The organism is Amycolatopsis sp. (assembly GCF_036008905.1).
Lineage (GTDB): Bacteria > Actinomycetota > Actinomycetes > Mycobacteriales > Pseudonocardiaceae > Amycolatopsis.
On record NZ_DASYMU010000194.1, the window covers coordinates 1 to 53,510 of the forward strand.

Here is a 53,510-nt window from a genome sequence, read left to right on the forward strand (position 1 = left end):
CGTAACAGTGTTCTAACACTGTTACGCACTCACGACCCCCACGCACGCTGGGCAAGGTGTGTGCGGGCCGGGCAGCACGGCACCGCGCCGCGTCAGAACCGCGCGCACCTCTCGTGCCACGGCACAGGGGTCGTTGTGGACTTCGTGCCAGCCGTAGACGAGACGTGATCGCCCGGCCAGTTCAGCGGCGTTGTCGCGTCTTCGGTCTCGGAAGGCGACACCTGCGACGCTGTGGGTGGCTCGGCCATCGAGTCGAACTGTCACTTCGGCGCCGCAACCGTCATAGGTGACGTCTTCCCAGAGTGTCTTACCGTCCACTATGAACGGCGTCTGCTTGTCGCCGGACGGGAGTCCGTGCGCACGCTCGACCTGTTGCTGGTACTCGACTTCGAGCGTGGACATCAACCCGGTTCGCACGAGCGACAGTGCCTGGTCGATGGTCGGCCGGTAGCGAAACGGCGGCCGGTCCCGAACGCATTCCATCATCGCGGACACCGAGACAGCGGACTGACTGACAAGGTCGACGACCAGGTTCAGCGCTGCTTGGCGGGTTTCCTGGGATACCGCCAGATCGACGATCGTGTCGGTCCTCTTGGTTCGAGGCGGGACAGTGCCCAACCTCGTGTACCGCAACGCGCGTGACCGGTGAACGACGACAAGCGGCAGCTGGGACACCGCGGAACTCGTATAGGGGACAGTGATCTCGACCGGTCTCTCCGCGATGGGAATCATTCGCCATTCCTCGGCGGCTGTGTGGTGGCTGAGAGTCGCTTCTGCGCCGCCGTAGAGAAGCGCCGCGTGGATCTTCGATTGGCGCGGCAGGTCTCCGGTGAAGGTCGAGTAGATGCGAGACAGAACATGGCCCCAACGCCCGGCCTTGACGTTGGCAGCGATGTCGTCCGCGGTGTGTCCGTAAGCCCGCAGTTGCGCGACGCTGACTACACCGGCTTGTTCCGCGAGTAGGCATTGCCAGCTAGGACGCTGGTCTTCGGCGATGGTGGCCTCTGACCACCGACTGTAAGTAGGCACCCGTCGACGATGCGTCACAAACTGCGCCGATGGTGACCCATACGCAAATCTGTGGACAACTGAAGCGGCTGTGGACAACTGCCCGGGCGCAGCTGCCGTTGGGGGTCGTGAGTGCGTAACAGTGTTCTAACACTGTTACGCACTCACGAGCCACGCTGGGTCAGAACCAGCGTTCGAGGACTTGGGCGACGCCGTCTTCGGAGTTCGGGCCGGTCACCTCGTCGGCGACGTCCAGCAGGGCGGGGTGGGCGTTGGCCATGGCGACGCCGTGGCCTGCCCACCGCAGCATCTCCAGGTCGTTGGGCATGTCCCCGAACGCGATCGTGCGGGCCGGGGCGACGCCGTACCGCTCGGCGACCTCGGCGAGCCCGGTCGCCTTCGTGACGCCGTGGGCGGCGACCTCGATCAGCCCGAAGTTCGCCGAGTAGGTGATGTCGACGGTGCCATCGAGGACCGAGCGGGCGGCGGTGGCCATCTCGTCGGAGCTCATGCCGCGCATGCTGACCAGCAGTTTCACCGCGGGATGCCCGAGGACTTCGGCGCGCGGGCTGGTCTTGCCTTCGCCGTCGCCCCAGGGGTTGTGGTAGTCGGGCTCGATGGCGAAGTTCGTGACGTCCGGGTCGACGGCGCAGGTGCCGATGCGTTCGGCGGCGAGGCGGCAGCCGGGGAGCGCGGTCTCCAGCGCGGTGGCGACGTCGTGCAGCAGGAGCGGGTCGAGCAGGCCGTGAACGGCGACGACCTCGTCGAGCGCGATGTCGTAGAGGATCGCGCCGTTCGCGCAGACCGCGTAGCCGCTGAGCCCGGCGGCCCGGGCGACCGGCGGGATCCAGCGCGGCGGCCGACCGCTGACCAGGACGAACGGAACGCCGGCTTCGGTGGCCCGGCGGATGACGGACTTGGTGCGCGGGGTGATTTCCTCGAGGGTGCTGAGCAGGGTGCCGTCAACGTCCGACGCGATCAACTGGGGCTTCTCCACAAGCCCATTCTTCCTGACCCCTAACCTGGTCAGGTGCGCGTAGGCATTGTGATTCTTCCCGAAGACCGTTGGTGGGCCGCCGAGCCGAAGTGGAAGGCAGCCGAGGAGTACGGCTTCGACCACGCCTGGACCTATGATCATCTCGGCTGGCGGAGCCTGGTCGACGGGCCGTGGTTCAGCGCGGTGCCGACGTTGACGGCCGCTGCGATGGTGACCTCCCGCATCGCACTCGGCACCTTCGTCGCGTCCCCGAACTTCCGGCATCCGCTGCCGTTCATGCGTGAGCTCATCACCCTGGACGACATCTCCGACGGCCGTTTCATCCTGGGTATCGGCGCCGGCGCGGGCGGGACGAGCTATGACGCGCTCGTGTTCGGCGAGCCCGATCCGTCGGCCAAGGAGCGCACGGACAGGTTCACCGAGTTCGTCGTGGCGCTCGACGGGCTGCTCATGACCGACAAGTTCGACTTCGACGGCGAGTACTTCAAGACCCGCGGCGCCCGCAACCTGCCGGGCTCCGTGCAGCGCCCGAGACTGCCCTTCCTGGTCGCCGCGAACGGCCCGCGCACGATGACGCTCGCCGCCCGCTTCGGCGCCGCCTGGGCCACCACGGGCCGCAAGTCCGAGACGCTCGACGAGTGGTGGAACAGCGTCGCGGAGCTCAGCAAGATCTTCGACGAGAAGCTCGAACTGACCGGTCGCGACCCCGCGAGCATCCTCCGGTACCTGAGCCTCGACGCCGCGCCGGTGTTCTCGCTCGCCAGCGTCGACGCGTTCACCGACGCCGCCGGCCGGGCCGGGGAGCTCGGTTTCACCGACATCGTGACGCATTGGCCGCGTTCGCACGGCGAGTACGAAGGCCGCGAACTGGTTCTGGAGAAGGTCGCCAGTGACGTGCTCCCCGGACTTCAGGCGGGCCACTAGTCCGATCGGGTGATAAGCAAGATCACGGGAAACCGATTACCCACTACAGACGTCGTCTGTAATACACGGGCACAAACGTGAAGCGGGGTGCAAACCCCCGCCCAAGGTTCACCCCGGGGGTGAATGGGGGACCGAGAAAGGCCTCGTGGGACGGCAGGGGCGGCCTACCACGAGGCCTTTTTCATGCCCGATTGAGCGCCCGAGCTACTTGACGATCGTGTAGATCACCGCGTGCGGGTTGGCGTAGTCCCGCCGCAGGAAGTCGAGCCCGTCGAGGTCGCGCAGGCCGATCGCCCGCCGCAGCTGTGGCTTGATGGCGCCGTTGCCGAGCAGGACGTGGTGGATGTTGAGCCGCCGCACCGCCGCGCGGACTTCGGGATCGGTGTCGTAGTTCCGGAAGTTCGCGGCCAGGTACACGGCGTCCTTCGGCGGTACGCCCGGGTCGTAGTGCCCGGCGACCGGCCGGATGCCGGTGATGGCGTAGAGCCACGCGGAGCCGTCGATACGGTCGTTGAGGACCTTCTCGTCCGGCCCGACGCCCATCTTCTGCAGCACCAGCATCGCGGTGACCTCGTCCGCGCTCACCGGCGGCTGACGGTCCGGCTGCTGCGGCCCGTCGTGATAGGCGTACGCGACGGCCTTGGCGTTCGCCTGCGTGTAGAAGCCCTGCGTGACCACGGCCATCCCGACGACGAGCAGCATCGCCGTCACCAGCCCGATGCGGCCGGGTATCCGGGGCTTGGCCTGCAGCCAGCTCCAGCTCGACACGGCTTTCGCGAACCAGCGCTGGAGCTCGGCGAGCCCGTGCCCGGCGAGCAGGCACAGCGGGATCGCGGCGAGCGCCATCAGCCGGTACTTGTCGTTCCACCACGGCCGGGAGAAGGTGATCACCCAGGACAGTCCGCCGTAACAGGCGACCAGGATGAAGATGGCCGACAGCAGCAGCGCGGACCCCGCGACCCAGCGCATCGCGCCGAGCGTGCGGAAGCTCAGCAGCCCGAGGACGAGCAGCGCGGCCAGCCAGAGCTGCGGGTCGCTGAGGATCTGCCGGAACTTGATCAGCTGGTTGATCGCTTCGGACAGCTCGATGCTCGACGCCCACGCCTGGTACGGGTACGCGCCGGAGGTGAAGGTGATCGCGCCGAGGATGTGCGGCGCGGCTATCAGCGCGCTCACGAGCATCACCGGCAGCATCCGCAGGACGTCGCCGAGCGGCTTGCCCTCGCGCCGCAGCCAGCGCTGGATGACCAGCGGGAACGCGAAAAGCATCGCGCCGAACAGCGCGCTCGAATGCGCCGCGAGCAACCCGACCGCAGACAGCGCGAGCACGGTCCCGGTGTCCACCCCAGGGCGAATCAGGAACCGCTGCAGGGCCACCGCGGCCAGTGGCGTGAGCACGATGCCCAGCGCGAACGGCAGCAGCCCGCTCGACACCGACTCGTACGCGCCCGTGGTGGCGGCGCCGGCCACGATCGCGGCCGCGCCGGCGAACACCGCGCGCCCGCCGAACTGGCGGATCATCGCGACCAGCGAAAGCGCGAAGATCCCGGCGATCGGCACCGTGATGGCGTTGAGCACGGCCGGGATGGTCGCCCCCGACAGTGAGTAAACGAGGGCCCCGACCAGGTGATACGCGTTCGGGTAGAACGAGCCTTCCGGATACCAGTTGATGGTGCCCATGCCGGTCAGGCCGCCGTCACCGGTCTCGGCGATGTAGCGGATGCCGTTGGCGTGGAAGACGGTGTCCCAGCGCTGGAAGACCGCGCTCGCGCCGCCGGACGCCGAGAGCACCACCGTCACCGAAAGCACGGTGGCCAGCACGACACAGGCGGCCACGGCGATATGGGCGCGCCGGGTCCACCGCACCGGCGGCTTGTCGGGCTCGGTCGACACCCAGCCGCGGCTCTGCCCGAGGCGGCGCAACCCGAAGGCGGCGCCGGCCAGCACGACCGTGCAGGCGGCGGCTGTGCCGACGTTGTACGGCAGGCCCATCAGGTGCAGCCACGGCCCGGCGAGCCCGGTGACGGTGTAGGTGAGCAGGGGGGCGAGCCCGGCGAGCGACCAGCCGCGCAGACCGGCGGCGACCCCGATGAGGCCGCCAGGGACCGCCAGCACGACCAGGTAAATACTGATCGCGCCGAGGTAGGTCCAGAACGTGTCCGGTGTAGGCACTGCTTCCTAAGGTTGGTCGGTTCAGGCGTTTGGACATAGTCACTGTGCGTCACTATGTCAAGGTCTGTGCGGACCGCGGCGGGTACCTGCGTACCCTGAGCGCCCGTGAGCGCGCACACGAACCCCGCCAAGATTACTGAAGACGATTTCACCGGCTACGACCTGATCGTAGTTGGCTCCGGATTCTTCGGTCTGACCATCGCCGAACGGGCTGCCACGCAGCTCGACAAGAAGGTTCTCGTGCTGGAGCGGCGCGGCCACATCGGTGGCAACGCGTACTCCGAGGCCGAGCCCGAGACCGGTATCGAGGTGCACCGCTACGGCGCGCACCTGTTCCACACCTCGAACAAGCGGGTCTGGGACTACGTGAACCAGTTCACCGAGTTCACCGGCTACCAGCACCGCGTCTTCGCGAAGGTCGCCGACCAGGTCTATTCGTTCCCGATGAACCTGGCGCTGATCAACCAGTTCTTCGGCAAGTCGCACACGCCCGACGAGGCGCGTGCGCTGATCGCCGAGCAGGCCGCCGAGTTCGACACCGCCAAAGCGCAGAACCTCGAGGAAAAGGGCATCTCGCTCGTCGGGCGCCCGCTCTATGAGGCCTTCGTCAAGGGCTACACCGCGAAGCAGTGGCAGACCGACCCGAAGGAGCTCGCGGCGTCGATCATCAACCGGCTGCCGGTGCGTTACGACTTCACCAACCGGTACTTCAACGACACCTACGAGGGCCTGCCGGTCGACGGCTACACCGCGTGGCTGGAGAAGATGGCCGACCACCCGAACATCGAGGTCCGCACCGACGTCGACTACTTCGACGTCCGGGCACACATCCCCGCCGGCACGCCGACGGTCTACACCGGCCCGCTCGACCACTACTTCGAGTACTCCGAAGGCCGCCTCGGCTGGCGCACGCTCGACTTCGAGCGCGAGGTCGTCGCGACCGGCGATTTCCAGGGCACGCCGGTCATGAACTACAACGACGAAGAGGTCCCGTACACGCGGATCCACGAGTTCCGGCACTTCCACCCGGAGCGCGACTACCCGAAGGACAAGACGGTCATCGTCCGGGAGTTCTCGCGTTTCGCGAAGGAAGACGACGAGCCGTACTACCCGATCAACACCTCGGAAGACCGCGAGAAGCTCGAGCGGTACCGGGAACTGGCGAAGGCCGAAGCACGCGAGCACAACGTGCTCTTCGGCGGCAGGCTCGGCACATACAAGTACCTCGACATGCACATGGCCATCGGGTCGGCGCTGTCGGTGTTCGACAACAAGATCGCCCCGCATCTCACCGACGGCGCCCCCCTCGACGGGTCGCTTGATGCGTGAGATCGCGGTTCTTTCCAAGGTGCAGGGTGCCATCGCGCGGCCTTCGACAGTGAAGGCCGCGCGAGGGCTCTCGCACTTCGGTGAGCACAGCGCGGGCTGGTTCGCCGCGGGCCTGATCGGCGCCGCGGTGGACAAGCCCCGTCGCCGCGAATGGCTGATCGCTTCGTTCGGTGTGGTCGGCGCGCATGCCGCGTCGATCGCGGTGAAGCGGGTCGTGCGGCGGCCGCGCCCGGACGACCCGAGTGTGAAGGTGCTGGTCGACACTCCGAGCAAGTTGAGCTTCCCGTCTTCGCACGCCACTTCGACCACGGCGGCGGCGGTGCTCTACTCCGGATTGACCGGGCGTAATCTGGTCCCGGCCCTGGTGCCACCGATGCTGGCTTCGAGGCTCGTGCTGGGCGTGCACTACCCGACCGACGTGTTGGCGGGCGCCGCACTGGGCGGCCTCGTGGGAGGCCTGATCCGACGGAAGCTGAAGCGACGATGAGTGAAACGACCGATGAGCGGGCCGAAGAGGTGACCACGCCGGCACCGAAGAACGGGCCGCTGCGGGTCGCCCGAGGTGTGCTGAAGACGGCCCGCCCCCGCCAATGGGTGAAGAACGTCCTCGTCTTCGCGGCGCCTTTCTTCGTGTTTTCGAAGTCCACGGATCGTGTCGGCCTGCTGATCTCGGCGCTGATCGCGTTCGTGGCCTTCTCGCTCGTCGCGTCGTCGGTCTACCTCATCAACGACGCGATCGACGTCGAGGCCGACAAGGTGCACCCCACCAAGCGGAACCGGCCGATCGCGGCCGGGATCGTGCCGGTGAAGCTCGCCTATGCCGCGGCGGTGGTGTTCTTCGCCGCCGGTCTCGGGATCTCGTTCTTCGCGAGCCCGCAACTGGCGATCGTGCTCGGTGTCTACGAAGCCGTGCAGCTCGCGTACTGCCTGGGGCTCAAGCACCAGCCGGTGGTGGACCTGGCGATCGTTGGTTCCGGTTTCCTGATGCGCTCGATCGCCGGTGGTGTGGCGGGCGGAATCGCGATGTCCAACTGGTTCCTGCTGGTGACGGCGTTCGGTTCGCTGTTCATGGTGGCGGGCAAGCGGTACGCCGAAATCATGCTGTTCGAGCGGACAGGGGCGAAGATCCGATCTTCGCTGAAGAAGTACTCGGCGAGCTATCTGCGGTTCGTCTGGGCGACTTCCGCGGCGATCCTGATCATGTCGTACTGCCTCTGGGCGTTCGAGTTGCGCGCGACTTCGGACAACTCCGTGTGGGCCGTCGTCTCGATGGTGCCGTTCGTGGTAGCCGTTCTCCGGTACGCCGTCGACGTCGACGGCGGCAACGCGGGCGAACCGGAAGAGATCGCGCTGCGCGACAGGGTGCTCCAGGTGCTCGGAGCGAGCTGGGTCATCACGTTGTTCCTGTCGTTCTACTTCTAGAGCCGGGCCGACTGGTTATCGACAGGTCGAACACAGCTTCGCCACAGCAATCGCGGTGATGCTGGGTGTATGACCGATTCGAAGAACACCCCACCGGAGCCGGAAGACGGCGGTACCCCGCCGCCTTCCGAACCCCCGGCCACGGCTGCCCAGCCCACCGTTCCCCAGCCCGTACCCGAGCCCGCGCCGGTCGAAGAGACCGTGGTCAACCAGCAGCCGCCGCCTCCGCAGGCTCCGGCGGGCCCGCCGCCGTTTCCTTACGCACCACCACCTCCGCCCCCGTCACAGCCCGGCCGGATGCGCCGCGCGGTGAAGAACCGGGCCGTCCAGCTCGTCGGTGTCGGCGTGCTCGGCGCGGTGATCGGCGGTGGCATCGTGGGTGGCGCGGTGGCGCTCGCCGGGCCCGGCGGCCATGACGGACCCCGTGACGGCCGGGGCGGATATTCGCAGCACTATGATCAGCGTGGCGGCTTCGACCACCCCGGACGCGGGGGCGGTCCTCAGGGCTGACCTGGGAACTTCTTTCGCAGTTGGTAACAAAAGCGTAACGGCGGCCGTGTACTATGGCTGCGATGCGCCTAGCTTCCACTGAATCCAAGGCCCCCGCTGAATCCAAAGCGAGCATCGGTGCACCGCGGCCGGTCGCCGCGTGGTGGCTGCCCGCCGGGGTCGCCGTGGCCTCGGCAGTGGTCTTCGCGCTGGTCAGAAGCTATCTCATCGACGACGCGTACATCACGTTGTCGTACGCGGAAAACCTCGCCTTCCACGGTCACTGGGGGCTCATCGAGGAGGGCACGGCCAACACGGCGACCTCGCCGCTGAACGTGCTGGCCCTCGCGGCGCTGACCTTCGTCGTGCGTGACGCGGTGCTCGCCGCCGGCGTGCTTTTCGTGCTGTGCCAGGTTTCGGTCGCGTTCGCGTTGCGCCGGCTCGGTGCGCGGGCCGGGCTGCCGTCGTGGTTCGCGCCGCTCGCCGCCGGTCTGCTGCTCGTGAACCCGCTACTGGTCTCGTCCATCGGGCTCGAACTGGCGCTCGGCTCGGCCGTCCTGCTGTGGCTGTTCGTGTTCTCCGTGGAGCGGCGGCCGGTCGAATTCGGCTTGGCGCTGGGGTTGCTGGCGCTGGTCCGGCTCGATCTGCTGGTCGTCGCCGCGGTGATCTTCTTCGCCCGCCGCGATTTCTGGCTCGGTATCTGGCGGACGACGTTCGCCGCGCTCGCGGTGACGGTGCCCTGGTTCCTGTTCAGCTGGACCGTGCTCGGCTCGGCCGTGCCGGACACCTTGATCATCAAAACCCTGCAGCAGTCCTGGGGCCCTTGGGATTTCACGAACGGCCCGCTCGTCTACTGGCGGCATTTCCCCATCGCGACAATGTTGTCCTTCCTGCCGCTCGTGGCCGGCGCGCTGATCGGTCTACTGTGGACAGTCCGGTATCGCCAAGGCTCCGAACGCGCGAAACGGTTGCAGCCGTTCGCCGTGCTGGCCATCGCCGGCGCGGTGCACTATGTGACCTATGTGTGGCTCACCGTGCCGCCTTACCACTGGTACTACGGCCCCAGCATTATCGCCGCCACCGTGTTCGTGGCCGCCTCGGCTTCGGTCGTCGAGCGCGTCCGGGTCGGTGTGTTCGCCGTCGCAGCAGCCGTGATCGCTTGGAGTGCCACGGTTTCCGTGGTGCTGGACAGGCAGCACGACTACAGCGCGATCACCACCAACCACGCTTCCAGTGAGCGCTACCAGCAGATCGGCCGGGAACTCGGCGCGCTGGCGAACGGGCGGGTCGTGCGCAGCGCCGGTGAGATAGGCGCCCTCGCGTACTCGTGCCAATGCGCGATCGTCGACATCTTCTCCGATCGCGGCTCGCTGACCCCGGCGATCATCGAGAGCAAGAACCGCAGCGGCCCACTCGGCCGGGCGCTGATCGAGGCCAACTTCCGCTTCCTCGACCAGACCGTCCCGCCCACCCTGCCGGATCTCGTGCTCGAAGAAACCTGGAACAAGGTGCCGCCAGGAGTCCTTGCCAGCTGGGACATTTCGTCGCCATGGACCGGATCACAGCACCTGTATCTGCGTCCGCTCGACGGTTGATCGTTTCGAGGGACCGGAAAGTCAGTCCCGCACCGCGGTGATGTCCACGACCAGGTTGAACGTGCTGCCGCTGAGGCCGACCATCGCGTCGATGCCGAACTCGGTCCGGTCGATGCGGGTGCTGGCGCGGGCGGTGAAGATCCCGTTCGCCGTCGCGGCGCGCTGGATTTCGAGATAAATCGTCCTGGAGACCTCGTGGACGGTCAGCAGTCCTTCGAGGATCCACCGCCCGCCGGACTCCCGGACCTGCCCGCCGGCGAAGACGATCACCGGGTACTGCAGCGTGTTCAGGAACCGCTTCGACCGGATTTCGTTGTCCCGCTGCCTGTTCCCGGTGTCGAAACTGGCGGAGTCGATTTCGGCTTCGGCGGTGGACTTCGTCAGCGGGTCGGCGACGCGGATCCAGCCGCTGTTGACCGCGAACCCACCACGCACCGGCGCCAGGCCGAACAGATGACGGCCGGAAAAGGTGATTCTCGAGCGTCCCGGATCGATTGTGTAGTGGCCTACCGGTGGGATGGTGACGCGCTCGATCACGGTGCTCCTTCTGCGTACCTGACGAAGAGACCATAACCGGCGGCCGGTGCCCTTTCGGTGAAGCCTCGCCAAGTGGGTATTTCGGCCGTCTGGCGCCGGGTCGAAGTGGTGAATTCTCGAAGTGTCGGAGCAGTATGAAAGGGGTTTGTCGTGACCGCCGGAAACTACCAAGTGCTGCCAGCCGAAGTCCGTTCGATCGCCGGCACGGTGGAGGGCTTGAGTTCCCACGCGCTGTCGACCGTGCGCGATCTCGAATCGCTCGTCATCGACGTGATGTCGTTCGCCGGTATCGGTTCCAGTGTCGGCGCGGCGAACGCGGCACTGCAGACGCAGCTCGTCGGCGGGCTCGGCAAGTTCGTCACGCTGATCAACGACATCAACGAGCACGTGCGCTCCGCCGTCGACGGCTACACCGACGCGGACACGGCCGCTGCGCAGGGTTTCGGCGGCAACGGCGCGACCGGTGGCGGCGCGGCGGCGGCCCCGACCCAGCTCGACCCGCGGGTGGTCGACTCGATCATGGCTTCCGAAGGCGCGACGGGCGAGCAGGGCGGAGTGCCCGAGGCGTACGGGTTCCGGCAGAACATGCACAACGGTTACGACCGGATCATCGCCGCGCGCGAGCAGTACGGCATCGGCAGCGCCGAGGAACGCGCCGTGGTTTCCGAGCTCATGACGGCGAGCGCGCAGCGGGCGGGCGCGTTGAACTTCACCGACGCCGGCGCGCAGGCCGCGATCATGTCCGGCGCGCATATGCGAGGCGTCGGCGGTGTCCAGGCGATCCTGAACCAGATGGCCGGCGACGACATCACTCGCAGTGCCACGCTGAGCCAAGCCGCTATCGACCACGCGCAGGGACTCTCGTCGGCCGAGTTCCAGCAGGAGTTCCGGGACGCGCGGATCGAGTACGACCGCGAGATCTACGGCGACACCACGACCCGCCAGGGCGGCCACACCCAGAACTGGTGGGACCGCTACGGCAACGGCCTCACCCAGCGCTACGACCGCGAGCAGGGCGAGTTCCTCAACCTGGCCGCGCCTCGGGACTAGGGGTACCACCAAGGCCACCTTGGGAGCGCGACCAAGGTGGCCTTGGTGGTCTTAGATCGGGAGCTTGCGGAAGATCGGGCGCGGGACGTGCCGCAGCGCCGACATCACGAGCCGGAACGGCGCCGGGGCCCAGACGAGCTCCTTGCCCTTTCGGCAGGCGTCGACGGCGATCTCGGCGACCTGCTCGGCGGTCTGCGCGAGCGGGGCGTCCGGCAGGCCCTCGGTCATCTTGGTCTTGACGTGCCCGGGGCGGACGACGGTGACCTTCACGCCGAGCGGCCGCAGCGCCTCGCCGAGGCCGAGGTAGAACCCGTCGAAACCGGCCTTTGTGGAGCCGTAGACGAAGTTCGACCGGCGCACGCGCTCACCGGCGACCGACGAAAGCGCGATCACCGAACCGTGGCCCTGCTTCTTCAGCTTCTCCGAAAGCGCGACGCCGACCGAAACCGCGGCGGTGTAGTTGACCGTGGCCAGCTCGACGGCCTTGGCGTGGTCCTGCCAGAGCTGCTCAGGGTCGCCCAGCAGGCCGAACGCCACCACCGTGACGTCGATGTCGCCACCGGCGAACGCCTTGTTCATCACGGCAGGGTGCGAGCTGGTGTTCTTCGCGTCGAAGTCCACAGTGGACACCTCGGCGCCCGCGTTCTTCAACCGCTGCACGGCCGCGTCGAGCCGCTCGGACTTCCGCGCGGCGAGCACGATCCTCAGTGGACGTTCGCTCAGGTACTTCTCGGCGATGGCCAGCCCGATGTCGGAGGTGCCGCCGAGCAGCAGCAGGGACTGGGGATTACCCACGGCGTCGATCACAGTAGTTTCAACCTTCGGCTCATGTCGGAGGCGAAAACGCCTTCGGGGTCAACGGATGCGCGGATCTTGCGCCATTCGTCCAGACGCGGGTACATCTGCGCGAACACTCCGGCCGAGGTGCGCGAGTCCTTGGCGGTGTACAGCCTGCCGCCCAGTTCGAGCACGTCGTCGTCGAGCTCCTGGCAGAACTCGCTCAGCCCGGCCTTGATCGGGAAGTCGAGGCAGACCATCCAGCCCGGGTGCGGGAACGACAGCGGCGCCGGGTTTCCCTCGCCCATCGCCTTGAACACGTTCAGGAACGACACGTGCCCGGAGTCCGCGACCTTCTGGATGATGCGGCGCAGCTCTTCGTGCGCGTTCAGCGGAGTGCTGAACTGGTACTGCAGGAAACCCTTCGAGCCGTAGGCGCGGTTCCACTCGCCGAAGAGGTCCAGCGGGTGGTAGAACGCGGTCAGGCTCTGGATCTGGTCGCGCGCGTTCTTCGCCGTCTTGCGGTAGTACAGCTCGCCGATCGCGGTGAACGACAGCTTGTTGGCGAGCCCGTTCGGGAAGACGTCCGGCAGCGTCGCCAGCTGGCCAGGGTTGAACTTGAGCGGGTCGGCGCGCAGCTTGGGCGGCAGTTCGTCCAGCTTGGCCAGCGAGCCGCGCTGGAACGCCGCGCGGCCGAGCTTCTTGCCGCGGGACATCGAGTCGAACCACCCGGACGAGTAGGTGTAGTTGCTCTCGGAGCCGTCGGTGACCAGCTCGAGGGTCTCGTCGAGGTTCGCGGTGCGCTGGATGTCGGCCTTGAAGTAGGCCGTCTCCGTCCGGGTCATGCGGATCTTCGCGCGCAGGATGATCCCGGTCAGCCCGATCCCGGCGACGGTCGCCCAGAACAGTTCCGACTCCGGGCCGTCGGGCGTCAGCGTCCGCACCTTGCCGTCGGCGGTGAGCAGCTCCATCGACACGACATGGTTGCCGAAACTGCCCGCGCTGTGGTGGTTCTTGCCGTGGATGTCGTTGGCGATCGCGCCACCGATGGTGACCTGGCGCGTTCCCGGCAGCACCGGTACCCAGAGGCCGTACGGCAGCGCCTCGCGCATCAACTGGTCGAGGCTCACCCCGGCGTCGACGTCCACGAGGGCGGAGTCGGGATCGATAGAGTGAATCTTGCTGAGCGCGGTCATGTCGACGACGAGCCCGCCGGCGTTCTGCGCGGGGTCGCCGTAGGACCTTCCGAGCCCGCGGGCGATGACGCCGCGCTCGCCGGCCTGGGTCACCGCGCGGGCGATGACGTCGAGGTCAGTGGTGCTCAGCACCTCCGCGACGGTCGGCGCGGTACGCGCCCAGCCGGTGAGTGTGCGCCGCTCGATCTGTGGTTTCGGGGTCACGCGACCAGGGTAACCACGCCCGATATGGGCCCCTCCGGTGACCGCTTCTACACTTTGAATGTCAGCGAACCGAACTTTATGAGGTATGCGGTGGTGGCGACGGACCCACAGGCCGGTGTGACGGGTACAAAGCCGTCTGCGCCCGGGTTGCTCGGACAGCTGATCCGCTTCGCGTTGATCGGCGGTTTCTGCGCGCTTATCGACTTCGGCAGCTACCAGGGCCTGCGCGCGTTGGGAATGGACGCGACACCGTGGGTCGACGTCGCACGGGCGATCAGTTTCGTCGCCGGAACGACGACCGCGTTTTTTCTTAACCGCAAATTCACATTCGCTGGCGGGCATCAAAAAGGTGCTGGTCAGATCGGTGGTTTCGTAGCGCTCTACACCGTGACTTTCTTCGTCGCGGTGGGGATGAATCGCTGGATGCTGCATCTGCTTCCCGAGTCGTCGTGGAAAACCACGCTAGGTTGGCTCGTATCGCAGGCAACCGCGACCGTGATCAATTTCGTCATGCTCAAGTGGGTTGTCTTCCGTGAGACGGCACCGCGTGAAAAAGCCCAGCGTGAGAAAATCGTAGAGGAGAACTGAGGATCTATGCCCGGTAAAGCAGCAGCCGCAACCGGACAGGCCACTGGTGTCAGCACAGTGGAGCCGGCCACCAACGGTCACCACGCGGCGGACGAGACCACGTTCGTCGAGCGGGTTGCCCAGGGCAGGCTCACTACCCAGCGGGGCCTGTACGCCGGTCCGTCGCCGGTCGTGAGCAAGGACCTCTACTCCGAACTCGAATGGGGCTCGGTGGTGCGGGAGCGCACCGGAATCAGCCTCGAGTCGAGCACCAAGGTGTCGGGCAACACCTACTTCGGCCGGTTCCCGGCCAGCTACTGGCAGCGCTGGACCACCGTCAAGGAGGTCACGCTCGAAGCCGTCGTGACCGGTGACGGCCTCCTCACCGTCGGCGCGTCCGACGTCGAGGGCGACGCCCGTGTCGTGGCCGCCAAGCAGCTCGTGGGGGCCAAGCAGACGGCCATCACGCTGACGGCGAAGCTCGACAAGTTCTACGACGGTGGCGCCCTCTGGCTGGACCTCGAGACCGAGGCCGGGCAGAGCCTGGCCCTCGAGCAGGTCCGCTGGACCGTCGAGTCGCCGGAGAAGATCCGCCCGACCGCCGTGACCATCTGCACGATGAACCGCGCCGACGACTGCCTCGCCAACCTGCAGGCGCTCGCGGGCGACATCTCCTCGCTCGACACCCTCGACGCGATCTACGTCGCCGACCAGGGCACCGACCGCGTCGACTCCCGTGAAGGGTTCGAGCAGGTCGCGAAGGACCTCGGCGACAAGCTGCACTACATCGTCCAGCCGAACCTCGGTGGCGCCGGCGGTTTCACCCGTGGTCTCTACGAGGTCGCCGGGCACACCGAGACCGAGCACGCCAACGTCCTGTTCATGGACGACGACGTGCTGCTCGAGCCGGACCTCGTGATCCGGATGACGGCGTTCTCGAACCGCACCGCCAACCCGGTCATCGTCGGCGGGCAGATGCTGAACCTGCTCCACCCGAACCAGCTGCACGTCGGCGCCGAGTACGCCAACCTGAACACCCTCGAGCCCGGCCAGGCCGTCGAGCACAGCCTCAACACCGCGGACCTGCTAGGCATCGACGAGGAGACGCTCAAGCCGAACCGGCAGGAGCGCCGCCTCGACGCCGGTTACAACGGCTGGTGGTCCTGCCTCATCCCGTACGAGATCGTCAAGGCCACCGGCTACCCGCTGCCGTTCTTCTTCCAGTGGGACGACGCCGAGTACAGCTACCGCGCCCGCTCGTACGGCTTCCCGACGGTGACCCTGCCCGGCGCCGGCGTCTGGCACGCGGACTTCCACTGGAAGGACTGGGACGAGTGGCACCGCTACTTCAACCTGCGTAACTCCATCATCACCGCGGCGCTGCACAGCCCGTTCAACCTGAACCTGGTTTCGCGGGTCCTGGTCGCGCAGCTGGTCCGCTACCTGCTGAGCATGCAGTACGGACTGTCGGCGACGCTGATCAAGGCCGTCGAGGACTTCCTCGAAGGCCCCGAGGTCCTGCGCGACGGTGGCGTCGAGGCGATGAAGGAAATCCGGCGTATCCGCGACGACTACCCGGAGACCAAGCGCCACCCCGCCACGGACGTGCCGGGGATCGCCTCCAACGACATCGGCATCATCAACAGCGCGCCCAGGCCCAGCCTGCACCGGGCCGTGATGCTCAAGCGGATCCTCGACCGCCTCCTCGGCAACCACCGCCACAGCCTCGGCGCCATCCCCGCCGACGAGACCAACTGGTGGCACGTCTCCCTGTTCGAAACGGCCGTCATCACGGACGCTTCGCAGGAAGGTGTCCGAGTCCGCACCTACGACCGGGCGAAGATGTTCGACCTCGCCCGCCGTGGCGCGAAGGTCATCCAGCGACTGCGCAAGGAAGGCGCCGCCGCTCAGGCGCAGTACAAGCGCGCGATGCCCGAGCTGACCAGCCGCGAAAACTGGAAGCGCCTCTACAAGCTCTAAGTCTCAGATGGTTTTGGCCGTGTCCGAGGTCGCGGGACACGGCCAAAGCTGTTTCGGGCGTGGTAAAACCCAGCCACGCAGTGCCAAGCCCAGACACAGTGACTCACGTCCGCCCAACGGGCGGGAGTCTTTACGCGCGCCAATAAACACAGGCTTCTAGCCGTGCCTCTGACCGCAACCACAAGCGAAGCCGTGCCTCGAGACCCAGTCACCTGGAGCCGTACCTCACGACCCAGCCAATGAATCAGTGGAGCCCGAAGACCTTGCCTTTGCGTTGCAGGTCGTCGATGTAGGCGGCGGCGACGTGTCCGAAGTTGATGGTCACCTTGGAGTCGTCCTTGGTCACCACGGTTTCGACGGCGCCGGACTTCAACAGCTGTGACAGCCTGCCTTCCAGCTTCGCCGATTCCTCGGGGAGCAGGGCGAAGAGCAGGGGTTCGCCGCCGGCGGCGAGGTGGAGCACGAGTGCTGGTTTCTGATCGGCCATGGTCCCACCACAGCAGTCCGTGATCTTCCCGGCAAGCGGGTTCGCTACGGGCAGACTGACCGGCACGTCAGGCTGCTACCTTTTCTGGGCAAGCTGGTGAGACCCTCAGGGGGATAGGCGATGGCGCACACGTTCTCGCTGTCTTTGGCAGCCGTGGACATTCTTCTCGAACACGAAACACTGGGCGGCGCCCCGTATCCGTTCAAGGTTCCGCACATCGGCACCACGCACACACAACGCGCGCAGGTGCGCGGCGCGGTGTTCCGAGACCTCGAATCCCGTGGCCTCATGCGGGGCGGGCGATTGGACGCCGATGTCGAGCTGACCTTGAAGACGTTCGTCGATCCGCTGGTTTCGATCGCCGGCGCGGCCCGGCTCGACGGCGGGAAACCGCTGTTCACGCGGGTGTCTTCGGACAACCAGTTCGCTGTGGTCGTGCGGCAGGACGAGAACCTGCTGGTTTTCGAGGAGACCAGGCCGACGGCGATCGTGCCGGCGGTGGTCGACCTGCTGCCGTTGACACCCGCGGCGCCCGGTCAGTCGGTGACGATCGCGAAACCCGTATCGGCGCCTCCGCGACGGCAGCCGATCAACGACGGTTCGTACGACCCGTTCGCGTCGGTCAACCGTCCCCGGCAGGGCGGCGGTGGTGCGCAGTTGCGCTCGGTCGAGCGGGTCTTCGAGAAGCCGAAGCTGCGGGTCGGGCAGTTCACGCCGTTCGTCAAGGGCAAGAACGGCCGTCCGGTCGACCTGAGCCCGTTGGCGTGGTTCGACACCGAGATCGGGCGCTACCTGATGTCCGCGCACGAGGCCGCCGACGGCCAGCGTTGGCTCACCTACGCTCCCGCCGACAACGCCAGGATCGCGCAGCAGCTCTATGCCCAGCTCGAGGGCTATTTGTAGGCTGAAGGAACCTGGTGGACGCCCGGTGCGTCGAAAGAGAGATTTCGGCAAACGGGTGATCGACTCAGCCGTTCACTAGTAGACTGCCTGCTGAAGACTATGGGGCGAAGGATGTGGGGCGGCGATGTTAGCACCTGAGCAGTCGGGCGGCAGCTTGTTCAGCACTGGTGGGCTGAGCGCCGGGTTCATTGCGGAAACCCAGGTCGCGACCCAGAAGTTGCTCGACTCTGCCAAGTCCGGTGGTTTCAAGATCACCGAAGCGGGCGTCAAGCCGATGCGCGATGCCCTGCTCGACGTGCGAAACAAGATAGAAAACCTCAGCACGGCCCGCGGCACCCTGGACCAGGCTCCGATGCTGGGTAACCACACCTACGGTCACACTGTCGCCGCGCACGACCAGAAAGGCGCGTCGCAGGACCCGGATTCCGCGGGACGTGTCCTCGATGAACTGAAGCAGATGATCATTCAGGCCGATGAGGCGCTCGCCAGGGCCGCCGGGGTCTACAAGGAAACCGAAAACCAGACCCAGGACGTCTTGAAGGGATTTCAGGTCTGAGCATGTCGAAGGTCATCGCACGTCCAGCCCTATTGCTGCTTGTCGTCGGGGCCTTCGGCCTGGCGGGGTGCTCGAGTTCCGAGATCGGCACAGCCGTTCCCTCGACCGGGTTACCGAGCAGCGGACAGCCCCAGCCTTCTCCGACGGCGCCTCCGGAGTCATCGACCCAAGGCGGTAGCGCGGGTACGGCTTCGGTGCAGCCGTGTTCACTGCTGAGCGCGACCGATCTCACGGAGTACGGGACGTTCAACGGCCCGGATGAGAAAGAACTTGGCGGCGCCCGCACCTGCGGTTTCCAGCGCAAGCTCGCGAGCGCCAGCGACAAGGGGCTCGGCGTGAGCATCAACGTGCGGGACAAGCAGGGCATCTCCAGCGTGAACGATCTCGGCCAGGGCATCCAGACCGACAAGCTCAATGGGCGTGACGTGGTGAGAGCGCCGAGCACCAACAGCGCGTGCACAATAGCGCTCGCGGTGGGCGACACGTCACGCGTCGACGTGCTGGTCACCGCGGACAGCACCGCTGAAGCGTGCGACGTGGCGGCGAAGCTCGTCGGAGTCGTCGAACCGAAACTTCCCAAGGGGTAAGGGGAAACACATGGTCACGCCCAACAAGCCGGCTCCGCCGGCGAAGACGCCCGAGCAGATTGCGGAGCTCTCGCCACAGGATCGTCAGCAGTACTTCACCGACCAGGCGAACGCCGGCGTGCATGATCCCGGCCTCTTCGGCATGGTCGAGCGCATCGTCGCCCAGGCCAAGGCGAAGAACGACGCCGAACGCGTCGGCAACGAGAACGTCAAGGACCTGCAGAACCAGGACGTCGAGTACATCAAGGGACTCGACCCGTCCGACGCCGACTACATGGGCCACGAACACGAGCAGCTGAAGGCGTTCCTGGACACGAACCTCGACCCGAATCAGGTCACTGACGTCTCCAACGCCTATCACGAGCTGCATGTCGCGTTCGACGGCTTCGGCACGGCGATGAACGAGGCCGTCAACAAGTCCAAGGGCGAGTGGGAAGGCGACGCGGCCGGCAACGCGCAGGGCTACTTCACCAGCCTCGGCAAGTGGGCGGACGCGAACTCGGTCAACGCCAAGCTCGCCTCGGAGACGATCTACGACCAGCAGACGGCGGCGTCCAGCGCGAAAAACTCGATGCCAGAGGTCGTCAAGTTCGACATGACGGACGAGATGGCGAAATGGGGCCAGGCCAAGGATCCGCTGTCCTTCGCCGACGCCATCCAGAACACCTACCAGACCTACCAAGCGAGCAACAAGGCCCACGAAGAGGCCGCCGGGGTCATGTCGCAGTACGACAAGACGCTGTACTCGGCCGCGTCCAAGCAGCCCGCGTTCGCTCCGCCGCCGCAGTTCGGCCAGGGCGAGGTCGGCACGCTGACCCCACCGGGCAAGACCGAACCTTCCGGGACCGGCAAGGGCACCGGGGACGGCAACTCGAGCTCGAACAACCTCACCGGTGGCAGCTCCAGCCTGCCAGGCGGCGTTGGCAGCAGCACTGGCGGTGGCGGCACCAACCTGCCGCCGGGGTCGCACCCGCTGCAGCCGGGCGGTCCGAGCACCGGCTCCGGTACCTTGCCGGGCTTCACGGCTCCTTCGGGCTTCCAGCAGTCCAACCTGCCCCCGGCCAACTCCAATAACAACTCGAACGCGAATACCGGCATGGGCGGTATGGGCGCGATGCCGATGGGCGGCATGGGTATGGGTGGCGGCATGGGCGGCGACTCCGAGTACAACAGCAAGACCGGCCGCGGTGGCGGCGGTGGCTTCGGCCCCGGTGGCGGCGGCAGCGGTTCGGGCTCGACGCCGGGTTCGGGCAACAGCTCCGGAGCGCGTGCGGGTGGCGTCGGTGCGGCTGAGGCGGCCGCGGGACGTGGCATCGGTGGCGGTTCCAGCATGGGTGGCCGCGGTTCCGGCATGGGCGGTATGGGCAGGCCCGGCGGCGGCAAGGCCGAGGGCGAAGAAGACCTCGAGCACCAGCGGCCCGACTACCTCGTCGAGGGCGACCCCGACGAGTTCTTCGGCACCGACATGCGCACCGCGCCCCCGGTCATCGGGGAGTAGCGCTTACAACGTGAAATGAACGGACCTTTCATCTCGAAATTCGAGATGAAAGGTCCGTTCATTTCACGTTTTTGACCGAGCCGAGCGCTCAGAAGCGGAAGAACTTCTCCTTGCGGCCCTGCCGCACCAGCTTCAGCCAGGACAGAAAAGCCTTCGGATCCCGCTTCACGCCGACGAAGTACAGCCCGAACCGCACGACCTCGAGCGCGCCGATCTTGCGCATTCCCGGCTGGGACAACAGATAGCCGCGGTTGCGGTAGGTGTAGTACCGCTTGACCTCGTTCTCCGGGTCCTGCGCGTGGAACCGGCCGCCGAGCATCGGCTTGAACTCGTCCGAGCCGTCGGGGTGCAGGTACGTGGTCTTGAGCGAGGTGCCGAACGGCAGCCCGGAGCGGACCAGGCGGCGGTGCAGCTCGACCTCGTCGCCGCGGAAGAACAGCCGGAGGTCCGGCACGCCGACAACGTCCAAAGTGGACGCCCGGAACAGCGCGCCGTTCATCAGCGAAGCGATACCGGGCAGGAAGTCCGTGCCCAGCTCCGACGAAGACCGCTTCCAGGTCAGGCCGCGCCGGAGCGGGAAGGCCAGCTTCGTCGGAGCGTCGATGTTCGCGACCACCGGCGAAATCTCGGCGAGGCCACGCTTCTCGGCTTCTTCGAGCAGGATCGCCAAGACGTTCTCGTCGGCGGGCCTGCCGTCGTCGTCCGCGAGCCAGACCCACTCCGCGCCCAGCGAGAGGGCGTGCAGCATGCCGAGCGCGAACCCGCCCGCGCCACCGAGGTTCCGGTGCGAGGGCAGGTACGTGAACGGCAGCGGGTAGCTCTCGACGACGTCGCGCGCGGACTGGTCCGGCCCGTTGTCGACCACGACGAGGTGGTCGACCGGGCGGGTCTGCGCCGCGATGATCTTCAGCGAGTCCGCGAGCAGGTCACGCCGGTGCCTCGTGACGACGACACCGACGACAGCCCCCTCTGGCAGCTGCTGGACCTCGGCCGCCATCACTCGCCGCCGTTGGTAGCCGACGTCGAGAGGCCAAGCCGTTCCAGCATGTCCTCGCTCATGTTCTCGAAGGGGTCCTGACCCTTGTAGCCGGTGAGGACCTCACGCAGCGAACCCTGCTGCTTGACGCCACCCTCGTCCATCCAGATCGCCGAGTCGCACAGCTCGAACAGCATCTCGTCCGAGTGGCTGGCGAAGACCAGCAGCCCGGAGCGCTTCACGAGGTCCTTGAGCCGGTCGCGGGCCTTGTTGAGGAACGCCGCGTCCACCGCCCCGATGCCCTCGTCGAGCAGCAGGATCTCCGGGTCGATCGAGGTGACGACGCCGAGCGCGAGCCGGACCCGCATACCGGTGGAGTAGGTACGCAGCGGCATCGAGAGGTAGTCGCCGAGCTCGGTGAACTCGGCGATGTCGTCGACGCGCTTCTGCATCTGCTTGCGGCTCATGCCGAGGTAGAGACCGCGGATCATGATGTTCTCGTAGCCGGAGATCTCCTGGTCCATGCCGACCCCGAGGTCGAAGACCGGGGCGACCTTGCCGGAGATCCTGGCGGAGCCCCGGGTGGGCTCGTAGATCCCGGACAGCAGGCGCAGCAGCGTCGACTTGCCGGCGCCGTTGTGCCCGACGAGACCGATCCGGTCGCCGTCCTTGATCGAGAGGGTCACGTCGTGCAGTGCCTCGATGATGGGCACTTTGCTTTCGGTGCCGATCTTCCCGCCGACCTTGCCGAGCACGCGCTTCTTCAGCGAGCGGGTCTTGGCGTCGAAAATCGGAAAATCGACCGAAGCGTTCCAGACATCAATGCTGACCACGAGTCACACCCAATACGAGACGCGGGAACGGTAGTTACGCATAACCACCAGGGCGATGAGCCAACCGACAATGGCGATTCCACCGGCGACAACCCAGTGGTGCCAGCTGTTCTGGGCTCCGATCAGCGGCGCGCGCACGATCTGCACGAAGTGGTAGAGCGGGTTCAGTTCGGCGACCCAGCCACGCCAGCTCGCCGCGTTCTCGAACTTCTTGGTGAGAATGTCGGTGGACCAGACGATCGGCGTCATGAAGAACGCCAGGCTGATCAGGCTCGCGATCACCTGCGGGATGTCCCGGAACCGGGTCGAGATGATGCCGAACAGCAGTGTCACCCAACCGGCGTTGATCGCCAGCAGGACGAACCCGGGTATCGCGAGCAACGCGCCCCAGCTGAGCCCCGGCTGCGGAGTGCCGCCTTCGGTGATGACGTACCCGGATTTGCTGATACCGCCCCAGAAGACGATCAACATGATGAAGTAGATGATCATGTTGTGCGCGAACATCAGCGTCTGCCGCCACACGGTCCGGAACACGTAGACCGAGATCGGCGCCGGAAGGTGCTTGATCAGACCTTCGTTCGCGATGAAGGTGTCCGCGCCCTCCGTGACACAGCCGTTGATGAAGTTCCAGACGATGAAGCCGACGGTGATGTACGGCAGGAACGTCTTGATCGGCGAGTCGAACAGCTGGGAGTACAGCAGGCCCAAGCCGATCGCGGTGATGCCCATGCTCAGGGTCAGCCAGAACGGGCCGATCACCGAGCGTCGATAGCGCTGCTTGATGTCCTGCCAGCCGAGGTGGAGCCAGAGCTCGCGGTTGTTGAAGCCGTCACGGAGGTCGGTGAACGCACGCGCGAATGTCTTGCTGTCCGATACGGCCGGTGGTGGCGCCGAGACGGTTGCAGGTTCGCTGTCGGTTGCGTGGACCGTGCTGGTGGCATGCACGTGATGGAGGGTACCCACCTGGTTGTGGCGTCTTGGTTGACCCCATGGCAGAGCTAGATTCTTGAGACTTGCAGGGTGCGGGTTTTCGCGGCTTAGAGGTACTGCCCGGTGCCCGATACGCCCGGCGTGTGCGGGTCGACGAGACCGGACTGGCCCGCGGGCAGGCCGCGTCGCATCTGCTCCAGCTGTGCCCGTGCTTCCATCTGCTGGGTGATCAGCACGGTCTGGATGCCGTGGAACAGCCCTTCTAGCCAGCCGACGAGCTGTGCCTGCGCGATGCGCAGCTCGGCGTCCGAGGGAGTGCTGTCCTCGGTGAACGGCCGGATGAGCCGTTCGAGCTCGTCCCGCAGCTCGGGGGCGAGTGCCTTCTCGAGTTCGCGGATCGACGTCTCGTGGATGTCGCGGACCCGGTTGCGGCTCGCGTCGTCGAGCGGCGCGGCGCGCACCTCCTCAAGGAGCTGCTTGGTCATCGTGCCGATCCGCATGACCTTGGCCGGCTCTTCGACCAGATCGGCGACCGACGCGTGCTGCTCGGCTTCGGCACTGTCCATCGCGGATTCGAGGCGCCCGTTACCGACCGGAGAGCCGTCCGGGCCAACTACCACCACGTGGGGTGACGTATCGTTGTTCAAGTCACTGCCTGTGCTTGTTTCGAAGGAGTTCGGCTCGGTCATGTGCCCCATCCTGGCCTAGTTCCGGTCCTCGTCGCATCTTGCTTTGCGACGCCTGTATCCGAGCGTAGCCGGAACGGTCGCGCGGCGTGATAACCAGGCCAACCCCGATCACATCGCGAAACCAAGCCTCCGTACGGTGTCTCCATGGCGTTCGACGTCGCTCGTATCCGTGGGTTGTTTCCCGCGCTGGGTGACGGCTGGATTCACTTCGATGGCGCTGCCGGAATGTTGGTTCCCGAGCAGGTCGCGTCCGCTGTTTCGACGGCGATGCGGGCTCCGGTCTCCGGGCCAGGTGGGGCGTTTCCGGCCTCGCAGCGTGCGGAAAGCATCGTCAACGCGGCCAGAAGGGCAGTGGCCGACCTTGTCGGTGCCGACCCTGCCGCTGTCGTGCTCGGACCCAACGCTCCCGTGCTGGTCAGGCGCCTCGTCGACTCGATGTCCGAGCGCTGGACCATCGGCGACGAGGTGGTCGTCTCACGCCTCGACGAGCAGGCGAACATGGCGCCGTGGCAGCGCGCGGCCAAGCGGGTCGGCGCGGTCCTCCGCTGGGGCGAGATCGACATCGAGACCTGCGAACTGCCCGCTTGGCAGTACGAGAACCTGGTGTCCGCGCGGACCAAGGCGGTGGCCGTCACGGCTGCTTCGGGTTCGGTCGGCACGCGTCCGGACGTGCCGACGGTCGTCGAGTTCGCGAAGCGCGTCGGGGCGATGGTGATCGTCGACGCGACCTACGCCGCGCCGTTCGTCCCGCTCGACCTTCCCTCGCTCGGCGCGGATGTGATGGTGCTCTCGGCGCAGGCCTGGGGCGGCCCGTCGGTCGGCGCACTGGTTTTCCGCGATCCCGAGATGCTCGAACGGTTACCGTCCGTGTCGCTCGACCCGAACGCGCGAGGCGCCGCCCGTCTCGAACTCGGGCCGCACGCGTATCCGCTGCTGGCCGGGCTCGTCGCTTCGGTCGACTACCTAGCGGGTCTCGACGACGCCGCCACGGGCTCGCGGCGTGAGCGGCTGACGACGTCGCTCGGCTCGGCGAAGTCGTACCACGCGGGCCTGCTCGCGCAGCTGTCCACGGAACTGCGATCGCTGCGGCACGTGATGGTGATCGGCGACGCGATGCGGCGCATCCCGTCGCTGGCGTTCACCGTCGCCGACAAGAAAGCCCCTGAGGTCGCCGAGTACCTGGCGTCTCAGGGGCTGTGCGCGTTCGCCGACGACGGCACGAGCGGGGTGTTCGCGTCGCTGGGTGTCGGCGAGGTCGGCGGGGTGGTCCGGATCGGGCTGGCCCACTACTCGAACGTGTTCGAGGTGAACCAGCTCGTCCGGGTTCTGGAAGAGTTGCGTTAGTTCTTCGCCGCCAGCAGGACCTTGCCGAAGACAGTGCCCTCTTCGAGTGCCTGGTGCGCTGACGCGGCTTCCGCCATCGGCACGATCTGACCGATGATCGGCTTGACCGAACCGTCCTCCACCAACGGCCACAGCCGCTCGCGCACGTCCGCGACGATCTCGGCCTTCTCCTCGAGCGGCCGTCCGCGCAGCCCCGCCGCGAACACGCTCGCCCGCTTGACCAGCAGCTTGCCGAGGTTCAGCTCGCCCTTGACCCCGCCCTGCATCCCGATGATCACCAGGCGCCCGCCGATGGCCAGCGCGTCGATGTTCTTGCCGAGATAGGCCGCGCCCATGTTGTCGAGGATGACGTCGGCGCCCTTGGTCACCTTCTTGAGCTCTTCGACGAAGTCCTGGTCGCGATAGTTGATGGTGATGTCCGCGCCGAGCTGGCGGCAGCTTTCCAGCCGCTCCGCCGAACCCGCGGTGACCGCGACCGTCGCTCCGAGTGCTTTGCCGACCTGGATCGCGTGCGTACCGATACCGCCCGCGCCGCCGTGGACGAGCAGGACATCGCCCTCGCCGAGCTTGCCGTGCATGACGACATTGGCCCAGACCGTGCAGGCGACTTCGGGCAGCGCGGCGGCGGTGATCAGGTCCACTTCGGACGGGACCGGCAACAGCTGTCCGGCTGGGATCGAGGCCTTTTCGGCGTAGCCACCGCCCGCGAGCAACGCGCAGATCTCGTCGCCGACCTGCCAACCCTCGACGCCTTCGCCGAGTTCGATGATCGTTCCCGAGCATTCGAGGCCGATGATGTCGCTCGCTCCGGGAGGCGGCGGGTAGTAACCCTGGCGTTGAAGGAGGTCGGCTCTGTTCACCGCGCTGGCCGCCACCTCGACGAGCACTTCGCCGGCGCCGGGCGTCGGATCCGGCACCTCCGTCCACTCGAGGGCTTCCGGTCCACCGGGCTCACGCACTGTGATCGCGTACATATTCTGACCCTATCCCGAAAGTCTTCAACTACACCGAATACCTCATTGACGTATTCGTGGAAACGCATAAAAGTGAGCAACCATGTCAACTGGGAGAAAACGACTCGTTATCGCCGCCGTCGCGTGTGCCGGGCTGACGCTTGCCACCATGCCGGCCGCGACAGCCGCCCCGGCCGCCAAGGCCGACGGCACCGCCCTCGCCAAGCAGCTCGTCAAGAAGGTCGACATCGGGGGCATCAACCGCCACCTGATCGCGCTGCAGCGCCTCGCCGACGCCAACGGCGGCACGCGCGCGGCCAGTACCGAAGGGCACCGGCAGTCCGCGGAGTACATCGCGGGCAAGCTGACGGCCGCCGGCTACGCGGTCAGCCGCCAGGAGTTCCCGTTCACCTACGCCGAGACGATCGAGCAGAAGCTCACCGTCGCCGGCGCGAACGTCCCGATCATCGTCATGTCGTACAGCCCGTCGACGCCCGCTGGGGGCATCACCGCGCCGCTCGCCGTCATCCCGGTCGACGCGACGCCCGGTTGTGAAGCCGCCGACTTCGGCGACGTCACCGGCAAGATCGCACTGATCCAGCGCGGTTCCTGCAGCTTCGCGCAGAAGCAGCAGGTCGCCGCCGCGGCCGGCGCCATCGGCGCGATCATCTACAACAACACCGACGGGGAACTCAACGGCACGCTCGGCGACCCGGCGTCGGCGAAGATCCCGACCGGCGGCATTTCGCAGGCCAACGGCAACGCGCTCGCCGCGCAGAACGGGGTGGCGGTCACGCTCGACCTGCGCTCGCTGCTGGAAGAGCGCAAGAGCTACAACGTCGTCGCGGAGACCAAGACCGGTCGTAAGGACAACGTCGTGATGCTCGGTGCCCACCTCGACAGCGTCACCGAAGGCCCGGGTATCAACGACAACGGCTCCGGCTCGGCGACCCTGCTCGAGAGCGCGTTGCAGCTCGGCGGCAGCCCGAAGGTCAACAACGCGGTCCGGTTCGGTTTCTGGAGCGCCGAGGAGTACGGCCTGGTCGGCTCGACCTACTACGTCAACTCGCTGCCGTTCGAGCAGCAGTTGGATATCGCGCTGTACCTGAACTTCGACATGCTCGGCTCGCCGAACGCGGCGTACTTCGCCTATGACGGCGACGACTCCGACGGTGTCGGCTCGGGTGCGGGCCCGTACGGCTCCGCGCAGATCGAGAAGACCTTCACCGACTACTTCGCTTCGCGCAGCATCCCGAGCGAGGGCACGGACTTCTCGGGACGTTCGGACTACGGCCAGTTCATCGCCGTCGGCATCCCCGCCGGTGGGCTGTTCACCGGTGCCGAGGGCGTCAAGACCGCGGCACAGGCAGCCAAGTGGGGCGGCCAGGCCGGCGTCGCTTACGACAAGTGCTACCACCAGGCTTGTGACAACCTCGGCAACGTCGACCGCGTCGCTCTCGACCGCAACGCGGACGCCGTCGCCTGGTCCCTTGGCGTCTACGCGACTAGCACCGAAGACGTCAACGGCGTCCCCGGTGGCAAGGCCGCGAAGGCCAAGAAGCAGCGCGCCGCGGAGCGCTCCGGCCAGCGGAGCTTCACCGCTTCCGTCGCCGGTGACGTACACGCGGCAGCTGTCTGATCCCCGAAAAAAAGTGGCATGAATGGACCTTTCATCTCGAACTGTAATTTCTACAGAGTGAGATGAAAGGTCCATACATTTCAGTTTTGGCTACCCAAGGCTCTTCGCGCCGAACGTGTCGCAGCGAGCGGGATCCCCGGTCTGGAACCCCGTGGTGAACCACTTCTCGCGCTGCTTCGACGTGCCGTGCGTGAACTGCGATTCGTTCACGCGCCCGCCGCCGAGCTTGGTCTGGATGTAGTCGTCACCGATGCGGGACGCGGTGTCGAGCGCCCGGCTGATGTCGTCCTGCGTGACCTCGGTGATCAGCGGCCGCCCGGATTCCGTCGGCGTCGTGGTGGCGTGGTTGGCCCACACGCCCGCGTAGCAGTCGGCCTGAAGTTCGAGGCGCACCGAGCCGGACGTCGGCCCGCTGCCGGTGCCCTTCGCGGAGGTACCCAGCAGGTTCTGGACGTGATGCCCGTACTCGTGGGCCAGGACGTAGGCCTCGGTGAACAGGCCGCCCTGCGCGCCGAACCGGGTCGTGAGCTCGTTGAAGAACGAGAGGTCGATGTAGACCTCGGAGTCGCCGGGGCAGTAGAACGGGCCGACGTCCGACGTCGCGTTGCCGCAGGCCGTGCGGACGTCGCCGTCGAAGAAGTTCGTCGTCGCCTTGCGGTAGGTCTGGCCGGACCGCGAGAACTGCCCGGCCCAGTAGTCCTGCACCGAGTTGACGATCGCGACGATCGCGCAGTCGTGGTTCTTGTTGGCGTCCGCGCCGGTCTTGCACTCGGCGGAAATCGAACTGTCACTGACCTGCTGGCCGGAGCCGATGCGGTCCAGCCCAGGGATGCTTCCCCCGGAAGCGCCGGTGGTCGGCAAGCCACCGAACTGAGAGAGCACAAAATAGATCACCAGGCCGACCACGCCGAGCCCGCCGCCACCCAGCGCGACCCGGCCGCCGATGCCACCGCCACCGCCATCGCGCATGTCCTGGACTTCGGACGTGTCGAGCCCCGCACCTTCGTCGAATCTCACGGGGCAAAGCGTATCGGGTAGGCACAAGAAACGCCTGGGTGCGGCCACCCGTCGGGGGCCGCACCCAGGATCTACCGAGGTTGTCAGTTGTACCGGCGATTGGCTGCTGCCGGGCCGGGCGCGCTGCGCTGCCGCCGTGGTCAAGAGGCCACAAGCGAAACAGGCTCGAACTACGCCGAATGCGCGAGAAAGATGTCGAGCGCACTACTCAGAACCCACGCTCGTGCTGTTCACAATCACGACCGAGTCGGATCAGTCCGCCCCAGTCGTGGGGACACAGCGGGCAGTCAACCGCGAAAACTCATCCGCCACAGAACCACCTACCCTCTCCCGGCTGGGGGCCTGACCGGCGATCCTTGCTGGCCGCCGCGCTCGGGTCCAACCATCCGATTCATCCACCATGCGCCTTTCGCGTCCGAGTCTCAACACTTTCGTTACGCCCCTTCGAGCTAAATTTCACGGTGTTGGAAAACGGCCACTTGGTGTAGGCAAATACGCCCGTTCCGTAGCCGACAGCCCGACGAACGGTCTATCGTCCGCTCGATGACAGCCACTACGCGCGGCAGCGATCAAGGCCCTACCCTGCGTGTCATGAGCGAGGAACGTCCGGTGCGGTGGCTGTCGGAGACAGAAGATGCCGCGTGGCGTAACTACATCGTCGCCACCCTCCGCCTCCGCCAGCGTCTACACCGCGAGTTGGTCGAGCAACACAACGTGACGCTCACCGACTACGAAGTCCTCGTCTGTATCGAAGCCGCGGGCAACCGCCTCCGCATGTCGGACCTCGCCACCGTGCTCGGCTCCACCAAGAGCCGCCTCTCCCACCAGATCGGCCGCATGGAAATCGCCGGCGCCGTCCACCGCGTCCGCGACCCGGAAGACAAACGCGGCGTCGTCGCCGAACTCACCGACGCCGGCAAGGCGCTCCTCGAACAAGCGGCCCCCAAGCACGTCGAAGGCGTCCGCGAACACCTCATCGACCTGCTGACCCCCGAGGAGCAGGCCGTCATCGGCCAGGCCTTCTCCCGAGTCCTCGAACACCTCACCGAGCTCGAGTCCTGACCCGTTAGGCTGATGCCCAGGGAAGCGTGACAGAGCGGCCGAATGTACTCGCCTTGAAAGCGAGCGTGGGGCGACCCACCGGGGGTTCAAATCCCTCCGCTTCCGCCATAGATGGACCTTCGGTTCGTTGTTCGAACCCAGCAGCGGGCGGCACGGAGTGCCTTGCCTGGGCAAGAGCGTGGTCTACGACGCGGTCCAGCAAATTGCTGACTCGCGCCGTAGCCGACCTGACCAGCGGAACGCCCGACAGGAAGCCCCTTCACTACCCCGGGCGACAAGCCGGGCGGCACTTTCTCACCAAAGTGCGAAGCTGGTTTGAAAGACCTCCCGGCAGGCCCGCAGAAATCCTCAGCCGACGCGTTCGATCTTGGCTCGGCGGATCAGGAACTTGCCCGGCTCACGGACGTTTTCGAACGCGGCGTTGTTCAGGATTACGCAGCTGCCGGACGTCGAGGTCACCGCGACCGTGGTGGCCTTGTTGTTGTCCAGGTTCGTCACCTTCAGCTTGGTGCCCAAGGGGAACTGGTTGCTCGCAGCGCCCGGTGCGGCGTCTTCGTTGAACAGCGTCACCGTCGAACCGGCGCAGACCACGTCACCGCCGGTCGCGGGTTGTCCGGCCGCCGGGGCGGCGGGCTTGGCCGGGGCGGGTGCGGCGGGTGCGGCGACGACTGGCGCGCCAACCGGGCCGACGGCGGCAGTGCAGCCGGCGACGGCTCTGCGTTGCTGGATCAGGTTCACCACGTCTTGCCGGTTCGCGATTCTCGCTGTCGAGAGGGCGTCCGGGGTTCGCTGCTGGTCGGCGATGAAGCTCAGGTTGTTCTGCAGCGCGGTGTCCAGGCCCTGGCAGGACTCGGCGGCTTGGCTGTCGCTCGCGCCCGGGTTCAGTGCGACGACGCCGACGGCGATGCCGGCGGCCGCGAGGATGCCGGCCATGCCGAGCATGGTGCGCTTGCGGTGCCGGCCTTTGCTCGAACTGGACATGTGCCACTCCTTGGGGATCTTTCCTGCTATGTACCAAGGAGTACGGTTCGGCTACGAAACCAGTTCAATTCTTTTTCGGGCTTGACAGACGTGTCCCGAACGGCACAGAAAAGTTGTCCACAGGTGGGGACAGCCTGGGGGTAAGTCGAACAAGTGTTCGCCGGATCAGGCTTCCGGCAGGGTGACCCGTCGCTGCTCGGACCGCACGGCCACGACGTCGCCGCTGGTCAGCTGGCGTCCGCGGCGGAATTCGAGTTCACCGTTGACGGTCACCTCATCGGCTTCCAGTAGTTCCTTCGCCGTCGATCCGTCGTCGGCGAGACCTGCCAGCTTGAGGAACTGGCCGAGGCGGATCGGCTCACCGGTGATGGGGACGTCGACGATCGGTTGGCTCTGCATCGGGACATCATCCGCCATCTCTCACCTCAGTGCGTTTCCGAGGTACTGGCGCGGTACAGCGCCTCGATGTCGGTGTCGAAGTAGCTGCTGTACGAGACGTCGGCGTCGTCGCCGCCGAGCTGGTAGCCACCGATCACGCCGACGACGGTGCCGAGGGTCGTGTCCGGGGCCGCGTCGACAACCCACGGGCCGCCGCTGGTGCCGTCGGGGAAGCCGTCGCAGGCGATGCGCAGCTGGTACTCGGACTGCTGGGTGGTGCTGTTGCGGCAGACCACCGGCGAATCGGCTTCGTCGGGGTAGCCGGTCAATGTCACGTCGTTGGTGAAGCCGGGGTCGACGCCGAGCTGGTTGGCGCCGGTGACGCTTTCGATCGAATTCGGGTTGCCGTCCTGCCGCACGGTCACGAAGCCGACGTCGAGGTCCGGGTCGGAGTCGTCGATCCAGCCGGGCGCCACCAGCGAGCTGGTCACGGTCCACATGCCGTAGGGCGCGGTGCCGTCGTGGTAACCGGGGGCGAAGGTCAGGTCGCTGAGGTAGTTGCCGCCGAAGCCTTCGTGGATGCAGTGCGCCGCGGTGATGACCTCGTTCCCGGCGGAGCTGTGCACGACGCTGCCGGAGCAGAAGTGGCCGTCGCCGTCGAACAATGCGCCGACGGCGGGTTCACCGGCGGGCGTGGTTTCGATCGGGGTGCCGCCGGCCGCCTCGTGGGGGACACCGCAGGCGAAGGTCAGCGCGGCGCAGAGGGTGACAACGGAGGCCGCTCGCAGGTAGTTGATCGCAGGCTCCTTCCGGCCGTAGCCATCAGATCATCACAGCGCGGCGCCGACGGCACCTTTTGCGATCGGATGCACAGCAAGCTCACAGTTCGTACGGGGTGAGCGCAACGCCTTGCGCGCGCAGGGTCGCGTCCAGGGAACCCCAGATCATGGTCGCCAAATGCGCTACGAAGGCTTCGCGGCTCACGGTCCTGGTCCGCATCCACCATTCCGTTGACGCGCCCACCGCGCCGACGACGGCGTACGCGCTCGGCTCGGCGACTTCGTCGTCCAGGTCGAGTGAGCGCAGGTACTCCTTGAGCATCGACGCGATGACGCCCGCGATCTCCTTGCCGTTTTCCATCAGCTCGATGTACTGGCTGCGCATCAGGAACCGGAAGACGTTCGGGTACTCGTCGACCGTGCTGACGTAGGCTTCGAGACCACGCTCGATGGTGACGCGCGGCGGATCGTCGCGCAGGTTCAGGGTGGGCAGCAGGCGTTGCCAGAGGATTTCGCCCATGCGCTCGGACACCGCGCCGTACAGGTCGGCCTTGTCCGCGAAGTGCCGGTAGATCTTGGGTTTCGCGACGCCGGCGACCGCGGCGATGTCGTCCATGCTGGCGTCCGGGCCGTGCTCGGCGAGCGCGCGGAAGGTCGCGTCGACGAACTCCTTGCGCAGCGCGAGCTTGTGTTCGCGCCAGCGTTCGGTGCGGGCATCGCTCTTCTGCCGGTTGACGCCTGCGGGCATGCCGAGCATAGTACCGGAAGTATCATGTACCACTGGTACCGGGTACTTTCGGTAGCACCTACCTGAAGGTGGCGCGTCGACGATGACCCGCGAGCAGACCGTCCGAAGACTGCTGAGCTCCTCGGCCGAAAGGTTCTACGACCCCGAGGTCGACATCGACTGGGACGCGCCGTGGGTGGACGGCATGCCGTTCGTCCCGGAGCACCGCGTGACGTTGTACGGCACCGGGCTCTGGCAGGACCTGACTCCGGAACAGCGCCTTGAGCTGGGCAAACACGAAGCCGTCAGCATGGTCAGTTACGGCATCTACGCCGAGGCCGCGCTCATGCACATCCTGCTCAGGTTGGTCACCGAAGGCGATCCCGCGACAGCACGCACCCGCTACACGCTGACCGAGATCGGCGACGAATGCCGCCATTCGACGATGTTCGCGCGGTTCATCGAGAAATCCGGCATCCGGGCGTACCGGCAGCCGCGGATCGCCGCGCGGGGGATGAAGTTCATCTCGCTGCTCCCCATCGGCCCCGCCAGTTACGGCCTGGCGCTGCTGATCGAGGAGATCCTCGACCGTGGCCAGCGCGAAACCATGCTCGACGAGAACGTCCAGCCGCATATGCGCATGCTGAACCGCATTCACGTGCTCGAAGAGGCTCGGCACATCTCGTTCGCGCGCACCGAGCTCGTTGCCAGCACCAAGAACCTGAACGCGGTCCAGTTGCTGATCAACCGGCTCGTGCTGGCCATCGCCGCGAACCTCGTGGCCTACATGCTGATCCACCCGCGCGTCTACATCTCGGTCGGCATCCGGCCGCGTGACGGACGTAAGGCGGCGCTCGACAATCCGCATTACCGTCAGACCATGGCCTTCATGGCCGAGAAACTGGTCAACTTCTTCGAGGAGTCCGGGATGCTCAAGGGACGGCTGATCAAGGCACTCTGGTACCGATCCCAGCTACTGCCGAAAGGCGGCCGACGTGGTTGAGCAGACCGGAGTGGTGATCGTCGGTTCCGGCTTTTCCGGACTGGGCATGGCGATCCAGCTGAAACGGGCCGGCCGTGACGACTTCGTCATCCTCGAGAAGGCCGGGGACGTCGGCGGCACCTGGCGGGACAACAGCTATCCCGGCTGCGCGTGCGATGTGCCGTCCCATATGTACTCGTACTCCTTCGAGCCCAAGTCCGACTGGACGAAGATGTATTCCCAGCAGCCCGAAATCTGGGACTACCTCAAGGCGCTCACCGAGAAGTACGGCTTGCGCAGCCATATCCGGTTCAACACCGAGGTCACTTCCTCCCGCTGGGACGAGGAAGAAAGCCGTTGGCACGTAGGCACTTCCACCGGCGAGCTGAGCGGGAAGTTCCTGGTCGCCGGAGTCGGCGCACTGCACATCCCCAACATTCCGGCGCTGCCCGGCATCGAGCGCTTCACTGGCCGGACCTTCCACTCCGCCCAGTGGGACCACGACTACGACCTCAAGGGCAAGCGGGTCGCCGTCATCGGCACCGGCGCGAGCGCGGTCCAGTTCATCCCCGAGATCGTCGACGACGTCGCCGCCCTGCACGTCTACCAGCGAACCCCGCCCTGGGTCCTGCCGCGGGCGAACAGCCCGATCAGCGAATCCAAGCGGAACGTCTTCAGCCGCGTGCCCCTGGTTCGCCGCGCCTACCGCAACACCATCTACTGGGTGGCGGAGTCGCTGGCCATCGGCATGAACGGGCACCCGGCGATCCTGAAAGCCGGCGAGTTCGTCGGCAAACGCCATATCCGCCGGCAGATCGCGGACCCGGTGCTGCGCAAGCAGGTCACCCCCGGCTACACCCTGGGCTGCAAACGTGTGCTCGGCTCGAACAAGTACTACCGCGCCTTGACTCGTGACCACGTCGACGTCATCACCGATAGCATCACCGAGGTCAAGGAAACCTCCATTGTGGACGCCAACGGTGTCGAGCGTGAAGTCGACGCGATCATCTACGGCACCGGCTTCCACGTGACGGACTCTTTCGATTACCTTGACATCAAGGGCCGCGAAGGCCGTGACCTGGCATCCCTCTGGCGAGACGAAGGCATCCAGACCCACCTTGGCATCACCGTCGCGGGCTTCCCGAACGCGTTCTTCCTGCTGGGCCCGAATACCGGCCTCGGCCACAACTCCGTGGTCTTCATGATCGAGTCGCAAATCCGTTACGCCCTGGACGCCATGCGCATGGTCGAGCGCCGCCACGCGAAGGCGTTCGAAGTCCGCGGCGAAGTACAAGCCGCCTTCAACGACGAGATCCAGCGCAAACTCGCGAACGGCGTCTGGACCACCGGCGGCTGCACGAGCTGGTATCTGGACTCCCAAGGTGTGAATCGGACCATCTGGCCCGGTTTCACCTGGCAATACTGGCTGCGAACCCGCAAAGTCGATCCGGCGGACTTCGTCCTCTTTGGCTCACGAACCCTCACCGGAGCAGAACGATGAAAACCTTCACCGACAAGGTCGCCGTGATCACCGGCGCCGGCTCTGGCATCGGCCGCGCATTGGCACTCGAACTGGCCGGGCGCGGCACCAAACTCGCACTGTCCGATGTAGACGAATCCCGCGTGACCGAGACCGCGGCCCGGTGCGAAAAGGCCGGCGCCGAAGCCCGCCCATATGTCTTGAATGTCGCGAATCGCCAAGCCGTCCTGGATCACGCTGACGAGGTCGCCCAAGACTTCGGCGGCGTGAACCTGGTCGTCAACAACGCGGGTGTCGCCTTGGCGGACAACGTCGAAGACATGACCTGGGAAGATCTCGACTGGGTCATGAACATCGACTTCTGGGGCGTGGTCCACGGTACGAAAGCTTTCCTGCCGCACCTGATCGACTCGGGTGACGGTCATATCGTGAACGTGTCGAGCGTCTTCGGGTTCATCGGCGTTCCCACCCAAAGCGCTTACAACGCGGCGAAGTTCGCTGTCCGTGGTTTCACCGAGGCGCTGCGTCAGGAGATGATCGCGGCCCGGCATCCGGTGAAGGTCAGTTGTGTCCATCCCGGTGGTATCAAGACGAACATCGCGCGTGATGCTCGCGGCTTGGGCTCCGCGGACAAGGAGAAGTCGGCGGCGAGTTTTGAGAAGCTCGCTCGTACTACTCCTGAGCAGGCCGCGAAGGTGATCGCTCGCGGGGTGGAGCGCAACAAGCCTCGGATTCTTATCGGGGCGGATGCTTATGTGCTGGATGCGATTCCGCGGTTGTTCGGGGCTCGGTATCAGCGGCCTCTCGCTTGGCTGGCTCGTCAGGGCCTGAAGCTGACCTAAACGAGGCTGGGAGTGGCTTGCCATCTGTCGACAGATGGCGATCACCGTGGCCGCACCGGCGCGTACGGAACGTCACCTGCCATTTCACTGAGCTGAACCCTGCTGGACGACTACGCTTACCGGATGGGTAAGCGATGACCAGCACCGAAGAGCGCGCCGAGCAGCGCCGCGAGGACATCGTGCCGGCGGCGTTCAAGGTGTTCCGCGAGCGGGGTTACCACGCCGCCGGGGCCGCCCGGTGATTTCGGTGTTCCGGCGGGCTGTGCACGAGTTGACGAACGTCGGCATCCTGGCGCGTGAAGGGGTGACGCGGGCGGTGCGGCCGGATCAGGCCGTCCGGATCGGTGTCGCCGCGCTGCGGTGGGGTGTCTCCCCGGCGACGGTGGCGGCCGCGGCGGCGATCCAGCACGGCGACCGCGCGGCACTCGTCGACGAGCGCGGCGCGTTGTCCTTTGTAGAGCTGGACGAACGCTCAGGTGCGCTGGCGGCTGGGTTGGCCGCGCACGACATCGGCGCCGGCAGCCGGGTCGCGATCCTGTGCCGCAACCACCGCGGTTTCGTCGACGCCTTGCTGGCGCTCGGAAAGCTGGGGGCGGACGCGTTGCTGCTGAACACGTCGAGCGCCGGTTCGCGGCTGGTCACCGTGCTGGCGAACGAAAACGCCACGGCGATCATCCACGACGAGGAGTTCGGGGAAGTCGTCGAGCAGGTCGCCATCCCGCGTTTCGTCGCGTGGCACGACAGGCCGGCGAGCGCGACGACGCTGGACGAGCTGATCGCGGGCGACTACCCGGCACACCTGGCGACGTCGTCGCGGGGTGGCGCGGTGGTGATTCTGTCCGCCGGCAAGGGGGCCGCCAGGGCGGTACCGCAGTCGCTCGACCCGGTCGTCGGACTCGTCGAGCGGATCCCGTTGCGCCGCAGGCGGTCCCACGTCGTCGCGGCGCCGCTGTGCCAAACCTGGGGGCTGAGCTTCCTGCTCTTGGGGCTTCAGCTCGGGGCGACCCAGATCTTCCGGCGCCGGTTCGACCCGGCTTCGGTGCTGCTGGATCTGGAGGCGCACCGGGCCGAGGTGCTCGTGCCGGTTCCGGTACTGCTTGAGCGCATTCTCGAGCTGCCGCTGGAAAGCCTGCGCAAGCACGACCTGTCCAGTTTGGAGGTTGTCGCGGCGGCCGGTTCGGCGTTGTCGGGCGATCTGGCGCTGGAGTGGATGACGCAGTTCGGGCACACGCTCTACAACATCTACGGCTCGACCGAGGCCGCGCTGGTGTCGATCGCCACCCCGGAAGACCTGCGTGCCGCCCCGGAAACCGCCGGACGGCCCGCTCGCGGCACCGTGGTGAAGCTGCTGGACGACAACGGGATGGAAGTCCCAACCGGACAGACCGGCCGCATCTTCGTCGCCAACGGCGGGCTGGTCGAGACCGGAGATACTGGCCATTTGGACACGAACGGCCGCCTTTTCGTGCAGGAGCCCGAAGTTTCGTGACACTTTCCCGAAAAGTGCCACAGGAAAAGCTTGGTCAGCTCCGCGCGGCCATGCCGTTGAAAGCGAAACCGACGAGCGCGTCGATATGCCGGGTCCGTTCCGGCTCGACGAGCGGACCTCGCAGCGTCGGGACGACCGAGTACATCATCAGTGACAGCAAGCCTTGCCCGGCGATTTTCGTGTCCAGATCGGCGGGCAGGAAGCCGCGGCGCACACCGTTGTCGAGATACGCCGTGGTGAGCACGCCGAACGACGAGATCAGCGTCAGCAGGCGCTGGACCAGTTCGTCGTCGATCGCCGGGGTGTCGAGCATGGTGAACTGCACCAGCCCGGGCTTTCCCTCGACCAGGGTCAGCAACCTGTCCAGCATCACGCGGAACTGGCCGGCGAGTTCGTCCAGCGAAGTCGCTTCGTTGGGCTGGTCCTCACCCACCACCCCCTCGATGATCGACTCGACGGCGTAGTCGAGGACGTCGTCGAGGATGTGCCGCTTGCTGTCGTAGTAGTTGTAGAACGTGCCATGGCTGACGCCGGTCTCCCGGACGATATCGGCGACGCCGGACGTCCGGTAACCCTTGGTGCAGAACACTTTATACGCCGCTTCGACAAGTTCCCGTTTCCGGGTGGCGATTCTGTCGGTCATCTGGCCGCTCCCGGGCCCCGCACGCCGAAGACCACGAACGACACCAGTACGTCGACATAGCGGGCCCGTCGTTCGGGCGTGGCTTCCCCGCGCAGGGCGAGCAGGAAACCGGGCACGATCATCGCGTTCATCCCGTGGGCGACCATTTCCGTGTCCAGATCCTCGCGTAGCCAGCCGGCGCGCACGCCATGGTTCAAATAGGACGCCATCATCGCGCTCAGTGTGTTTTCCAGTCCCAGCAACCTTGCCTTGAGCTCTTCGTCGATCGCGCTCGCCTCGACGAGGACGAGCTTCAGCAGCTCAGGCTCTTCCTGGGTTAGCGTGAACAGTCGCTCAGCGATCGCCCGGACCTGCTCGATGAACTCCTCGAGAGACTCCGCGCGGGCCCGGGTGGCTCCATTGCGGACAGCTTCCAGCATCCGTTCGACGCTGTGATCGAGGACGTGGTCGAGCAGGGTCCGCTTGCTTTCGAAGTAGCGGTACACCGTTCCTTGGCCGACGCCGGCGTGTTTGGCGACGTCGGAGATGCTGGCCGCTTCATAACCGCGCTCGGTGAAAACCGCGCAGGCGGATTCGATGAGCTGAAGACGGCGTCGTTGCGCGAGTCCTGGCTCAGGTGGGCGACCGCGGCGGGCGCGTGGCTTCGCCGATCCGGTGGGGGGTGCGGATTCCATCGGGGAGGGAGCCTACGGTATCGAACCTCTTGTGTATCCCCCATTCACTGCTACATTGCCAATCGGCTGAAAGGGCGGGCCCTATGTCGAGCGAGATTCCGACCTCCAGGATTGCCCGGACAAGCAAGCTCGGCGCCTTCGTGGCAGGTCAGGCGGCTCGTCAGGTCGGAACGAAGGCCAGCACCTTCGGTCGTTCCGAAGAAGCCCGCGCGCGCGTGCTCGAACGGCGCTCCCTCGAGGCCGCGGACCAGATCGTGTCGGTCCTCGGCAGCATGAAGGGCGCGGCGATGAAGCTGGGTCAGATGATGTCGGTCATCGATCTCGGCATCATCCCCGAATCCGCGCGCGCCGACTTCCAGCGAAAACTGGCCGTTCTGCGCGATCGGGCACCGGTGGTGTCCTTCGGGCAAATGCGCGCGGTCCTCGAGAAGGATCTGGGCGCGGGAATTGACGTGGTGTTCGCCGAATTTGACGAGAAGCCGGTCGCTTCCGCGTCGATCGGGCAGGTTTATCGGGCGCGGTTGCACGACGGTCGCGCGGTCGCGGTCAAGGTGCAGTACCCCGGGATCGGCACGGCCGTGCGCGCCGATCTGAAGAACATGGCGCTTTTCCTCCGCTTCTCGCAACGCTTCCGACCTGGTTTGGACATGGTTCAACTGGGCGAGGAGATCCGGACCCGGATCGAAGAAGAACTGGATTACCGGCGCGAAGCCCAGACCCAGCACGAAGTTGCCGGCCAATTCCGAGGGCACCCGTTCATCGTGGTTCCGGACAGTGTCCTGGAATTCTGCGGGGAACACGTACTGGTCACGGAATTCGTCGACGGGCTTGTCTTCGACGACATCGTCGAGCAGTCGCAGGAGGTCCGCGATCGGGTCGGTGAGATCGCCTACCGGTTCTATTGTGGCTCCATCTTCCGGAATCACGAGTTCCCCGGTGACCCGCATCCGGGGAACCTGTTGCTGCGCCCCGACGGCAAGGTCGCGTTCATCGATTTCGGGCTGTTCAAGCGGATGTCGACCGAAAGTATCGAAACCGAATTGGCGTGCTTGCGTGCCGCGAGCGAAGGGCGGGCGGAGGATCTGCACCGCTTGCTCAACGGTTTGGGCGTGTTCCCGGAGCCGGACCTGATCCCGGCCGACGACATGCTCGAGTTCGTCCGTGACGCCGTCGGCTGGTATCTGATCGACGGTGTGGTGCATGCCACACCTGAGATGGCGACGGACGTTCTCATCGACTCGGTCGACCCGCGCTCCAAGCATTTCCGGAAGCTGCGCTGGCAGCACCTGCCGCCGGAACACGTTTTCACGCGACGCGCGGAGCTCTACACGTTCGGTCTGCTTGGGCAGCTGCACGCGCAGGCGAACTGGCATCGTATCGGGCGGGAATGGCTCTACGACGAACCGCCGGTCACCGAGTTGGGGCTTGAAGAAGCCGCCTGGCGAAACGGAACGGCTTAGCGTCGCCCGTCACTCGATGGAGTCAATTTTCGACTTTCCTGGGTGAAAGGGACCAGAATGCAGACGTCCGTGGTGCCGATACCGGAGGTTTCATGATGGTCCGTACCGCTGTGCGCAGCACGACGGCTCGCCCCTCGCCGAGGGTCGGGACAGCCGTCGAGCTGCTCGACCGGACGGGAATCATCGCCGCCAGCCTGCCCCAGCGCCGCCGGACCGAGTTCGAGACCGACGTCGAGCCGCCCGCCGCTGCGATGGTCGCCGAGCCAGGGGTCGCCGAGCCGCAGCCGAAGGACATGGACCTTCGGCCGCGGTCGGTCGTCATCCACCGCCGGGCGAAGGCCTGGGTCGGCGCGGCCGCCGGGGTCACGCTGCTGGCCATCGGCTGGCTCGCCGGTGGCACGCTGGCGAACCAGGACAGCTCGGAGACGGCCCTGCCGGTCGACGTCCGCCAGAACGTCGCCGAGCAGCCCGCTGTCCCGCCGCCGGCCGCTCCGCCCGTCACGCCGGCGACAGAGGTCATCGAGGTCCCGGCCAAGGTGCCGGCCGCCGCCCAGTCGCAGCACAAGGCCGTGCCGTCCACGAAGGCTCAGCGGCCTGTCGTGCGGTCTTCGCCGGAGCCGCGGGTGGACCTTCCCGAGCAGACGCCCAAGACCCAGCCAACCAAGGACATCGGCAAGCAGGTCGGGGACTTCGTCAAACCGTTCTTCGAGATGATGTCCGGCCGCTAAGGTTGGCACCAGAGCCGCGCCGCGCTCCACAAATGTCGTGCACGAACCCGCTTTGGCCGAAGGCACGCTATCTCGGCGGCAGGTCGCCGATCAGCAAAACGTGAGCTGACTCGGCAAGGAGCGCCCTGGCGACGCGATCGCGTCGCGGGTTCATCAGGCGGGCAAACAAGGCTTATCCGTGCCATGAGTATTCGTGCTCCGGGCGGCCCGTCGCGCCGTATCGCAGCCGCATTTCGATCGCGCCGGATTCGGCCAGCGCCGTCAGGTAGCGCTGCGCGGTGGCGCGGGCCATGCCGAGTTCCCCGGCGATCTCCGCGGCGGACAGCGGTCGCGCGGCGGCCTTAAGCTGATCGGAGACCAGCCGTGAAGTCGCCGTCGACTGGCCTTTCGGCGTGATCGTCCGGTCCTGTTCGTGCAGGGTGCGGAAAGCGCGGTCGACGTCTTCCTGGCCGAGGCCGCGTTCGTCGTTGAGCAGGTTCCGGTAGCGCGCGTAACTGAGCAGCCGCTCGGAGAGCTGCCGGGTGGTGAACGGTTTGATCAGGTAGTTCAGCGCGCCCGCGCGAAGAGCCGTCCGGATCGATTTGGCATCGGTTGCCGCGGACAGAACAATGGTGTCGGTCTGCAATTCCGGCAGTACCGCGAGACCGGACTCGTCGGGCAGGTAGACGTCGAGCAGGATCAGATCCGGTGACAGTTCACGCACTCGCGCCCGCGCTTCGGCCGCGGTATGCGCGGTGCCGACAACGGCGAATCCCGGGATCTCTTCGACGAATCCCGCGTGGACGCCGGCGACCCGGAAGTCGTCGTCCACGATGAGGGTGCGGATCACGGCTTTTCCTTTCGCAGTATTTCAGGCAGCGCGGCGACGAACAATGCGCCGTTCTCCTGCCCGCCGGGGTCGGCCAGCCAGACATCACCGCCGCGGGCTCGCGCCGCTTGTCTCGCCAACGCGAGGCCGAGGCCGTGACCGGGGGTGAGCTTGGTGGAAACACCTTCGTCGAACAGCGTTTCCCGGAGTTCCGCGGCGACTCCGGGTCCACTGTCCACAACGGACACATGCAGGGTGTCGCCGTCCGCGAGCAACGCGATCTCGACGGCCGCGGGCCGGCGCGGGCCCATGCGGGCTGCGTGCAGCGCGTTGTCGACGAGGTTGCCGACGACGGTGTTGACGGCGATCGGGTCGGTCACCGGGGTCGGCACCCAGGAGTCGTCGGAAACCCGAAGGATCATGCCTTTTTCTTGTGCCTGCTCGGTTTTCGCCACCAGCAGCGCCTGGAGGTACGGGTCCGAGACCGCGTCGGCGACGGCGATCGGGCGCGTCGACGACGTCTCGGTGAGCGTCTGCACGTACTCGACGGCCTCGCCGTTGTGCCCGAGCTGGAGCAGGCCGGAGAGGGTGTGCAGCCGGTTGGAGAACTCGTGGCGCTGCGCGCGCAGTCCGTCGGAGAGCACGCGGATACCGTCGAGTTCCCTGGTCAGCGTGTCGAGGTCGGTGCGGTCGCGGAAGGTCAGCACGGTCCCGATGGGCCGGTCGTCGCGCAGGACCGGGCGCGAGTTGATGACCAGTACCCGGTTTCCGGCGACGGCGAGCAGGTTGTCGACGGGCTGTCCTTCTTCGACGGCCTTGCGCAGCCGTGGCGAAAGGTCCAATTCGGACAGTGGGGCGCCGACCGGGAGTTCGGTGTCCAGCAGGCGTTCGGCTTCGTCGTTGCGGACCGACACGCGGTTCGCGGAGTCGACGGCGAGCACCCCTTCGCCGATTCCGTGCAGGACGGCTTCGCGTTCGTAGAGCAGTTCGGTCAGCTCATGGGGTTCCAGGCCGTGCGTGACGCGGCGCAGCCGGCGGTTGAGCAATGCGGACGCCCCGGCGCCGAGCAGCAGCGCGCCGACCGCGAAACCGCCGGTGATCAGCAGCAATCGCTTGAGGTCGGCGGCGGGTTCGGTGATGTCGTACCCGACGCTCACTTCGCCGAGAACCCGGTTGTCCGCGGCCCTGATCGGCGTCTTGCTGCGCACGGACTGCCCGCGAGTGCCTTCCTCGACCGCGCTGATCACGTCGTGGCCCGCGAGCACTTCTTCCGCAGAGGTGCTGACCTTCTTGCCGATTTGGTCGGCGTCCGGATGGGCGAGCCGGATGCCGATGTCGTCGGTGATCACCACGAACAACGCGTCGGTCCGCTGCGTGATGTCGAGCGCGCGGCGCTCGAGCTCCCCGCCGGGATGCTTCGCGGCGACTTCGGCGATGACCACCGGGTCGACGGCCACCGAGCGGGCGATGGCCAGTGACCGCTGCCCGTACTGGTCGGTGAGCGTGCTTTGGAGCAGCCAGGTCACCAGCGCGACGCCGAGCCCGAGCACCAGGACGACCACGCCGATCTGCAGCAGCAGGACCTGACGGCTGAACCGCATCCCACGGAAGAGCCCTTTCTCCGCCATGTCGCTGACCGTACTCCCAGGTCACGGGGTTGCGCCCGGTGTCGTTGAACCGGTGCGCTAAATGAGCAAAACGCGGAGAACGCGCGCTGCGCACGCAGAACGCGGACAAGCTTCACCCTCACTTGATCCCGACCTAACGTCCCGGTGATCGGCGGCACAGCAGCCCCACACCGTCGCCCACCACCACCCTCAACGGAGGCGCTTCGCGCCCGCGGTCCTGACAAAGGAGTCGGCCACGATGGCCCCACCACTTATCGAGCTCATCGGAGCCAGCAAGCGTTTCCCCAGCGGCAGCGGGTCGGTGCATACCGCGGTCCGCGACCTGAGCATGACCGTCCAGCCGGGCGAGTTCGTCGCGGTCGTCGGCCCCACCGGCTGCGGCAAGTCGACGACCCTGTCCCTGGTTTCCGGCTTGCAGCCCGCGTCGGCCGGCCGGGTGCTGGTGAACGGCGAGGACGTCCGGTCCATTCCGGACGGTGTCGGCTACATGTTCCAGACCGACGCGGTGATGCCGTGGCGTTCGGTGCTGGACAACGTCGCGTCCGGCCCGCGGTTCCGCGGTGTCGACAAGGCTGAATCCCGGGCGCAGGCCATCGACTGGATCGAGCGGGTCGGTCTCGGCGGCTTCGAGAAGTACTACCCGCATCAGCTGTCCGGCGGGATGCGCAAGCGGGTCGCGCTGGCGCAGACGCTGGTCACGAACCCCAAGATCCTGCTGATGGACGAGCCGTTCTCCGCGCTCGACGTGCAGACCCGCGCGTTGATGCAGGACGAGCTGCTGCGCCTGTGGTCCGGTTCCGGTGCCGCGGTCATCTTCGTGACGCACGACCTCGACGAAGCCATCGCGCTCGCCGACAAGGTCGTCGTGCTGACGTCCAGTCCCGCCACGGTCAAGGACGTCTTCGAGATCCCGCTGGAGCGGCCGCGTGCCGTCGAGGATCTTCGCCTGACCGAGGAATTCCGCCTGATCTACCGGGAAATCTGGGAGTCACTGCGCAGCGAGGTCGACAAGGCTCGCGAGAAGGGTGCCAGCAATGTCGCATGATGCCAGCCCTTCGCCCACCACCGCCCTCAACGGAGACGCTTCGCGTCGCGGAAACACTCCCCAAGCACCCGCGACGACCGTGCCGGTGTTCGAGAGCGAGCAGGACATCCTGGCCCGCCAGCGCAAACACCAGTCGAAGCGGCGCCGGAACATCTGGCTGTTGAGGATCGGCATCCTGGTCGCCTGGCTGGGTAGCTGGGAGCTCACCGCCACCTACTGGATCGACCCGTTCTTCTACTCGAAGCCGTCGCGGATCTGGCAGCGGCTCGTCGAATGGTTCTCCGACGGCACGGACTTCGGCTCGATTTGGTACCAGGTCCTGATCACCGTCGAGGAAGCGGTGATCGGGTTCGCGATCGGCGCGGTGGCCGGTGTCGTCCTCGGCGTGATCCTCGGCCGCAGCGCGTATCTCGCGGACGTGCTCGCGCCGTTCATCAAGGCCGCCAACGCCTTGCCACGGATCGTGCTGGCCGCGTTGTTCGTCATCTGGTTCGGCCTCGGGCTGTCGTCGAAGGTCGCGACCGTGGTCGTGCTCGTGTTCTTCGCGGTGTTCTTCAACGCCTTCACCGGTGCCAGGGAGGTCGACCGCAACCTGATCGACAACGCCCGCATCCTCGGTGCGAGCCGCTGGCAGGTGCTCAAGTCGATCGTGTTGCCCAGCGCGACTTCGTGGATCCTGTCGTCGCTGCACGTGGCGTTCGGCTTCGCGCTGATCGGCGCGGTGGTCGGTGAGTACACCGGGGCGAAGGCCGGGCTCGGGTTCCTCATCGCGAACGCCCAGGGAACCTTTGACACCGCTGGGGTCTATGCCGGGATGCTGATCATCACCATCGTCGCGTTGTTCGCGGAGTGGGGCATCGGTGGCTTGGAGAACAAACTGCTCAAGTGGCGTCCGCCGTCAGCGAGCTCCGCCGCGGCGAGCGGGATCTGAGGTCTGTCATGAAACTCAAGAAGACAGCCGGGATCGCGGTCGCGCTCCTGCTGACCCTCACCGGAACGGTCGCCTGCCGTGATTCGCGGACAGTGGACTTCGGCGCGTCGGGCAGCCCGCATATCAAGATCATGATCGGCGGCCTGTCGAAGGTGATCTACCTGCCGGGGCAATTGGCTCAGCAGCTGGGTGCCTACCAGCGGCAGGGGCTCGACGTCGAACTGTTCGACCAGCCCTCCGGTGCCAATGCGGAGACTTCGCTGCTGGCCGGGGAGGTGCAGGCGGTGGTCGGGTTCTACGACCACACCATCGACCTGCAGTCGAAGGAACAGTGCATCACCAGCGTGGTGCAGTTCGCGAACGTGCCCGGTGAAGCCGAAATGGTGTCGACGGCCAAGGCGGGTGAAATTCGTAGTGGCGCGGACTTCAAGGGGCGCAACCTCGGCATCACCTCACTCGGGTCGTCGACCGACTTCCTGACCAAGGCGCTCGCGAGCCGCGGTGGCGTCAGCTCGAAGCAGTACGCGCCGGTCAAAGTCGGGGCGGGGCAGACGTTCATCTCCGCGCTCGACCAGGGCTCGATCGACGCCGGGATGACCACCGACCCGACCATCGCGCAGCTGACGAACACCGGCAAGGCCAAGATCCTCTACGACATGCGCACCGAGGAGGGCACCCGCGCGGCGCTCGGCGGGCTGTACCCGGCGAGCTCGCTGTACATGGGTTGCGAAATCGTGCAGCGCTACCCGGAGGTCGTGCAGAAGCTGGCCAACGCCTTCGTCGAAACACTGCAATGGCTCGACAAGCACAGTGCCGAGGAGGTCGCGGCGAAGATGCCGCCGTCGTTCGCCGGCGGGGACAACGCGCTCTACGTCAAGTCGTTGAAGGACAGCCTGCCGATGTTCACCAGCGATGGCCGGATGGACCCGGCCGGGGCGCAGAACGCGCTGAACGTGCTGGGTGAGTCGTCGAGCAACGTCAAGCCGCGTAAGGACAAGATCGATCTTTCGAAGACGTACACGACCCAGTTCGTGGATGCCGCGAAGGTACCGACAGACTGATGGGCTTGGTCCGCTTTGTCCGCTAGGTTGGGTTTCCCCGCTCGCTTGGAGGATCAAGATGATGGACCGTAGGGCGTTCTTCGTTGCCACTGGTGTCGCTGTGGGAAGCCTGGCTTTGCCGTCGATCGCGACGGCGGGCCAGGCACCGTCCAAAGTGTACGCATTACCGGAGCCGACGCTGTTCCCCGAAGGCATCGGCGCCGATCAGCGGACCGGCTGGGTGTACGTCAGCAGTCAGGCGACGGGCGCGATCGTCCGCGTCAACCCGAGAAACGGGCGTTCGGAACAGTTCCTCGCGCCGGGTACCGACGGCCGGGTCCGCGGCAACGGCGTCAAGGTCGACGGGCACGGCGTCTGGATCGCGGCCGGGCAGGGCGGTGCCACCTACCTGTACGACACCAAGCACGCGCGGCTGATCCAGAAATGGGCCTTGCCCGCCACGGGTTTCCCGAACGACCTCGTGGTCACGTCTCGCGGCACCTTCGTGACGGACTCGTGGGACCCGGTGCTGTGGCGCGTGCAACTGGGTGTCCGTGAGGCCGAGCCCTGGCTGGACCTGACCACCACGCCGATCGTCTACACCCCGGGCGCGGTCAACCTCAACGGCATCGTCGCGACCCCCGGCGCGCGGTACCTGATCGTGGTGCACTCGCCGCAAGGAACGTTGTGGCGTATCGACACCTGGACGAAGAAGGTCGTGCAGGTCGACCTCGGCACCGAGACGATCGTCGCCGCGGACGGGCTCTACCTCAAGGGCCGCACGCTGTGGGCGGCGCAGAACAGGTTCGGCGTGATCGCCAAGCTGCGGTTCTCCGAGGATTACACGAGCGCGAAGGTGCTTTCGCGGACCGGCGACGCGACGTTCCGCTATCCCACCACGATCGACGTCCTCGACGGCCGCATGCTCGCCGTCAACAGCCAGTTCGACAAACGCGGTGCCGGGTTGCCGCCGGAGTTGCCGTTCACCATCTCCAGCATCGCCATTCCCTGATGGCGTGGGTGGGTGAAGGGCCGTCAGGCTGACCTTTCGGGTTGACTTGTTCGTCCATCTGTGTGGCTGGGTGACCGATCATGCCACTCTGGGTGGTTGACTGGATACCCTTAGGCGGGTCATGGAGAAGGGGGAGTCACCATGATTCTGTCGGCACCACGCGTTGTCCTCCCGGCCTTCGCCGGACTGGAGACGCTCGCCTTGGGTTTGACAGCGTTCGCCTGGATCACCTCGACCGTCACCGCGACCGAGCTCGCCCAGTTCGCGGGCCTGCTCGTGGTGGCGGTGCTCCAAGCCGAGCTTTCGCGCACCGTCGAGCGCATCCGCTGCGCGTGCGCGAAAGCTCCGCATATCAACCTGGCCACCGTGTGGACCTTCGCCGGTGTCCTGCTGCTGCCTGCCAGTCTCGCCGCGTCGCTCGCCATCGCGGTGTACCTGCACCTGTGGATCCGGGTGTGGCGGACGCTGCCCGGCAGGCCGACCTACCGGATCGCGTACGGCGGCTCGGCGATCGTGCTGGCCTGTGTCGCGGGATCGGCGGTCATCGGGCCGGGCGGGATCGAAGGGGCGGTGCGCGCCGGAATCCGCGGTTCGCTCGTGATCGTCGAGACTGCGTTGGTGTTCACCCTGGTGAACGTGCTGCTCGTGGCGTTGGCGGTGTACCTGCACGCCGGTCGGCTGTCGATCCGCAGGCTGGTCGGCGGCCGCGAGGGCAACGCGCTGGAAGGCGCCACGCTCGTGCTCGGCGTCTGCGCCGCGCTCGGCGTGACCTACGTTCCCGTGCTCGTCCCGTTCCTGCTGTTTCCGTTGCTCACCTTGCATCGGGGCGTGCTCGTCCGGCAGCTGGAGATCGCGGCGCGCATCGACGTGAAGACGGGCGTGCTCAACGCGGGCGCGTGGCACGACCAGACCGAGCGCGCGCTCACGTCGGCGGCGCGGGACCGGACTGGGTTCGGGCTGCTGATGCTCGACCTCGACCATTTCAAAGGGGTCAACGATATCTACGGCCATCTCGCGGGCGACGTCGTGCTGAAGGCGGTGGCCACCGCGATCACCGGTGAGGTCCGTGAGTACGACGCCGTCGGCCGGTTCGGCGGCGAGGAATTCGTGGTGCTGCTGCTCGGCGTCGACGAACACGAAGTGCTGGTCATCGCCGAACGCATCCGGCAGGCCATCGCGCGGCTGGAGGTCGACGTCGTCGCGCGCGACGGGGTCACCGCGGTCTCCGGGCTTTCGGCGTCGATCGGGGTGGCGCTTTATCCCGACGCGGGCACCGTGCTGGAGCGGCTGCTGTACGCGGCGGACACCGCGCTGTACCAAGCCAAGAACACCGGGCGGAACAAGGTCGTCAGTATTGCCGCGGTGAGCTGACACTCCCACGCGTGTGCAATCCACGCGCACGTGAGTGCAGTCTGTGTACGGCCGAGTGCAAACCGCGCCACGGACCGAGCTTGAGCTGACGCAGATCGCACTTGAGTGTGCACAGACTGCACTCAGGTGCGCGCGAACTGCACTTGGAGTGCTAGGGGATGGTGGCGGCCGGGGTCAGGTGGCGCGCGATTTCGGTGCGGGAGCGGACGCCGAGCTTGCGCAGGACCTTGGCGACGTGCTGCTCGACGGTTCGGGGCGAGAGGAAGAGGCCGTCGGCGATCTCGCGATTGGTACGGCCTTCGGCGAGCATCCTGGCGACCTCGCGTTCCCGCGGCGAGAGCTCGGAGCCGTAGCCACGACGTCCACGCTGTGAAGGTGCCCAAGCGCCGTTTTCCCGCAGTTGGTGCCGGCATCGTCCGGCATCGCGGGTCGCGCCGAGTCGTTCGTAGACCTCCGCCGCGCTGGTGAGTTCGGCGATGCCGGACCGTTCCCCGGCGGCGAGACGGCACAGCGCGGCGCGTTCTAGCGCGCCTGTCGCGGGATAGGGCATCGGCAGTTCCGTGTACCGCGCCTTGGCTTCGTCGAACATCGCGGCCGCGTCCTGGTGCTTCCCCCTTGCCGCGAGCAGGATCGCGCGACCCAGCACGAGCGCCGCGTCGGCCACGGGCGCGTCCAGGCCATCGATACCGCGCGCGAATTCCTCGACGACGGCGTCGGCTTCGTCCCAGCGTCCGGCCTGGGTATAGGTTTCCGCGGCCGCGGGCACGAGCTCCGCCGCCCACACCCAGACCCCCTTGATCCGCGCGGCCGTCATCGCGGTCTCGGCGAGCGCGCACGCGCCGACAGCGTCACCGGTCGCCATGCGGACCCGGATCAGCACACCCGCCGCAGCCAGCACCACGGGAATCGGGCCGTGCTGCGGCGCGAGCACACTGGTCGCCTCCAGATGTCGTTGTGCGGCGGCGAATTCACCGCGGACGGCGGCCAGCGCGCCCAGCACCAGCGAAGACTCCATGACGATCGGCCCGAGTTCGGAGTGCTTGTCCCGCAAGGTCTCCCCGGCTTCGACGAGTCCGCTCCAGTTCCCGGTGACCCAGTTCAGCCGCAGCCGCGTGCCCTGCGCCAGCCCGGCCGCGTAGAGCGCGCCGGTGTCGACGGCCCGTCGGATTCCTTCGGTGACCAGCTGATCCGCGCGTCCGAGGTGACCGACCCAGGACTGCGCGTCGGCCATGTTGCACCACAGCCGCGCCAGCTGGACGCGTTCGGCGACGGTCGTGGTGCTGTCGGGAAGTCTTTCGAAATCGGCCCATGCCGCGCCGTCGCCGATATGCGCGCGGGAGGACAGTTTGTCGGCGGTGAGCGCGAGGCGCAGTTCGGGGTCGTCGAGCTGGTCGTACACCTCCGAGGCGCGCCGCATCCAGGCTTCGTGCCAGCTCAGCGGGGTCAGCCCGTCGATCGGCATGGCGAGCACGTTGATCCCGCGGGCAGCCAGTTCGGGCCGGTCTAGGAGCTCGCCGATCGCCTTTTCGACCTCGACCCGGCCGCGCGAAAGCTGTCCGACGGTTCGCACCAGCAGCATGCCGAGACTCAACCGGATCGTGCCGCGGGCGGCCGGGCCGAGCGGCAGTTCTTCCAGCACTCGTTCCAGGGTGGCGATCACATCCCGGTGGAACCCGCGCAGCGCGATCTGGCTGAGCTTCGTCGCCAGCCGGGCGACGTCCTTCTCCGCCAACGTTCCGCCGGTCAGCACGGACTGCAGGACGTCGATGGCCGCGGACGTCTCGCCGTGCGCGATCGCCTGGTCAGCGGCCGCTTCGGCGTAGTGCTGCCACTGCTCGATGCGGCCCGCGACCCGCGCGTGCTTGGCGAGCTGAAGCAACGGCGGCGCCTGGGCCTCGGCCAGTACGGTGAACGCGCGGCCGTGCAGCATCGCGCGCTCGGGTCCGCTGACTGTGTCGTAGACGGCTTTGCACGCCAACGGATGCCGGAAGCCATACCGATCGTGCCCGACTTCGCCGAGCACCCCACCCTCCAAAGTGGACAGAAGAGCGGTCCTGAGGTCGTCGTCTTCGAGTTCGGCCAGCGCGCCGATCATCTGTGGTTCGGCGGAGACACCGAGTACGGCGGCGGCCCTGGCGAGCCGGATCGACGGCTCGGGCAGTGAGCTCAGCCGTTCGATCATCGCCTCCCGTAACAGCACGGGTACTTCGAGGCTTTCCAGGACGCGGTCCGACAGTGTCTCGCCGACGGGCAGCGCACCGGCCGCGTCCCGCAGCGCCCGCACGGTTTCCTCGGCCACGAACGGGATTCCGGCGGTGTTCTCGTGCAGTTTCGCCGCGAACTCGTAGCTGACCGGCACCGAGAGCACGTTCGTCGCGAGCTGCCGGATCGACGCGACGTCGAGCGGGCCGAGCGACACCCGTGCCGCGCGCAGGTGTTCCGCCGGGCGGAACGATGTGCCGAGCGGACCGCGATGCGCGCCACCGGATTCCCGGTACGCCACCACCACGGCGAGGTCCGGGGGGATCGCCGAGACGATGAACCGCAGCAGGTCACGGGTGCCGTCGTCGGCCCAGTGCAGGTCGTCGACGACGAGGATCGCGGGGCCACAGGCGGTGAGGATCTCCCGCACCGCGCGGAACAGACGGTGTCGTTCGGCCGCCGGGTCCGCGAGTGGTTCCGGTTGAGGGGGAAGGAGTTCCGAGATTTCGGGCAGCAGCGGGCGCAGAACGCCGGCCACCGGGCTCAACGGATTCGTGAACGGCTGGTCGCCGATCGAGCGCAGCGCTTCGAGCACCGGGCCGTAGGGAAACGGCTCGCGTAACGGCTGGCACGCGCCGGCGAGGACCCGCGCGCCATCGAGTTCCGGTCGCCGCAGGAGCTCGGCGACCAGTCTGGTCTTGCCCATGCCGGCCTCACCGCCGATGAACACGGCGGAAGGGCGTTCGGCGACCACCTTGGCGATGGTCCCCAGTTCGATCTCCCGTCCGACAAGCGTCGGTGAGCTGGTGCGTACCGACACGGATGTCGGGCGTTGGCTGGCCATCCACATCATGGCGCTCCTCGGCGGCCGAGCGGCATCATGGCCGCCTCGTCCTATTTGCCGGGGAAGCTTAGGCAGTCGGTGATCAGTCGTAAACCGTCTGCGACGACGTCGATGAGTGGTCTGGTCCACCGTCTGGAGACGTTCCGTCACCGGTTCGCAGGCGTTTGTTGGGTAAAAGATCACCATCCGTACGAAATCTTAGGGTTTTGCCCGGTTTGTGGCGGGTTCACTCGGGCAGGTATAGGTATTGGTGACTTAAAGTAGTTGTCGGAAACCCTACTTAAGAACTGTCCGCGACGAGGAAGAGCAACGGCCTGCGGCCAGGTGGACCAGTGCAACCCGGCGGCGAAGAATGGGTATACCTATCCCGTTCACCCCGGCTTGTGCCGAGTCTCCGTCTCGCGAAGTGTCACCCGTTGGGGAGGCCAGTCGTACGGCCAACAAGTGCCGTGCGTGATCGCGAGGGAGCAGAATGAAGATCAACAAGATCCTCGGAATCGCCGTAGTCGCTGCGGCATCCGCCGGGGCGCTCGTTGCGGGATCGATCCCCGCTTCGGCCGCACCGGAGTTCACTCCGCTGAACGCCGAGATGCTGCCCGCCATGCAGCGTGACCTCGGACTGACCCATGACCAGGCCGTTTCGCGGCTGGCGACCGAAAACGCGGCGGCCGGTCTTGAGCAGTCACTCACCGCCGCGCTCGGCGACGGATTCGGCGGGGCGACCTTCGATGCCGCGACCGGAAAGCTGAGTGTCGGTGTCACCGACGCCGCCAAGCTCGGCCAGGTGCAGGCCAGCGGCGCCGACGCCAAGCTGGTGCGCTTCAGCACCAAGCAGCTCGATTCCACTGTGGACAAACTGAACGCCGGTGAGTCCGCCGCCCCGAAGTCCGTGACCAGCTGGGGCGTCGACACCGCGAGCAACCGCGTCACCATCACCGTCGCCCCGGGTCAGGTCTCCGCCGCGGAGGGCTACCTCACGAAGTCGGGCGTCGACAAGACCTCGGTCAGCGTCGTCGAATCCGCGGAAATCCCGCAGCTGCAGTACGACGTCCGCGGCGGTGACGCGTACTACATCGGCGGCCGTAGCCGTTGCTCGGTCGGCTTCTCGGTGAACGGCGGCTTCCTCACCGCCGGGCACTGTGCGGCGGGCGGAGGCTCGCTCGCCGGGTACAACCAGGTCGCGATGGGCTCCTTCGGTACCTGGCGTTTCCCGGGTAGCGACTACGCGCGCGCCAACGTCAACTCCAACTGGGTCCCGCGTGGCTTGATCAACAACAACACCCGCGTGACCGGCTCGACGTCGGCGGCCACCGGCGCGTCGGCCTGCAAGTCCGGTTCGACCACCGGCTGGACCTGCGGCACGATCGGTGCCAAGAACCAGACTGTGCGCTACGCCGAAGGCACGGTCACCGGGATGACGGCGACCGACATCCGGTCGGCGGCCGGCGACTCGGGCGGTTCGATCATCGCGGGCAACCAGGCACAGGGAATGCTGTCCGGTGGCAACACCACGGTGACGTACTTCTTCCCGATCGGCCCCGCGCTCTCGGCGACCGGTTCCACGTTGGTTCGCGGCTGATTTTTACTACTCAGTGAATGACGAAGGGCGGCTTGAGTGCTCTGGAGGCACTCAAACCGCCCTTCGTCATTCACTGAGTAGTAAAAATCAGCCGCGAACCAACGTGGAACCGGTCGCCGAGAGCGCGGGGCCGATCGGGAAGAAGTACGTCACCGTGGTGTTGCCG

50 protein-coding genes and 1 tRNA gene are annotated in these 53,510 nt (G+C 66.6%); 29 read left to right on the top strand and 22 right to left on the bottom strand.

The annotated features are described in order from the left end of the window. Positions 1–21 precede the first annotated feature (21 nt). A complete protein-coding gene (locus tag VGP60_RS31920) occupies positions 22–1,047 on the bottom strand; it encodes a hypothetical protein (protein WP_327551872.1) in 1,026 nt (341 codons plus the stop codon). 142 nt (positions 1,048–1,189) lie between these two features. Next, positions 1,190–2,005: an HAD family hydrolase gene (locus tag VGP60_RS31925; protein ID WP_327551873.1), complete on the bottom strand. Its 816-nt coding sequence runs from the start codon at positions 2,003–2,005 to the stop codon at positions 1,190–1,192. 33 nt (positions 2,006–2,038) lie between these two features. On the opposite strand from VGP60_RS31925, the gene VGP60_RS31930 reads away from it, so the two are divergent. After that, positions 2,039–2,929 carry an LLM class flavin-dependent oxidoreductase gene (locus tag VGP60_RS31930; protein ID WP_327551874.1) on the top strand — a complete coding sequence of 297 codons (891 nt, stop codon included), beginning with the start codon at positions 2,039–2,041 and terminating at the stop codon, positions 2,927–2,929. A gap of 204 nt (positions 2,930–3,133) precedes the next feature. Here VGP60_RS31930 and VGP60_RS31935 read toward each other — a convergent pair whose 3' ends face one another. Next, positions 3,134–5,101, bottom strand: a complete 1,968-nt coding sequence (locus VGP60_RS31935) for a DUF6541 family protein (protein ID WP_327551875.1) — start codon at positions 5,099–5,101, stop codon at positions 3,134–3,136. 105 nt (positions 5,102–5,206) lie between these two features. Between VGP60_RS31935 and glf the strand changes: the two genes are divergently transcribed. The 5 genes from glf to VGP60_RS31960 all read left to right on the top strand — a co-directional run bounded on the left by glf (position 5,207) and on the right by VGP60_RS31960 (position 9,936). Beyond that, positions 5,207–6,430 (top strand): UDP-galactopyranose mutase, encoded by a 1,224-nt coding sequence (gene glf / locus VGP60_RS31940; RefSeq protein ID WP_327551876.1) that lies wholly within the window; start codon positions 5,207–5,209, stop codon positions 6,428–6,430. After that, complete coding sequence (locus tag VGP60_RS31945; protein ID WP_327551877.1) at positions 6,423–6,917, top strand: phosphatase PAP2 family protein; 495 nt, start codon at positions 6,423–6,425, stop codon at positions 6,915–6,917. Before glf ends, VGP60_RS31945 begins: the two co-directional genes overlap by 8 nt. Next, entirely contained in the window at positions 6,914–7,852 is a 939-nt protein-coding gene (locus VGP60_RS31950) for a decaprenyl-phosphate phosphoribosyltransferase (protein WP_327551878.1), read from the top strand. Before VGP60_RS31945 ends, VGP60_RS31950 begins: the two co-directional genes overlap by 4 nt. Positions 7,853–7,921: 69 nt before the next feature. Beyond that, complete coding sequence (locus VGP60_RS31955) at positions 7,922–8,362, top strand: hypothetical protein (RefSeq protein WP_327551879.1); 441 nt, start codon at positions 7,922–7,924, stop codon at positions 8,360–8,362. Between the two features lie 53 nt (positions 8,363–8,415). Continuing rightward, on the top strand, positions 8,416–9,936 hold the full coding sequence (locus tag VGP60_RS31960; protein ID WP_414640438.1) for a hypothetical protein: 1,521 nt from the start codon (positions 8,416–8,418) through the stop codon (positions 9,934–9,936). A 21-nt stretch (positions 9,937–9,957) separates the two neighbouring features. Here the strand turns inward: VGP60_RS31960 and VGP60_RS31965 are convergent, their stop codons facing one another. Next, on the bottom strand, positions 9,958–10,473 hold the full coding sequence (locus VGP60_RS31965) for a YceI family protein (RefSeq protein ID WP_327551881.1): 516 nt from the start codon (positions 10,471–10,473) through the stop codon (positions 9,958–9,960). 150 nt (positions 10,474–10,623) lie between these two features. Here VGP60_RS31965 and VGP60_RS31970 point away from each other — a divergent pair, with 150 nt between their 5' ends. Next, a complete protein-coding gene (locus tag VGP60_RS31970) occupies positions 10,624–11,523 on the top strand; it encodes a hypothetical protein (protein WP_327551882.1) in 900 nt (299 codons plus the stop codon). 51 nt (positions 11,524–11,574) lie between these two features. Here the strand turns inward: VGP60_RS31970 and VGP60_RS31975 are convergent, their stop codons facing one another. Next, positions 11,575–12,330: a decaprenylphospho-beta-D-erythro-pentofuranosid-2-ulose 2-reductase gene (locus VGP60_RS31975; RefSeq protein WP_327551883.1), complete on the bottom strand. Its 756-nt coding sequence runs from the start codon at positions 12,328–12,330 to the stop codon at positions 11,575–11,577. Next, positions 12,327–13,700: an FAD-binding oxidoreductase gene (locus tag VGP60_RS31980; protein WP_327551884.1), complete on the bottom strand. Its 1,374-nt coding sequence runs from the start codon at positions 13,698–13,700 to the stop codon at positions 12,327–12,329. The genes VGP60_RS31975 and VGP60_RS31980 overlap by 4 nt, the downstream gene beginning before the upstream one ends. Positions 13,701–13,790: 90 nt before the next feature. On the opposite strand from VGP60_RS31980, the gene VGP60_RS31985 reads away from it, so the two are divergent. Further along, positions 13,791–14,288: a GtrA family protein gene (locus VGP60_RS31985; RefSeq protein WP_327551918.1), complete on the top strand. Its 498-nt coding sequence runs from the start codon at positions 13,791–13,793 to the stop codon at positions 14,286–14,288. 6 nt (positions 14,289–14,294) lie between these two features. Next, positions 14,295–16,247 carry a glycosyltransferase gene (locus VGP60_RS31990; protein WP_327551885.1) on the top strand — a complete coding sequence of 651 codons (1,953 nt, stop codon included), beginning with the start codon at positions 14,295–14,297 and terminating at the stop codon, positions 16,245–16,247. A 244-nt stretch (positions 16,248–16,491) separates the two neighbouring features. Here the strand turns inward: VGP60_RS31990 and VGP60_RS31995 are convergent, their stop codons facing one another. Then, positions 16,492–16,734 carry a hypothetical protein gene (locus VGP60_RS31995; protein WP_327551886.1) on the bottom strand — a complete coding sequence of 81 codons (243 nt, stop codon included), beginning with the start codon at positions 16,732–16,734 and terminating at the stop codon, positions 16,492–16,494. A 120-nt stretch (positions 16,735–16,854) separates the two neighbouring features. Between VGP60_RS31995 and VGP60_RS32000 the strand changes: the two genes are divergently transcribed. From VGP60_RS32000 to VGP60_RS32015, 4 genes are all read left to right on the top strand, one after another. Then, a complete protein-coding gene (locus VGP60_RS32000) occupies positions 16,855–17,637 on the top strand; it encodes an ESX secretion-associated protein EspG (protein ID WP_327551887.1) in 783 nt (260 codons plus the stop codon). A 124-nt stretch (positions 17,638–17,761) separates the two neighbouring features. Next, positions 17,762–18,193, top strand: coding sequence for a hypothetical protein (locus tag VGP60_RS32005; protein WP_327551888.1), 432 nt, complete (start codon positions 17,762–17,764; stop codon positions 18,191–18,193). 2 nt (positions 18,194–18,195) lie between these two features. After that, on the top strand, positions 18,196–18,780 hold the full coding sequence (locus tag VGP60_RS32010; protein WP_327551889.1) for a DUF3558 domain-containing protein: 585 nt from the start codon (positions 18,196–18,198) through the stop codon (positions 18,778–18,780). Between the two features lie 10 nt (positions 18,781–18,790). Beyond that, positions 18,791–20,278 carry a hypothetical protein gene (locus VGP60_RS32015; RefSeq protein ID WP_327551890.1) on the top strand — a complete coding sequence of 496 codons (1,488 nt, stop codon included), beginning with the start codon at positions 18,791–18,793 and terminating at the stop codon, positions 20,276–20,278. An 88-nt stretch (positions 20,279–20,366) separates the two neighbouring features. Here VGP60_RS32015 and VGP60_RS32020 read toward each other — a convergent pair whose 3' ends face one another. The 4 genes from VGP60_RS32020 to VGP60_RS32035 all read right to left on the bottom strand — a co-directional run bounded on the left by VGP60_RS32020 (position 20,367) and on the right by VGP60_RS32035 (position 23,715). Continuing rightward, complete coding sequence (locus VGP60_RS32020) at positions 20,367–21,275, bottom strand: glycosyltransferase family 2 protein (RefSeq protein WP_327551891.1); 909 nt, start codon at positions 21,273–21,275, stop codon at positions 20,367–20,369. After that, the gene (locus VGP60_RS32025) at positions 21,275–22,087 is read right to left on the bottom strand and encodes an ABC transporter ATP-binding protein (protein WP_327551892.1); all 813 of its coding nucleotides are present in this window, start codon (positions 22,085–22,087) and stop codon (positions 21,275–21,277) included. The genes VGP60_RS32020 and VGP60_RS32025 overlap by 1 nt, the downstream gene beginning before the upstream one ends. 3 nt (positions 22,088–22,090) lie before the next feature. Beyond that, a complete protein-coding gene (locus VGP60_RS32030) occupies positions 22,091–23,032 on the bottom strand; it encodes an ABC transporter permease (RefSeq protein WP_327551893.1) in 942 nt (313 codons plus the stop codon). Between the two features lie 92 nt (positions 23,033–23,124). Then, complete coding sequence (locus VGP60_RS32035) at positions 23,125–23,715, bottom strand: bacterial proteasome activator family protein (RefSeq protein ID WP_327551894.1); 591 nt, start codon at positions 23,713–23,715, stop codon at positions 23,125–23,127. Between the two features lie 135 nt (positions 23,716–23,850). On the opposite strand from VGP60_RS32035, the gene VGP60_RS32040 reads away from it, so the two are divergent. Next, complete coding sequence (locus VGP60_RS32040; RefSeq protein ID WP_327551895.1) at positions 23,851–25,050, top strand: cysteine desulfurase-like protein; 1,200 nt, start codon at positions 23,851–23,853, stop codon at positions 25,048–25,050. On the opposite strand, the gene VGP60_RS32045 is transcribed toward VGP60_RS32040, so the two are convergent. Beyond that, positions 25,047–26,024 carry an NAD(P)H-quinone oxidoreductase gene (locus tag VGP60_RS32045; RefSeq protein ID WP_327551896.1) on the bottom strand — a complete coding sequence of 326 codons (978 nt, stop codon included), beginning with the start codon at positions 26,022–26,024 and terminating at the stop codon, positions 25,047–25,049. The two genes, VGP60_RS32040 and VGP60_RS32045, sit on opposite strands and share 4 nt — an antisense overlap. A gap of 82 nt (positions 26,025–26,106) precedes the next feature. Here VGP60_RS32045 and VGP60_RS32050 point away from each other — a divergent pair, with 82 nt between their 5' ends. Further along, positions 26,107–27,642: a M28 family metallopeptidase gene (locus tag VGP60_RS32050; protein ID WP_327551897.1), complete on the top strand. Its 1,536-nt coding sequence runs from the start codon at positions 26,107–26,109 to the stop codon at positions 27,640–27,642. 90 nt (positions 27,643–27,732) lie between these two features. Here VGP60_RS32050 and ypfJ read toward each other — a convergent pair whose 3' ends face one another. Next, positions 27,733–28,659: a neutral zinc metallopeptidase gene (gene ypfJ / locus VGP60_RS32055; protein ID WP_327551898.1), complete on the bottom strand. Its 927-nt coding sequence runs from the start codon at positions 28,657–28,659 to the stop codon at positions 27,733–27,735. A 591-nt stretch (positions 28,660–29,250) separates the two neighbouring features. Here ypfJ and VGP60_RS32060 point away from each other — a divergent pair. Further along, the gene (locus VGP60_RS32060; RefSeq protein ID WP_327551899.1) at positions 29,251–29,721 is read left to right on the top strand and encodes a MarR family transcriptional regulator; all 471 of its coding nucleotides are present in this window, start codon (positions 29,251–29,253) and stop codon (positions 29,719–29,721) included. Positions 29,722–29,741: 20 nt separating this feature from the next. Beyond that, positions 29,742–29,829, top strand: a tRNA-Ser gene (locus VGP60_RS32065). A 240-nt stretch (positions 29,830–30,069) separates the two neighbouring features. Here VGP60_RS32065 and VGP60_RS32070 read toward each other — a convergent pair. From VGP60_RS32070 to VGP60_RS32085, 4 genes are all read right to left on the bottom strand, one after another. After that, entirely contained in the window at positions 30,070–30,702 is a 633-nt protein-coding gene (locus tag VGP60_RS32070; protein WP_327551900.1) for a hypothetical protein, read from the bottom strand. 165 nt (positions 30,703–30,867) lie between these two features. Continuing rightward, on the bottom strand, positions 30,868–31,101 hold the full coding sequence (locus tag VGP60_RS32075) for an RNA-binding S4 domain-containing protein (protein WP_327551901.1): 234 nt from the start codon (positions 31,099–31,101) through the stop codon (positions 30,868–30,870). Positions 31,102–31,127: 26 nt separating this feature from the next. After that, on the bottom strand, positions 31,128–31,877 hold the full coding sequence (locus VGP60_RS32080) for a trypsin-like serine peptidase (RefSeq protein ID WP_327551919.1): 750 nt from the start codon (positions 31,875–31,877) through the stop codon (positions 31,128–31,130). An 82-nt stretch (positions 31,878–31,959) separates the two neighbouring features. After that, positions 31,960–32,607 (bottom strand): TetR/AcrR family transcriptional regulator, encoded by a 648-nt coding sequence (locus VGP60_RS32085; RefSeq protein ID WP_327551902.1) that lies wholly within the window; start codon positions 32,605–32,607, stop codon positions 31,960–31,962. A gap of 82 nt (positions 32,608–32,689) precedes the next feature. Between VGP60_RS32085 and VGP60_RS32090 the strand changes: the two genes are divergently transcribed. From VGP60_RS32090 to VGP60_RS32105, 4 genes are all read left to right on the top strand, one after another. After that, entirely contained in the window at positions 32,690–33,589 is a 900-nt protein-coding gene (locus tag VGP60_RS32090; RefSeq protein WP_327551903.1) for a diiron oxygenase, read from the top strand. After that, positions 33,582–35,069: an NAD(P)/FAD-dependent oxidoreductase gene (locus VGP60_RS32095; protein ID WP_327551904.1), complete on the top strand. Its 1,488-nt coding sequence runs from the start codon at positions 33,582–33,584 to the stop codon at positions 35,067–35,069. Before VGP60_RS32090 ends, VGP60_RS32095 begins: the two co-directional genes overlap by 8 nt. Beyond that, positions 35,066–35,890 (top strand): SDR family oxidoreductase, encoded by an 825-nt coding sequence (locus VGP60_RS32100; protein WP_327551905.1) that lies wholly within the window; start codon positions 35,066–35,068, stop codon positions 35,888–35,890. Before VGP60_RS32095 ends, VGP60_RS32100 begins: the two co-directional genes overlap by 4 nt. A gap of 247 nt (positions 35,891–36,137) precedes the next feature. After that, positions 36,138–37,379 carry an AMP-binding protein gene (locus VGP60_RS32105; protein ID WP_327551906.1) on the top strand — a complete coding sequence of 414 codons (1,242 nt, stop codon included), beginning with the start codon at positions 36,138–36,140 and terminating at the stop codon, positions 37,377–37,379. Between the two features lie 34 nt (positions 37,380–37,413). Here the strand turns inward: VGP60_RS32105 and VGP60_RS32110 are convergent, their stop codons facing one another. Further along, on the bottom strand, positions 37,414–38,022 hold the full coding sequence (locus VGP60_RS32110; protein ID WP_327551907.1) for a TetR/AcrR family transcriptional regulator: 609 nt from the start codon (positions 38,020–38,022) through the stop codon (positions 37,414–37,416). Beyond that, positions 38,019–38,696 (bottom strand): TetR/AcrR family transcriptional regulator, encoded by a 678-nt coding sequence (locus VGP60_RS32115; protein WP_327551908.1) that lies wholly within the window; start codon positions 38,694–38,696, stop codon positions 38,019–38,021. Before VGP60_RS32115 ends, VGP60_RS32110 begins: the two co-directional genes overlap by 4 nt. Here VGP60_RS32115 and VGP60_RS32120 point away from each other — a divergent pair. Beyond that, positions 38,684–40,156: an AarF/ABC1/UbiB kinase family protein gene (locus tag VGP60_RS32120; protein ID WP_327551909.1), complete on the top strand. Its 1,473-nt coding sequence runs from the start codon at positions 38,684–38,686 to the stop codon at positions 40,154–40,156. The genes VGP60_RS32115 and VGP60_RS32120 overlap by 13 nt on opposite strands. Before the next feature lie 92 nt (positions 40,157–40,248). Then, complete coding sequence (locus tag VGP60_RS32125; RefSeq protein WP_327551910.1) at positions 40,249–40,884, top strand: hypothetical protein; 636 nt, start codon at positions 40,249–40,251, stop codon at positions 40,882–40,884. Positions 40,885–41,056: 172 nt separating this feature from the next. Here VGP60_RS32125 and VGP60_RS32130 read toward each other — a convergent pair whose 3' ends face one another. Both VGP60_RS32130 and VGP60_RS32135 read right to left on the bottom strand, forming a co-directional pair. Next, positions 41,057–41,713: a response regulator gene (locus tag VGP60_RS32130; protein ID WP_327551911.1), complete on the bottom strand. Its 657-nt coding sequence runs from the start codon at positions 41,711–41,713 to the stop codon at positions 41,057–41,059. Beyond that, positions 41,710–43,293 carry a sensor histidine kinase gene (locus VGP60_RS32135; protein ID WP_327551920.1) on the bottom strand — a complete coding sequence of 528 codons (1,584 nt, stop codon included), beginning with the start codon at positions 43,291–43,293 and terminating at the stop codon, positions 41,710–41,712. Before VGP60_RS32135 ends, VGP60_RS32130 begins: the two co-directional genes overlap by 4 nt. A 265-nt stretch (positions 43,294–43,558) precedes the next feature. Here VGP60_RS32135 and VGP60_RS32140 point away from each other — a divergent pair, with 265 nt between their 5' ends. From VGP60_RS32140 to VGP60_RS32160, 5 genes are all read left to right on the top strand, one after another. Continuing rightward, entirely contained in the window at positions 43,559–44,365 is an 807-nt protein-coding gene (locus VGP60_RS32140) for an ABC transporter ATP-binding protein (protein ID WP_327551912.1), read from the top strand. Then, positions 44,355–45,296 (top strand): ABC transporter permease, encoded by a 942-nt coding sequence (locus VGP60_RS32145; protein ID WP_327551913.1) that lies wholly within the window; start codon positions 44,355–44,357, stop codon positions 45,294–45,296. The genes VGP60_RS32140 and VGP60_RS32145 overlap by 11 nt, the downstream gene beginning before the upstream one ends. 8 nt (positions 45,297–45,304) lie before the next feature. Then, on the top strand, positions 45,305–46,357 hold the full coding sequence (locus VGP60_RS32150; protein WP_327551914.1) for an ABC transporter substrate-binding protein: 1,053 nt from the start codon (positions 45,305–45,307) through the stop codon (positions 46,355–46,357). 58 nt (positions 46,358–46,415) lie between these two features. Then, entirely contained in the window at positions 46,416–47,348 is a 933-nt protein-coding gene (locus tag VGP60_RS32155; RefSeq protein ID WP_327551915.1) for a hypothetical protein, read from the top strand. Between the two features lie 141 nt (positions 47,349–47,489). Beyond that, complete coding sequence (locus tag VGP60_RS32160) at positions 47,490–48,719, top strand: GGDEF domain-containing protein (RefSeq protein WP_327551916.1); 1,230 nt, start codon at positions 47,490–47,492, stop codon at positions 48,717–48,719. Between the two features lie 151 nt (positions 48,720–48,870). Here the strand turns inward: VGP60_RS32160 and VGP60_RS32165 are convergent, their stop codons facing one another. Beyond that, entirely contained in the window at positions 48,871–51,771 is a 2,901-nt protein-coding gene (locus VGP60_RS32165; protein ID WP_327551921.1) for an ATP-binding protein, read from the bottom strand. 466 nt (positions 51,772–52,237) lie between these two features. Here VGP60_RS32165 and VGP60_RS32170 point away from each other — a divergent pair, with 466 nt between their 5' ends. Next, positions 52,238–53,344, top strand: a complete 1,107-nt coding sequence (locus tag VGP60_RS32170) for a S1 family peptidase (protein ID WP_327551917.1) — start codon at positions 52,238–52,240, stop codon at positions 53,342–53,344. Positions 53,345–53,510 lie beyond the last annotated feature (166 nt).

What these genes read in the sequence shown, in the direction of transcription:
- VGP60_RS31945 (WP_327551877.1), top strand. Translation starts at nt 6,423, where the DNA reads ATGCGTGAGATCGCGGTTCTTTCCAAGGTGCAGGGTGCCATCGCGCGG.
- VGP60_RS31950 (WP_327551878.1), top strand. Translation starts at nt 6,914, where the DNA reads ATGAGTGAAACGACCGATGAGCGGGCCGAAGAGGTGACCACGCCGGCA.
- VGP60_RS31955 (WP_327551879.1), top strand. Translation starts at nt 7,922, where the DNA reads ATGACCGATTCGAAGAACACCCCACCGGAGCCGGAAGACGGCGGTACC.
- VGP60_RS31960 (WP_414640438.1), top strand. Translation starts at nt 8,416, where the DNA reads ATGGCTGCGATGCGCCTAGCTTCCACTGAATCCAAGGCCCCCGCTGAA.
- VGP60_RS31990 (WP_327551885.1), top strand. Translation starts at nt 14,295, where the DNA reads ATGCCCGGTAAAGCAGCAGCCGCAACCGGACAGGCCACTGGTGTCAGC.
- VGP60_RS31995 (WP_327551886.1), bottom strand. Translation starts at nt 16,734, where the DNA reads ATGGCCGATCAGAAACCAGCACTCGTGCTCCACCTCGCCGCCGGCGGC.
- VGP60_RS32000 (WP_327551887.1), top strand. Translation starts at nt 16,855, where the DNA reads ATGGCGCACACGTTCTCGCTGTCTTTGGCAGCCGTGGACATTCTTCTC.
- VGP60_RS32005 (WP_327551888.1), top strand. Translation starts at nt 17,762, where the DNA reads ATGTTAGCACCTGAGCAGTCGGGCGGCAGCTTGTTCAGCACTGGTGGG.
- VGP60_RS32010 (WP_327551889.1), top strand. Translation starts at nt 18,196, where the DNA reads ATGTCGAAGGTCATCGCACGTCCAGCCCTATTGCTGCTTGTCGTCGGG.
- VGP60_RS32015 (WP_327551890.1), top strand. Translation starts at nt 18,791, where the DNA reads ATGGTCACGCCCAACAAGCCGGCTCCGCCGGCGAAGACGCCCGAGCAG.
- VGP60_RS32020 (WP_327551891.1), bottom strand. Translation starts at nt 21,275, where the DNA reads ATGGCGGCCGAGGTCCAGCAGCTGCCAGAGGGGGCTGTCGTCGGTGTC.
- VGP60_RS32035 (WP_327551894.1), bottom strand. Translation starts at nt 23,715, where the DNA reads ATGGGGCACATGACCGAGCCGAACTCCTTCGAAACAAGCACAGGCAGT.
- VGP60_RS32040 (WP_327551895.1), top strand. Translation starts at nt 23,851, where the DNA reads ATGGCGTTCGACGTCGCTCGTATCCGTGGGTTGTTTCCCGCGCTGGGT.
- VGP60_RS32045 (WP_327551896.1), bottom strand. Translation starts at nt 26,024, where the DNA reads ATGTACGCGATCACAGTGCGTGAGCCCGGTGGACCGGAAGCCCTCGAG.
- VGP60_RS32050 (WP_327551897.1), top strand. Translation starts at nt 26,107, where the DNA reads ATGTCAACTGGGAGAAAACGACTCGTTATCGCCGCCGTCGCGTGTGCC.
- VGP60_RS32060 (WP_327551899.1), top strand. Translation starts at nt 29,251, where the DNA reads ATGAGCGAGGAACGTCCGGTGCGGTGGCTGTCGGAGACAGAAGATGCC.
- VGP60_RS32070 (WP_327551900.1), bottom strand. Translation starts at nt 30,702, where the DNA reads ATGTCCAGTTCGAGCAAAGGCCGGCACCGCAAGCGCACCATGCTCGGC.
- VGP60_RS32075 (WP_327551901.1), bottom strand. Translation starts at nt 31,101, where the DNA reads ATGCAGAGCCAACCGATCGTCGACGTCCCCATCACCGGTGAGCCGATC.
- VGP60_RS32085 (WP_327551902.1), bottom strand. Translation starts at nt 32,607, where the DNA reads ATGCCCGCAGGCGTCAACCGGCAGAAGAGCGATGCCCGCACCGAACGC.
- VGP60_RS32090 (WP_327551903.1), top strand. Translation starts at nt 32,690, where the DNA reads ATGACCCGCGAGCAGACCGTCCGAAGACTGCTGAGCTCCTCGGCCGAA.
- VGP60_RS32100 (WP_327551905.1), top strand. Translation starts at nt 35,066, where the DNA reads ATGAAAACCTTCACCGACAAGGTCGCCGTGATCACCGGCGCCGGCTCT.
- VGP60_RS32110 (WP_327551907.1), bottom strand. Translation starts at nt 38,022, where the DNA reads ATGACCGACAGAATCGCCACCCGGAAACGGGAACTTGTCGAAGCGGCG.
- VGP60_RS32115 (WP_327551908.1), bottom strand. Translation starts at nt 38,696, where the DNA reads ATGGAATCCGCACCCCCCACCGGATCGGCGAAGCCACGCGCCCGCCGC.
- VGP60_RS32125 (WP_327551910.1), top strand. Translation starts at nt 40,249, where the DNA reads ATGATGGTCCGTACCGCTGTGCGCAGCACGACGGCTCGCCCCTCGCCG.
- VGP60_RS32135 (WP_327551920.1), bottom strand. Translation starts at nt 43,293, where the DNA reads ATGCGGTTCAGCCGTCAGGTCCTGCTGCTGCAGATCGGCGTGGTCGTC.
- VGP60_RS32140 (WP_327551912.1), top strand. Translation starts at nt 43,559, where the DNA reads ATGGCCCCACCACTTATCGAGCTCATCGGAGCCAGCAAGCGTTTCCCC.
- VGP60_RS32145 (WP_327551913.1), top strand. Translation starts at nt 44,355, where the DNA reads ATGTCGCATGATGCCAGCCCTTCGCCCACCACCGCCCTCAACGGAGAC.
- VGP60_RS32150 (WP_327551914.1), top strand. Translation starts at nt 45,305, where the DNA reads ATGAAACTCAAGAAGACAGCCGGGATCGCGGTCGCGCTCCTGCTGACC.
- VGP60_RS32155 (WP_327551915.1), top strand. Translation starts at nt 46,416, where the DNA reads ATGATGGACCGTAGGGCGTTCTTCGTTGCCACTGGTGTCGCTGTGGGA.
- VGP60_RS32160 (WP_327551916.1), top strand. Translation starts at nt 47,490, where the DNA reads ATGATTCTGTCGGCACCACGCGTTGTCCTCCCGGCCTTCGCCGGACTG.
- VGP60_RS32165 (WP_327551921.1), bottom strand. Translation starts at nt 51,771, where the DNA reads ATGTGGATGGCCAGCCAACGCCCGACATCCGTGTCGGTACGCACCAGC.
- VGP60_RS32170 (WP_327551917.1), top strand. Translation starts at nt 52,238, where the DNA reads ATGAAGATCAACAAGATCCTCGGAATCGCCGTAGTCGCTGCGGCATCC.